General features: G+C 37.8%; 48 protein-coding genes, 1 tRNA gene, 1 other RNA gene and 7 pseudogenes. 52 read left to right on the forward strand and 5 right to left on the reverse strand.

Annotated features, from left to right (window positions below; translation table 11 throughout):
• The first annotated feature begins 40 nt into the window (after positions 1 to 40).
• Positions 41 to 114 (forward strand) — tRNA-Asn (locus tag HT693_RS05130).
• Here HT693_RS05130 and HT693_RS11915 read toward each other — a convergent pair.
• Both HT693_RS11915 and HT693_RS11920 read right to left on the reverse strand, forming a co-directional pair.
• A pseudogene (locus HT693_RS11915) lies at positions 103 to 390 on the reverse strand (transposase); the annotation flags it as partial. The gene HT693_RS05130 and the pseudogene HT693_RS11915 overlap by 12 nt on opposite strands.
• Positions 389 to 1220: pseudogene (locus HT693_RS11920) on the reverse strand (IS630 family transposase). The pseudogenes HT693_RS11915 and HT693_RS11920, both read right to left, overlap by 2 nt.
• 284 nt (positions 1221 to 1504) lie before the next feature.
• Between HT693_RS11920 and comW the strand changes: the two are divergent.
• The 10 genes from comW (at position 1505) to HT693_RS05195 (ending at position 8959) form a co-directional block, all read left to right on the forward strand.
• The gene (gene comW / locus HT693_RS05150; protein WP_345890522.1) at positions 1505 to 1729 is read left to right on the forward strand and encodes a sigma(X)-activator ComW; all 225 of its coding nucleotides are present in this window, start codon (positions 1505 to 1507) and stop codon (positions 1727 to 1729) included.
• Between the two features lie 230 nt (positions 1730 to 1959).
• Positions 1960 to 3246: an adenylosuccinate synthase gene (locus HT693_RS05155; protein ID WP_016397785.1), complete on the forward strand. Its 1287-nt coding sequence runs from the start codon at positions 1960 to 1962 to the stop codon at positions 3244 to 3246.
• A gap of 200 nt (positions 3247 to 3446) precedes the next feature.
• The gene (gene tadA / locus HT693_RS05160) at positions 3447 to 3914 is read left to right on the forward strand and encodes a tRNA adenosine(34) deaminase TadA (protein WP_016397786.1); all 468 of its coding nucleotides are present in this window, start codon (positions 3447 to 3449) and stop codon (positions 3912 to 3914) included.
• 32 nt (positions 3915 to 3946) lie between these two features.
• Positions 3947 to 4044, forward strand: an RNA gene (gene ffs / locus HT693_RS05165) — signal recognition particle sRNA small type.
• Positions 4045 to 4100: 56 nt separating this feature from the next.
• Positions 4101 to 4544, forward strand: coding sequence for a dUTP diphosphatase (locus tag HT693_RS05170; RefSeq protein ID WP_138699244.1), 444 nt, complete (start codon positions 4101 to 4103; stop codon positions 4542 to 4544).
• Position 4545: 1 nt separating this feature from the next.
• Complete coding sequence (locus tag HT693_RS05175) at positions 4546 to 5061, forward strand: histidine phosphatase family protein (protein ID WP_171043301.1); 516 nt, start codon at positions 4546 to 4548, stop codon at positions 5059 to 5061.
• A 13-nt stretch (positions 5062 to 5074) separates the two neighbouring features.
• Entirely contained in the window at positions 5075 to 6436 is a 1362-nt protein-coding gene (gene radA, locus HT693_RS05180) for a DNA repair protein RadA (protein ID WP_074017595.1), read from the forward strand.
• A gap of 72 nt (positions 6437 to 6508) precedes the next feature.
• On the forward strand, positions 6509 to 7006 hold the full coding sequence (locus HT693_RS05185) for a carbonic anhydrase (protein WP_007285146.1): 498 nt from the start codon (positions 6509 to 6511) through the stop codon (positions 7004 to 7006).
• A 24-nt stretch (positions 7007 to 7030) separates the two neighbouring features.
• The gene (locus HT693_RS05190) at positions 7031 to 7846 is read left to right on the forward strand and encodes a PrsW family glutamic-type intramembrane protease (protein WP_172924982.1); all 816 of its coding nucleotides are present in this window, start codon (positions 7031 to 7033) and stop codon (positions 7844 to 7846) included.
• A 144-nt stretch (positions 7847 to 7990) separates the two neighbouring features.
• Positions 7991 to 8959, forward strand: a complete 969-nt coding sequence (locus HT693_RS05195) for a ribose-phosphate diphosphokinase (RefSeq protein WP_000010164.1) — start codon at positions 7991 to 7993, stop codon at positions 8957 to 8959.
• A 56-nt stretch (positions 8960 to 9015) separates the two neighbouring features.
• Here HT693_RS05195 and HT693_RS05200 read toward each other — a convergent pair.
• A pseudogene (locus HT693_RS05200) lies at positions 9016 to 9863 on the reverse strand (IS630 family transposase).
• 112 nt (positions 9864 to 9975) lie between these two features.
• On the opposite strand from HT693_RS05200, the pseudogene HT693_RS11925 reads away from it, so the two are divergent.
• The 4 genes and pseudogenes from HT693_RS11925 to HT693_RS12245 all read left to right on the forward strand — a co-directional run bounded on the left by HT693_RS11925 (position 9976) and on the right by HT693_RS12245 (position 13867).
• A pseudogene (locus HT693_RS11925) lies at positions 9976 to 10946 on the forward strand (PD-(D/E)XK nuclease family transposase).
• A gap of 295 nt (positions 10947 to 11241) precedes the next feature.
• A pseudogene (locus tag HT693_RS05215) lies at positions 11242 to 11640 on the forward strand (helix-turn-helix domain-containing protein); the annotation flags it as partial.
• A gap of 39 nt (positions 11641 to 11679) precedes the next feature.
• A pseudogene (locus HT693_RS05220) lies at positions 11680 to 12912 on the forward strand (IS630 family transposase).
• Between the two features lie 52 nt (positions 12913 to 12964).
• Positions 12965 to 13867, forward strand: coding sequence for an N-acetylmuramoyl-L-alanine amidase family protein (locus HT693_RS12245; RefSeq protein ID WP_138705017.1), 903 nt, complete (start codon positions 12965 to 12967; stop codon positions 13865 to 13867).
• A 222-nt stretch (positions 13868 to 14089) separates the two neighbouring features.
• On the opposite strand, the pseudogene HT693_RS12370 reads toward HT693_RS12245, so the two are convergent.
• A pseudogene (locus tag HT693_RS12370) lies at positions 14090 to 14582 on the reverse strand (IS66 family transposase); the annotation flags it as partial.
• Positions 14583 to 15026: 444 nt separating this feature from the next.
• Between HT693_RS12370 and polA the strand changes: the two are divergent.
• Positions 15027 to 17660 (forward strand): DNA polymerase I, encoded by a 2634-nt coding sequence (gene polA / locus HT693_RS05245; RefSeq protein WP_172924984.1) that lies wholly within the window; start codon positions 15027 to 15029, stop codon positions 17658 to 17660.
• An 84-nt stretch (positions 17661 to 17744) separates the two neighbouring features.
• A complete protein-coding gene (locus tag HT693_RS05250; RefSeq protein ID WP_000076488.1) occupies positions 17745 to 18182 on the forward strand; it encodes a CoA-binding protein in 438 nt (145 codons plus the stop codon).
• 153 nt (positions 18183 to 18335) lie between these two features.
• Here HT693_RS05250 and HT693_RS05255 read toward each other — a convergent pair whose 3' ends face one another.
• Positions 18336 to 19346, reverse strand: coding sequence for a YeiH family protein (locus HT693_RS05255; RefSeq protein ID WP_172924986.1), 1011 nt, complete (start codon positions 19344 to 19346; stop codon positions 18336 to 18338).
• A 148-nt stretch (positions 19347 to 19494) separates the two neighbouring features.
• On the opposite strand from HT693_RS05255, the gene HT693_RS05260 reads away from it, so the two are divergent.
• The 35 genes from HT693_RS05260 to HT693_RS05415 all read left to right on the forward strand — a co-directional run bounded on the left by HT693_RS05260 (position 19495) and on the right by HT693_RS05415 (position 41599).
• Positions 19495 to 20664 carry a pyridoxal phosphate-dependent aminotransferase gene (locus tag HT693_RS05260; protein ID WP_000366342.1) on the forward strand — a complete coding sequence of 390 codons (1170 nt, stop codon included), beginning with the start codon at positions 19495 to 19497 and terminating at the stop codon, positions 20662 to 20664.
• Positions 20661 to 21431, forward strand: a complete 771-nt coding sequence (gene recO / locus HT693_RS05265) for a DNA repair protein RecO (protein WP_172924988.1) — start codon at positions 20661 to 20663, stop codon at positions 21429 to 21431. Before HT693_RS05260 ends, recO begins: the two co-directional genes overlap by 4 nt.
• Complete coding sequence (gene plsX / locus HT693_RS05270) at positions 21428 to 22420, forward strand: phosphate acyltransferase PlsX (RefSeq protein WP_023932889.1); 993 nt, start codon at positions 21428 to 21430, stop codon at positions 22418 to 22420. The genes recO and plsX overlap by 4 nt, the downstream gene beginning before the upstream one ends.
• A 5-nt stretch (positions 22421 to 22425) precedes the next feature.
• The gene (locus HT693_RS05275) at positions 22426 to 22659 is read left to right on the forward strand and encodes an acyl carrier protein (protein WP_000136445.1); all 234 of its coding nucleotides are present in this window, start codon (positions 22426 to 22428) and stop codon (positions 22657 to 22659) included.
• A gap of 283 nt (positions 22660 to 22942) precedes the next feature.
• Entirely contained in the window at positions 22943 to 23794 is an 852-nt protein-coding gene (locus tag HT693_RS05280) for a C40 family peptidase (protein WP_225261102.1), read from the forward strand.
• A gap of 112 nt (positions 23795 to 23906) precedes the next feature.
• Positions 23907 to 25136: an N-acetylmuramoyl-L-alanine amidase family protein gene (locus HT693_RS05285; RefSeq protein WP_138705019.1), complete on the forward strand. Its 1230-nt coding sequence runs from the start codon at positions 23907 to 23909 to the stop codon at positions 25134 to 25136.
• Between the two features lie 152 nt (positions 25137 to 25288).
• Positions 25289 to 25435: a smi_0057.1 family bacteriocin-like peptide gene (locus HT693_RS05290; protein ID WP_000425303.1), complete on the forward strand. Its 147-nt coding sequence runs from the start codon at positions 25289 to 25291 to the stop codon at positions 25433 to 25435.
• Between the two features lie 564 nt (positions 25436 to 25999).
• Positions 26000 to 26815, forward strand: a complete 816-nt coding sequence (locus HT693_RS11940) for a GHKL domain-containing protein (RefSeq protein WP_007285090.1) — start codon at positions 26000 to 26002, stop codon at positions 26813 to 26815.
• Entirely contained in the window at positions 26812 to 27543 is a 732-nt protein-coding gene (locus HT693_RS05300) for a response regulator transcription factor (RefSeq protein WP_001221866.1), read from the forward strand. The genes HT693_RS11940 and HT693_RS05300 overlap by 4 nt, the downstream gene beginning before the upstream one ends.
• A gap of 369 nt (positions 27544 to 27912) precedes the next feature.
• A complete protein-coding gene (locus tag HT693_RS05305; protein WP_000658221.1) occupies positions 27913 to 28041 on the forward strand; it encodes a smi_0059.1 family bacteriocin-like peptide in 129 nt (42 codons plus the stop codon).
• Between the two features lie 11 nt (positions 28042 to 28052).
• Complete coding sequence (locus HT693_RS05310) at positions 28053 to 28193, forward strand: hypothetical protein (RefSeq protein ID WP_171035972.1); 141 nt, start codon at positions 28053 to 28055, stop codon at positions 28191 to 28193.
• Between the two features lie 110 nt (positions 28194 to 28303).
• The gene (locus HT693_RS05315) at positions 28304 to 28486 is read left to right on the forward strand and encodes a class IIb bacteriocin, lactobin A/cerein 7B family (RefSeq protein ID WP_000435077.1); all 183 of its coding nucleotides are present in this window, start codon (positions 28304 to 28306) and stop codon (positions 28484 to 28486) included.
• 19 nt (positions 28487 to 28505) lie between these two features.
• On the forward strand, positions 28506 to 28697 hold the full coding sequence (locus tag HT693_RS05320) for a hypothetical protein (RefSeq protein ID WP_000439598.1): 192 nt from the start codon (positions 28506 to 28508) through the stop codon (positions 28695 to 28697).
• 29 nt (positions 28698 to 28726) lie between these two features.
• Complete coding sequence (locus HT693_RS05325) at positions 28727 to 28927, forward strand: SPPN_00645 family bacteriocin-like peptide (RefSeq protein WP_001055966.1); 201 nt, start codon at positions 28727 to 28729, stop codon at positions 28925 to 28927.
• A gap of 192 nt (positions 28928 to 29119) precedes the next feature.
• Positions 29120 to 29350: a bacteriocin-like peptide BlpU gene (blpU, locus tag HT693_RS05330; RefSeq protein ID WP_001093485.1), complete on the forward strand. Its 231-nt coding sequence runs from the start codon at positions 29120 to 29122 to the stop codon at positions 29348 to 29350.
• A gap of 2 nt (positions 29351 to 29352) precedes the next feature.
• Entirely contained in the window at positions 29353 to 29478 is a 126-nt protein-coding gene (locus HT693_RS12375) for a PncF family bacteriocin immunity protein (protein ID WP_007284823.1), read from the forward strand.
• 606 nt (positions 29479 to 30084) lie between these two features.
• Positions 30085 to 30672: a recombinase family protein gene (locus tag HT693_RS05335; RefSeq protein ID WP_138705020.1), complete on the forward strand. Its 588-nt coding sequence runs from the start codon at positions 30085 to 30087 to the stop codon at positions 30670 to 30672.
• A 198-nt stretch (positions 30673 to 30870) separates the two neighbouring features.
• Positions 30871 to 32106: a CAP domain-containing protein gene (locus HT693_RS12255; protein ID WP_138705021.1), complete on the forward strand. Its 1236-nt coding sequence runs from the start codon at positions 30871 to 30873 to the stop codon at positions 32104 to 32106.
• Positions 32107 to 32152: 46 nt separating this feature from the next.
• Positions 32153 to 33553 (forward strand): N-acetylmuramoyl-L-alanine amidase family protein, encoded by a 1401-nt coding sequence (locus HT693_RS05345; protein WP_119942189.1) that lies wholly within the window; start codon positions 32153 to 32155, stop codon positions 33551 to 33553.
• Between the two features lie 29 nt (positions 33554 to 33582).
• A complete protein-coding gene (locus tag HT693_RS05350) occupies positions 33583 to 34629 on the forward strand; it encodes a DUF6287 domain-containing protein (protein WP_119942191.1) in 1047 nt (348 codons plus the stop codon).
• 241 nt (positions 34630 to 34870) lie between these two features.
• Positions 34871 to 34999 (forward strand): smi_0059.1 family bacteriocin-like peptide, encoded by a 129-nt coding sequence (locus HT693_RS05355; RefSeq protein WP_000658224.1) that lies wholly within the window; start codon positions 34871 to 34873, stop codon positions 34997 to 34999.
• 11 nt (positions 35000 to 35010) lie between these two features.
• Positions 35011 to 35166, forward strand: coding sequence for a hypothetical protein (locus HT693_RS05360; RefSeq protein WP_001004584.1), 156 nt, complete (start codon positions 35011 to 35013; stop codon positions 35164 to 35166).
• A gap of 34 nt (positions 35167 to 35200) precedes the next feature.
• Positions 35201 to 35395, forward strand: coding sequence for a class IIb bacteriocin, lactobin A/cerein 7B family (locus HT693_RS05365; RefSeq protein WP_000180815.1), 195 nt, complete (start codon positions 35201 to 35203; stop codon positions 35393 to 35395).
• Between the two features lie 27 nt (positions 35396 to 35422).
• Positions 35423 to 35623 (forward strand): hypothetical protein, encoded by a 201-nt coding sequence (locus HT693_RS05370; protein ID WP_000478865.1) that lies wholly within the window; start codon positions 35423 to 35425, stop codon positions 35621 to 35623.
• Between the two features lie 8 nt (positions 35624 to 35631).
• Positions 35632 to 35799: a class IIb bacteriocin, lactobin A/cerein 7B family gene (locus HT693_RS05375; RefSeq protein WP_001047582.1), complete on the forward strand. Its 168-nt coding sequence runs from the start codon at positions 35632 to 35634 to the stop codon at positions 35797 to 35799.
• A gap of 3 nt (positions 35800 to 35802) precedes the next feature.
• The gene (locus HT693_RS11955) at positions 35803 to 36018 is read left to right on the forward strand and encodes a bacteriocin immunity protein (RefSeq protein WP_078374288.1); all 216 of its coding nucleotides are present in this window, start codon (positions 35803 to 35805) and stop codon (positions 36016 to 36018) included.
• Between the two features lie 80 nt (positions 36019 to 36098).
• Positions 36099 to 36278, forward strand: a complete 180-nt coding sequence (locus tag HT693_RS05380) for a hypothetical protein (protein ID WP_000846989.1) — start codon at positions 36099 to 36101, stop codon at positions 36276 to 36278.
• A 78-nt stretch (positions 36279 to 36356) separates the two neighbouring features.
• Complete coding sequence (locus tag HT693_RS05385) at positions 36357 to 36563, forward strand: bacteriocin immunity protein (protein ID WP_000673799.1); 207 nt, start codon at positions 36357 to 36359, stop codon at positions 36561 to 36563.
• 401 nt (positions 36564 to 36964) lie between these two features.
• On the forward strand, positions 36965 to 37159 hold the full coding sequence (locus HT693_RS11960) for a hypothetical protein (protein WP_000757183.1): 195 nt from the start codon (positions 36965 to 36967) through the stop codon (positions 37157 to 37159).
• 20 nt (positions 37160 to 37179) lie between these two features.
• Positions 37180 to 38073, forward strand: a complete 894-nt coding sequence (locus HT693_RS05390) for an XRE family transcriptional regulator (protein ID WP_000343887.1) — start codon at positions 37180 to 37182, stop codon at positions 38071 to 38073.
• A 542-nt stretch (positions 38074 to 38615) separates the two neighbouring features.
• Complete coding sequence (locus HT693_RS05395) at positions 38616 to 38912, forward strand: uberolysin/carnocyclin family circular bacteriocin (RefSeq protein WP_000837727.1); 297 nt, start codon at positions 38616 to 38618, stop codon at positions 38910 to 38912.
• Between the two features lie 6 nt (positions 38913 to 38918).
• A complete protein-coding gene (locus tag HT693_RS05400) occupies positions 38919 to 40055 on the forward strand; it encodes a hypothetical protein (protein ID WP_000698830.1) in 1137 nt (378 codons plus the stop codon).
• Complete coding sequence (locus tag HT693_RS05405) at positions 40052 to 40534, forward strand: stage II sporulation protein M (protein WP_001232096.1); 483 nt, start codon at positions 40052 to 40054, stop codon at positions 40532 to 40534. The genes HT693_RS05400 and HT693_RS05405 overlap by 4 nt, the downstream gene beginning before the upstream one ends.
• Positions 40531 to 41127, forward strand: coding sequence for an ATP-binding cassette domain-containing protein (locus tag HT693_RS05410; RefSeq protein WP_000687786.1), 597 nt, complete (start codon positions 40531 to 40533; stop codon positions 41125 to 41127). The genes HT693_RS05405 and HT693_RS05410 overlap by 4 nt, the downstream gene beginning before the upstream one ends.
• Entirely contained in the window at positions 41108 to 41599 is a 492-nt protein-coding gene (locus HT693_RS05415; protein WP_000671988.1) for a hypothetical protein, read from the forward strand. The genes HT693_RS05410 and HT693_RS05415 overlap by 20 nt, the downstream gene beginning before the upstream one ends.
• Positions 41600 to 41903: the final 304 nt, after the last annotated feature.

Consider the following 41903-nt stretch of genomic DNA (forward strand, 5'->3'; position numbering starts at 1 on the left):
GGGTTGCCCCCTGTGAGATATGGAAGTCGCTTAGCTTTAATCCGCCATAGCTCAGTTGGTAGTAGCGCATGACTGTTAATCATGATGTCGTAGGTTCGAGTCCTACTGGCGGAGTAATTTAGTTAAGAGGTTTAGGCCTCTTTTTTTGTTATGTAATAATAATCTATCTCGTGTTATTAGAGGCGAGACATTTTTCGGCTCTTTGTCAACTGTAGTGGGTTGATGAAAAGCTAATCTCGAGAAAGGGCAAATTTCGTCCTTTTTTTTGAAGTTTTTAAAGTTCCGAAAACCAAAGGCGTTGCGTTTGATAAGTTTGATGAGATTATTAGTGACTTCTAGTTTGGCGTTAGAATAGGCTAGTTTAAGGGCATTGACAATTTTCTCGTTATCAGCGTTCCAAACATTCAAAAATAGTTGGGACTTCCCTTAATAAATCTGTTACTTTCTTTTTCAAGATAGCCCAAGCTTGCTCAATAGGATTCAAATCTGGTGAATAAGGCGGTAGAGGTAAGAAAAAGTGTTTATCTTGGATGCAGAGTTCATCCAAAATGTTCTTGGGATCAAAACTAGCATTGTCCATGATAATAACATGAGGTGTCTTCAAAGCAGGCAGGAGTTGCGTTTTGAACCACTCCACAAAGAAATCGCTTGTCCTGCTGTTCTTGTAAATCATGGGAGCTATAAACTCTCCGTCTACTTGTCCTGCAACAATTGAAGTTCGCTCAAAACGACGTCCGCTAATCTTTTCATAGACTTTCTCCCCTCTAGGAGCCCCTGCATAAGGACGATAGAGGTAGCGGTCGATTCCTGTTTCATCAATATATACGATTGGTAAATCGTTTAGGTTATCCAAAATATCAAGAAACTCAGCGACTTTCTCTGGGTCTTGTTCCTTAAAGCTCGTCATCTTTTTTTGAAGTGACCTTCATCTGCTTTAAAGCTGCCCATACTGAAGGGACAGCACAATCAAAATGTGCCGCAATTTCCCGTAAAAAAGCATCTGGATGAGCCTCTACAAAGGATTTCAATTCCTCTAAAGGAATCTTTCGGTTTTTGACGACTCGCTTTTTCCTCTCTAAGTGTCCTTGTTCACGTAAGTTCTTTTTCCATGTGAAGAGAGTTCTGACGCCGACATCAAAAACCTTGGCTGCCTCGACATGGCTGTGCCCCTCTTTGATGTAATCTAATGCTCGCTGTTTAAAATCTGTACTATATGCCATAGCTTTATTATAACATGCTTGTTTGAAACTAAGCAACTATACTATGCGTTTTTCTTATTTTAAGATTTTTACCTCAACTCTCTTTTAGTATTTAACGCAGTTAATAAGGTCTATAATAGTCTAATTTAGGTAGTAAATTTGTTCCTATTCTGTCAACTTTTCCTATTTTTTATCTTATTGAGGTTGGTATTTGTACAATTCAGGAATTATTAATGATTAATTAAAATTTTTTGTTAGAATAAGTTCATAAAAAAGAAAAGGAGTATTTGATCATGTTATAAAAAATTTATGAGCAGATGGCAGATTTTTATAGAAATATTGAAGAAGAGTATGGTACTGTATTTGGTGATCATTTTGACTGGGAACATTTTCATTTTAAATTTTTGATTTATTATTTAGTTAGATATGGCATTGGGTGTCGTAGGGATTTTATTGTTTACCATTATCGTGTTGCTTATCGTTTGTATCTTGAAAAGATGATAATGAAACAAGGTTTTATTTCTTGTTGAGATAGTCTGAGTTAATTTCCGAACTAATTTACTCTTTTATGGAAAGATGATAGTAAATAGCTAGTAATTTTTCTAAATCATTTTTTAATAGTTGGAAATAGCAAATCTTTCTATTGTTTCTTCTTGATAAAAAGGCGATTTTTTATTATAATAAATTGTAAGATATAATTGCAGGTGAGAGTCCTGCCATGTATGTGAGAAAGGAAGAGCCTGAGGGCTCAGACAAGATTATGACTTCAGTTGTTGTTGTAGGTACCCAATGGGGTGATGAAGGTAAAGGGAAGATTACAGACTTCCTTTCAGCGAATGCAGAAGTGATTGCACGTTACCAAGGTGGTGATAATGCTGGTCACACGATTGTGATTGACGGTAAGAAATTTAAGTTGCACTTGATTCCATCTGGGATTTTCTTCCCTGAAAAAATATCTGTCATTGGGAATGGTATGGTTGTAAATCCTAAATCTCTTGTAAAAGAGTTGAGCTATCTTCATGAGGAAGGTGTAACAACTGATAACTTGCGTATTTCTGATCGTGCGCATGTTATTTTGCCTTATCATATCGAGTTGGATCGCTTGCAAGAAGAAGCTAAGGGCGACAATAAGATTGGTACGACAATTAAGGGAATTGGTCCAGCTTATATGGACAAGGCTGCTCGTGTTGGAATTCGTATTGCAGATCTTTTAGATAAAGATATTTTCCGTGAGCGTTTAGAACGTAACCTTGCTGAAAAGAATCGTCTTTTTGAAAAATTGTATGACAGTAAAGAGATTGTTTTCGATGATATTTTTGAAGAATATTACGAATATGGTCAACAAATCAAGAAATACGTGATAGATACATCTGTTATCTTGAATGATGCGCTTGATAATGGCAAACGTGTGCTTTTTGAAGGTGCACAAGGTGTTATGCTAGATATCGACCAAGGTACTTATCCATTTGTTACGTCATCAAACCCTGTAGCTGGTGGTGTGACAATTGGTTCTGGTGTCGGTCCAAGCAAGATTGACAAGGTTGTAGGTGTATGTAAAGCTTATACGAGTCGTGTAGGAGATGGTCCTTTCCCAACTGAGTTGTTTGATGAAGTGGGAGAACGTATCCGTGAAGTGGGTCATGAGTATGGTACAACAACTGGTCGTCCACGTCGTGTAGGTTGGTTTGACTCAGTTGTGATGCGTCATAGCCGTCGTGTTTCTGGTATTACTAATCTTTCATTGAACTCTATCGATGTTTTGAGTGGTTTAGATACTGTGAAAATCTGTGTGGCCTATGATCTTGATGGTCAACGTATTGACTACTATCCAGCTAGTCTTGAGCAATTGAAGCGTTGCAAACCTATCTATGAAGAGTTGCCAGGTTGGTCAGAAGATATTACTGGAGTTCGTAATTTGGAGGATCTTCCTGAGAATGCGCGTAACTATGTTCGTCGTGTGAGTGAATTGGTTGGCGTTCGTATTTCTACTTTCTCAGTAGGTCCTGGTCGTGAACAAACAAATATTTTAGAAAGTGTTTGGTCCTAAGAGATTTTTAAGATTTGTTTAAGATAGGTCGGGTATACTATAGACAGTTACAAGAAGACCTCCTAACTTGTTGTAACAAATATCCTAAACTTTTCTTTTTCATAATAATCTCCCTATAGAGTCACCGCATTCGGTGGCTTTTTTTGTGTTGGGATTCATGATATAATAATAAAATCGATAAGTAGGAAAAGAGAAAAGAGATGTATTATACGCTTGAAGAAAAAGAAGTCTTTATGAGGGAGGCTTTGAGAGAGGCTGAGATTGCTCTTGAACACGATGAAATTCCAATTGGTTGTGTGATTGTCAAAGATGGGGAAATCATTGGTCGTGGGCATAATGCGCGTGAGGAATTACAGCGAGCGGTTATGCATGCGGAAATTATGGCTATAGAGGATGCGAACTTGAGTGAGGAGAGCTGGCGCTTGCTGGATTGCATACTTTTTGTGACCATTGAACCTTGTGTCATGTGTAGTGGGGCGATTGGGCTTGCCCGTATTCCAAATGTGGTCTATGGGGCTAAAAACCAGAAATTTGGCGCTGCTGGAAGTTTGTACGATATCTTGACAGATGAGCGTCTTAACCATCGTGTAGAGGTTGAAACGGGAATTTTGGAAGATGAATGCGCAGCTATTATGCAGGACTTTTTTAGAAATAGACGGAAAAAATAATTTTGCTTTTAAAATGAATAGGAATGTGATATAATAAATAGTGGAGCAACAGTTCTGCGTGAAGCGGGTCAGGGGAGGAATCCAGCAGCCCTAAGCGATTTGAATTGTGTGCTCTTTTTTTCGTGCTTTTTCCGAATAAATAAGATAGAATAATCTAGAATAAATGATAATAGAAAAGAGAAAATTATGAAAGTTCGTGGTTTTGAATTGGTTTCGAGTTTTACAGATGAAAATTTATTGCCCAAGCGTGAGACAGCGCATGCGGCTGGTTACGACTTAAAGGTTGCTGTGCGTATAGTTGTTGCGCCAGGAGAGATTGTCTTGGTTCCGACAGGGGTTAAGGCTTATATGCAGCCGACTGAGGTTCTCTACCTCTATGATCGTTCTTCAAATCCTCGTAAGAAGGGCTTGGTTTTAATTAACTCAGTTGGGATCATTGATGGGGATTATTATGGAAATCCTGGAAATGAAGGGCATATTTTTGCGCAGATGAAGAATATCACAGACCAAGAGGTTGTTCTTGAAGTTGGGGAGCGTATTGTCCAGGCTGTTTTTGCTACTTTCTTAATTGCAGATGGAGATGCGGCTGATGGCGTTCGAACTGGTGGATTTGGATCGACAGGGCACTAGAATGAAGATTATCTTTGTACGTCATGGGGAGCCAGATTACCGTGAGTTAGAGGAGCGTTCTTATATAGGATTTGGGATAGATTTGGCACCCTTGTCTGAGATGGGACGGCAGCAAGTCCAGAAATTGAGCAAAAATACTTTACTCTCGTCAGCTGAAATAATCGTATCTTCTGCAGTCGCAAGAGCTTTAGAAACAGCTTCGTATGTGGTCTGTGCTACGGGTCTTCCTTTAAGAGTAGAGCCTTTATTACATGAATGGCAGGTCTATAAAACAGGAATAGAAAACTTTGAAACAGCTAGAAGACTGTTTTTAGAAAACAAGGGGGAGTTGCTTCCTAATAGTCCTATTCAATATGAGACAGCTACGGAAATGAAGTCTCGGTTTCTAGAATGTATGTCTAAGTATCGAGAACATCAGACTGTGGTAGTTGTTGCTCATCGAATGCTCATGCGCCAGTTTGTGCCAAATGAGAAGATTGATTTTTGCCAAGTGATTGAGTGTGAGTTAGAGATATAGAAAGAGGTTTGTCATCGCAAAGAAAAAAGCGACATTTGTATGTCAAAATTGTGGGTATAATTCCCCTAAATATCTGGGACGTTGCCCCAACTGTGGGTCTTGGTCTTCTTTTGTGGAAGAGGTTGAGGTTGCCGAGGTCAAGAATGCGCGTGTGTCCTTGACAGGTGAGAAAACCAAGCCCATGAAACTAGCTGAGGTGACTTCCATCAATGTCAATCGAACCAAGACGGAGATGGAGGAATTCAACCGTGTGCTTGGAGGCGGAGTGGTACCAGGAAGTCTCGTCCTCATCGGTGGGGATCCTGGGATTGGGAAATCAACTCTTCTCCTACAAGTCTCAACCCAGTTGTCCCAAGTGGGGACAGTTCTCTATGTCAGTGGGGAGGAGTCTGCCCAGCAGATTAAACTACGTGCAGAGCGCTTAGGTGATATTGATAGTGAGTTTTATCTCTATGCAGAGACCAATATGCAGAGTGTTCGTGCAGAAGTGGAGCGTATCCAGCCAGACTTTCTCATTATTGATTCCATCCAGACCATCATGTCTCCTGAGATTTCAGGGGTGCAGGGGTCTGTTTCTCAGGTGCGTGAAGTGACCGCTGAACTCATGCAGTTGGCCAAGACCAATAACATTGCCATCTTTATCGTAGGTCATGTGACCAAAGAAGGAACCTTGGCTGGGCCTCGTATGTTGGAGCATATGGTGGATACGGTGCTTTACTTTGAAGGGGAGCGTCACCACACCTTTCGTATTTTGAGAGCGGTCAAAAATCGTTTTGGTTCCACTAATGAGATTGGGATTTTTGAGATGCAGTCGGGCGGCTTGGTTGAGGTACTCAATCCGAGTCAAGTTTTCCTAGAAGAGCGTTTGGATGGGGCGACTGGTTCCTCCATCGTTGTAACCATGGAAGGGACGCGTCCGATTTTGGCGGAGGTTCAAGCTTTGGTAACACCGACCATGTTTGGAAATGCCAAGCGTACTACGACAGGACTTGATTTTAACCGTGCTAGCTTGATTATGGCTGTTTTGGAAAAACGGGCAGGGCTTCTCTTGCAAAATCAGGATGCCTATCTCAAATCTGCTGGTGGTGTTAAATTGGATGAACCTGCCATTGACTTGGCTGTTGCAGTTGCTATTGCTTCGAGCTACAAAGACAAGCCAACTAATCCTCAGGAATGTTTTGTCGGAGAACTGGGCTTGACAGGAGAGATTCGGCGCGTGAATCGTATTGAGCAACGCATCAACGAAGCTGCTAAACTGGGCTTTACTAAGATTTATGTACCTAAGAATTCCTTGACAGGAATCACTCTGCCTAAGGAAATTCAGGTCATTGGCGTGACAACGATTCAGGAAGTTTTGAAAAAGGTCTTTGCATAATCCGTGACAAATTTTCTTAAAAATGATAAGATAGGAGAAATGTTTGACTATCAAATTTTCAAGGAGGGAATCGTGTCGTATTTTGAACAGTTTATGCAAGCTAATCAGGCTTATGTTGCCTTACATGGGCAGTTAAATCTGCCACTTAAACCCAAAACAAGAGTAGCTATTGTGACCTGTATGGACTCTCGTCTGCACGTTGCGCAAGCTCTGGGCTTGGCACTTGGGGATGCTCATATCTTGCGGAATGCAGGTGGTCGAGTGACTGAAGACATGATTCGTTCGCTAGTTATTTCCCAGCAACAAATGGGGACAAGAGAGATTGTGGTATTGCACCATACAGACTGTGGTGCTCAGACCTTTGAAAATGAACCTTTTCAGGAGTATTTAAAAGAGGAATTAGGTGTAGATGTGTCAGACCAGGACTTCTTGCCCTTCCAAGATATAGAAGAGAGTGTACGCGAGGATATGCAACTGCTTATCGAGTCTCCCCTAATACCAGACGATGTCACTATCTTTGGTGCCATTTACAATGTTGATACAGGAAGTATGACAGTCGTAGAATTATAAATACTTCATTTAGAAAGAAAGTGTATGAAGAAAAGCAGTATTTTATTTATTTTTATTTTATTGCTATGTATTGGTTTACAGTATGAAACCATCTACTATACGGACGGTTCGAGGTCAGGTGCGGAATATGGACTAATGGGAGTTTCTATCTTTCTAGCTCTCTTTTACATGATTCCAGCTCTTTATTTCATTTTCTGTATTGGGAAAAAATGGGAATTGCCAAAGAAAGCCTTGATTTTGTCTTTATTGGGTGGGATGTTCCTTTCAGGCTGGTTGTCTAGCTTTGCGAATACCTATATCCATGATTTGCTGGGTGTTCTTTTCCCAGATAGTGCATTTTTAAATGCCTTTGAAAGTGCTATTGTGGCTCCTTTGGTAGAAGAACCCTTGAAATTGTTGCCACTTGTTTTTGTTTTGACTTTGATTCCTGTGCGAAAATTAAAATCCTTGTTTTTACTAGGGATTGCTTCTGGTTTGGGATTCCAAATGATTGAGGATATTAGCTATATTCGTACGGATTTGCCAGAGGGATTTGACTTTACTATTTCGAGAATTTTAGAGCGTATTATCTCAGGAATTGCCTCTCACTGGACTTTTTCAGGTCTGGCTGTAGTAGGTGTTTACTTGCTTTACAGAGCCTATAAAGGGCAGATGGCTGGCAAGAAAGAGGGGCTTATTTTCCTAGGTTTAGCCTTGGGAACTCATTTCTTGTTTAACTCTCCTTTTGTAGAATTAGAGACAGAGTTGCCCTTAGCGATTCCAGTGATTATGGCTATTACTCTCTATGGTTTTTATCAGGCTTATCGTTTTGTTGAGAAGCACAATGAGTTGATGAACTAGAATATTTTTCAAAATAATGATGCAAGGGTACAAATATGGTACCCTTCTTTTATTTTTGATTGAAAAATAGTGCAAAAAGCGCTACAATGGTAGATGGAAAATCTTGTGAAAAGCACAAGCGATACATATATACCGGAGGAAATCATGTCTTTTTCTGATTTAAAGCTGTTTGCCCTTTCTTCTAATAAAGAATTGGCAGAACGTGTGGCGCAGGAGATTGGGATAGAGTTGGGGAAATCAAGTGTTCGCCAATTTTCAGATGGAGAGATTCAGGTCAACATCGAAGAATCAATCCGAGGGAAACACGTCTTTATCCTACAATCAACTAGCTCGCCTGTAAATGACAATCTGCTTGAAATTTTGATTATGGTGGATGCTTTGAAGCGTGCGAGTGCAGAATCTGTCAATGTTGTCATGCCTTACTATGGGTATGCACGTCAGGATAGAAAGGCGAGAGCGCGTGAGCCAATCACTTCAAAACTTGTCGCAAATATGCTTGAAGTAGCTGGAGTGGATCGTTTATTGACCATCGACTTGCATGCTGCGCAAATTCAAGGATTCTTTGATATTCCTGTGGATCATTTGATGGGCGCTCCTCTGATTGCAGATTATTTTGAGCGTCGTGGTATGGTTGGTTCTGACTATGTGGTTGTCAGCCCGGACCATGGAGGGGTAACTCGTGCTCGTAAGTTGGCAGAATTTTTGAAAACATCTATCGCTATTATTGATAAACGTCGTAGCGTTGATAAGATGAATACTAGTGAAGTTATGAACATCATCGGTAAGGTTGAAGGCAAGACTTGTATCTTGATTGATGATATGATTGATACCGCTGGAACGATTTGTCATGCGGCAGATGCTCTTGCGGAAGCTGGTGCTGTTGAAGTCTATGCAAGCTGTACGCACCCAGTTCTTTCTGGTCCTGCTACGGACAATATCCAAAAATCAGCTATTAAGAAATTGGTTGTTTTGGATACCATCTATCTTCCAGAAGAGCGTTTGATTGATAAGATTGAGCAGATTTCAATCGCTCATCTCCTAGGGGATGCTATCGTACGTATTCATGAAAAACGACCACTTTCTCCACTTTTCGGTATTGAGAAAAAAATTTAATGACCAAGCCTGAGATGGTTCTCAGGTTTTTTCGTCTTTTTTCCGAATAAATATAGTCAATTGAAACAAGAACAAGACAAAAGAGCCTCGTAAAAGGTATTGCAACTTGGTAATACCTTTTTGAGATGCTTTTTGAGATGAGCCCATGTCTTCTCAATAGGATTGTACTCAGGTGAGTAGGGAGGAAGGGGTAAAAGTTTATGCCCAAACTCTTCACACAAGAATTCTATTCTAGCTATTCTATTGGAATCTTGCATTATCCATAATAATAACTGAGGGTGTATTTAATGTCGGTAAGAGAAATTTCTGAAACCAAGCTTCAAAAAAGTCGCTCGTCATTGTTTCTTGGTAAGTTATTGGAGCGATTAACTCACCATTTGTTAGCCCTGCAACCAAAGAAATCCCCTGATATCTTCTTCCAGAGACTTTACCTCCTATTAACTGACCTTTTGATGAGCAACCATATTCTCGATAAAAGTAAGTATCGAATCCTGTTTCATCAATATAAACAGGTGCTAAGTGCTTTAAACTATTAAAATTCTTAAGAAATAAGGATACTTTTTCTGGGTCTTGTTCATAGTAGGTGTGGTTCTTTTTTTCGAGTGTACCCCATAAATTTGAGCGCATAGTGGATAGTAGTTGGATGACAGCCAAATTCAGAAGCTATTTCAGTCAAATAAGCGTCTGGATTGTCAGTAAGATAGTTTTTAAGTCTATCTTTATCAACTTTTCTTGGTTTTGTTCCTTTTACTTGATGGTTTAGCTCTTCTGTTTCCTCTTTTAGCCTTAACCAGCCATAAATGGTATTACGTGAGATTTGGAAAACCTGTGATGCTTTTGTTATACTACCTGTTCGCTCACAATAGCCGAGAACTTTTTTACGAAAATCTATTGAATATGCCATAAGAAGATTATACAACATTGTGTACTGTTTTTGGTTCATTTTACTATAGATAGAAGCAGTGAATCTAGCAAACCTAGATTTAAAAATGTGCTATAATGAAAGGAGAGAAAGAATGATTCTAAGACATCCGGGCATTAGCTCAACCAATGATTTGGACGCTAAGAAAATTTTCAGCAATCCAGAAATCACTTGTCAATTTATTCGCGATATGCTGGATTTACCAGCAAAAAATGTGACCATTTTGGAAGGAAGTAACATTCACGTCTTGCCTTCTCTGCCCTATTAAGCACAAGATTTCTATACCAGTATTGATGTCTTGGTGGAGTTGGATAATGGAACCCAAGTAATCATTGAAATTCAAGTTCATCATCAGAATTTTTTCATCAATCTCCTGTGGGCTTACTTGTGCAGTCAGGTCAATCAAAATCTAGAAAAAATTCGCCAATAAGAAGGAAACGCTCACCAAAGTTATAAACACATCGCATCAGTATACGCAATAGCTATTGTGGATAGTAATTACTTTCAGGATGATTAAGCTTTTCATAGCTTTAGTATGCGAGAGGGAACGACAGGTGAAGTCTTAACCATCACAAACAATGGACAGGAAAACCATCTAGTCAAGATGGTATTCTTGGAATTAAAAAATACAGAGAAACCAGCAAGGATAGCGTTCGCAAGCCATGGTTGGAGTTTTTCGGGAATAAACCCTTTACCCAGCGCCCCGAGCGAGCCATCAGCCAGGCAGACCAACTGCTAGATTACAAGAGCTGGTCCGAGGAGGACAGGAAAATGTTTAGTCAACTACGTATGCGTGAAGAACAAGCCTTACTCGCTCATGACTATGCATTGGAACAAGCGGAGGAAAAAGACTTAGAGCGTGGTCGTGCAGAGGGGATTGAACAGGGACTGGAGCGTGGTCTTGAACGTGGACGAGCTGAAGGGATTGAACAAGGGCGAGAAGAAGGCTTGGAACGTGGGAAACTTTTTGCCTTTCTGGATATGGTTCGCCAAGGACTTCTGACTTCCGAGGTTGCCAGCCATCAGCTGGGTATGAGCGTCGCTGAGTTTGAGTCCTTGCTATGAGGTCACATTTTTTTAATATAGTAGAAAGTTAATGAAATGGCGAGTTATTTCTAAAATACTTGTCATTTTTGCTTGACATTTGGAAGGGGGATAGGATAATACCATAGAAGTGAGTTCTGTCCAACTATCGATATGGATTAGATATGTGAAGTTTGACTCAAAGTTTAAGAAATTTGTGAGATTTTCACTTGGGAGATACGGTATTTGAAGGGTATTTCATCTCACAAAGGTGTTTTTTCAACCTTTTTTGAAAAAAATGAAAGCTCTTCTAGGCATAAGAAAACACCTCTGTGTTATACTTGTTGTTCAACCACAAACACAAGAAAGGCACAGAGATGCAAGACAATTATACTACAAAAGCCAAACAAAAGAAGGAAAATCAAATAGAGAAATTGCCTCTTTGCTTGGAAAAGCTCCTCAAACTATCCACACTGAAATCAAGCGTGAGACAGTCTGACAATGTCTTGGAAAAGGGCGCTTCAAAGAGGTTTATTCTACCGACTATGCTCAACAGTCTTATGAAAACAATCGCAGGCGCTCGGTCAAGAAATCAAGCTTAACCAAAGAACTAAAGGAAAAGATTCTCCACTATCATAATCAAAAGTTTTCTCCTGAAATGATGGTTATGGCTAAAGGGGTTAACGTGGGAATTTCAACCATTTACTATTGTATTCATAATGGAAAATTGGGATTAATACTAGACTAAAATCAAAAAGCATTATATAATAGTAATATGAAATCAACTAAAGAAGAAATCCAAGCTATCAAAACACTTTTAAAAGACTCTAGTACAGCTAAATATCATAAACGCCTTCAAATCGTTCTATTTCGTCTGATGGGTAAATCTTATAAAGAGATTATAGAGTTTTTAGACTGTAATCAAACAACGATTTGGCCAACTGTAAAAAAATATGAGGAGTTAGGACTCGATTCTCTCCTTCAAGAAACACGTGGTGGTCGTAACCACGCATATATGACAGTTGAGGAAGAGAAAGCCTTTCTTGCCCGTCATTTGAAGGCTGCAGAGGCAGGAGAATTTGTTACAATTGATGCCTTATTTCAGGCTTATAAAAAGGAGTTAGGTTCTTCCTACACACGTGATACCTTCTATCAACTCTTGAAGCACCATGGTTGGCGAAATATTAGGCCACGTCCAGCACATCCCAAGAAAGTAGACTCTCAAACCATTGTCGCGTCTAAAAATAAAATCTCAATTCAAGAAGACAAGAAAGCGCTTTAAAACCAGTAGACCTTTTCGTAAGGTTCGCTTGATGTACCAAGATGAGGCTGGTTTCGGTAGAATCAGTAAACTGGGATCTTGTTGGTCTCCAATGGGAGTAGGTCCACATGTCCATAGTCACTATATACGAGAATTTTGCTATTGTTATGGAGCTGTTGATGCCCATACAGGCGAATCATTTTTCTTAATCGCTGGTGGATGTCATACTGAGTGGATGAACGCCTTTTTTTTAGAAGAGCTTTCACAAGCTTATTCAGATGATTATCTTTTACTCGTTATGGACAATGCCATATGGCATAATAAAAGCGCTGAATCGGTCAATCAGGCTCTAAAACTCATCTTAAAACAAGACAAGATTCTGTCCATCACGGCAGATAATGGTACAGAATTTCACCGCTTGTCTGATGTATTTTCTGAGGAACATATCTATTATGCGCCCCCCTATGCCTCTTGGGAAAAGGGGGAACTGATGAGAATCACAACAGGCTCATTCGGAGATGGTTACCTAAGGGAACTAAGAAAACGACTCCCAAAGAAGTCGCATTCATCTAAAATTGGATTAATAACTATCCTAAAAAATGCTTGAACTACAAATCACCCAGAGAAGACTTCTTGATGGCTAACTTGAACTTGAAATTTGGCTTTTTTGAAAAAATAGGTAAAAAGTTTAAAAACTCGAAGAAAACTCTTGACAAATCCTGCAAATATTTATATAATCTATGGTAGTAAGGTAGTCTTACGAAAAAATATTTTAAAGAAAAACAAAGGAGATAAAACGATGAAAAAAGTTTTATTGACAAGCGCAGTCGCTCTTGCAGCATTTGGTGCTGTACAAGCTGTTTCAGCTGATACAGCAACTTTTAGTGAGGCTAATGTTCAAACATTGCCAAATGCTAAACCTGCAGCTGATGAGAGAACAGAACCAAGTGCAGAAGTTTCTAAACTCTTTAAAGAAGCAGCAGAAGCAGCAGAAGCAGCAGCTAAACGTGGAGAAGAAGCAAGTGGTAAAGTTAATACTACTGAAAATGGTGATTTGACTATTGATGATATTAAGTCTCACCTTGCATCTCAACAATCTCAACAATCTAATAAACAAAGAGTTGTTACCGATAGATATGTTAAGGTTTATGATAAAGAAGGTAATGAACTGAAACTTGATGGTAAAGCAGTTGAGATTAAGTATGAAAAATCAGCTAAAAGTACTGTTGAAGTTAAAACTAAACGTGGAACATATAAATTAACAGTTCGAGTACAAAATGGTAAAGCAACCCTTTTGGAAATTCCTCAACTAGTAGCTTCTGCTGAAAAACCAGCTGCTCAAGCAGCATGGGTTCAATCAGGTTCTCGCTGGTGGTACAAACACGCTGATGGTTCTTACACAACTAATGGTTGGGAAAAAATCAATGGCACTTGGTACTATTTCGACCAAGCTGGTTGGATGACAACTGGTTGGGTTAAAGACAATGGTACTTGGTACTACCTAAACGACAACGGTTCAATGGCAACTGGTTGGGTTAAAGATAACGGTACTTGGTACTACTTGAAATCATCAGGTGCAATGGCAACTGGTTGGTATCAAGTTGGTGGTAAATGGTACTACTCATACGCGTCAGGAGCTCTTGCAGTTAATACAACTGTAGATGGTTATAAAGTAAACCACAACGGTGAGTGGGTTAAATAATCCAAGATAATTTAAAACTAGGAGAGTTCTCTCCTAGTTTTTTTGCTCTTTGTTAGCTATAGGGGTAGAGTTTTTGGCATTTTCCTTGCAACTCCGTCTATTGGTTAGAAGAAAATAAAAAGTGAACAAGACGATATTTCAGTCGTAACCGCCTAATAACGAAGTATATTGAAAAATCTCCAGCCTAGAGAACTCACGGATAGTTCCTAATCTGGAGATTTCTTATTTGCACTTTTCTTGTACAACTTTAGTCCATGGTAAATCAGCCTCTAAAACCTCTTTGTTTACGAGAGTTTCCTCGTTCGGAAGACATTCTAGAAGATAGGATAGCTATTTCTCACTATTTAATTGATGACGTTTAGCTGTTTCCAACAAGCTCATAATAATAGCTCTTGCTTTAGCTCCTTCAAAACTTTGAGAAAACAACCACCCTCGCTTTTTAAAATTTAGCTTAGGCTAAAAGAGTCCACTGGACTCTTTTACTACGTCCCATAACCAATGATTTAATGGCGCGTTCAGCTAGATTATTGGAAAGGACCAGATGCCCGTCTTTCAAAATGGCCTTAAAGGTTTCTTCATACTTGAGACTGTATTCAATTGCCCTTCCTAGTTTTGAACCAGGTAAAACTGACTGACGCCGACACCAAGCAAAGAAGTCTTCCATTAGGGGTTGGAGCTCTTCTTGACGTTTCTGTAGTCGTTCATCAGCTGGCAAAGCATGCAATCGCTTTTCACCTGCTTTTAAGGCCTAGTTTAAGACTAAGTTAGAACAAGGAAAACATTACAATGTAGCCATCATCCACCTTGCAAAAAAACTTATCCGAACCATGTTTTATCTCCTAAAAAAGAGCTACCATTTGACGAACAAAAAGTGATGTAATTTCTGAAATTAACACAAGATTACCTTTGAAAAAAATGGACTTTTTCAAGGGATTTTTGCCGTGCTCTAAAATCATCGCTAAATCATCAAATTGAAATAAGAAATATTTTAGATAAACTATTGACTTTTCTTATAGTTTGTCTTTCATTATAGCACATTTTTAAATCTAAGTTTACTAGTTTCAATGCTTCTATCTATTTATTCGGGAAAAAGTTTGAAAAATACTTGCTCTAGCTCTTCCCAATGGTATTTTTTGATTCTTTCCTTTATAATGGGTGTATGGATAAGAAAAAATTATTATTGATTGATGGGTCTTCTGTTGCTTTTCGGGCGTTTTTTGCACTCTATCAGCAGTTGGACCGTTTTAAGAATGCGGCTGGTTTGCATACCAATGCCATTTATGGTTTCCAGTTGATGTTGAGCCATTTGTTGGAGCGGGTGGAGCCTAGTCATATTTTGGTGGCTTTTGATGCGGGAAAGACGACCTTCCGGACAGAGATGTATGCGGACTATAAGGGTGGTCGGGCTAAGACTCCTGATGAGTTTCGTGAGCAATTTCCTTTCATTCGTGAGTTGCTGGATCATATGGGGATTCGTCACTATGAGCTGGCTCAGTATGAGGCGGATGACATCATTGGGACGCTGGATAAGCTAGCTGAGCAGGATGGTTTTGATATTACCATTGTCAGTGGGGACAAGGATTTGATTCAGCTGACGGATGAGCATACGGTGGTTGAAATTTCCAAGAAAGGTGTAGCTGAGTTTGAGGCCTTTACGCCAGATTATCTCATGGAAAAGATGGGCATTACACCGACGCAGTTTATCGATCTCAAGGCGCTTATGGGAGATAAGTCGGATAATATCCCTGGGGTGACCAAAATCGGTGAAAAGACGGGTATCAAGCTCTTGCTGGAGCATGGTTCGCTTGAGGGAATTTATGAAAATATTGATGGGATGAAGGCTTCTAAGATGAAGGAAAACCTTATCAATGATAAGGAACAGGCCTTTTTATCTAAAACACTGGCGACCATTGATACCAAGGCACCGATTGAGATTGGTTTAGAGGATTTGGTCTATAGTGGTCCAGATGTGGAAAATCTTGGAAAATTCTACGATGAGATGGGCTTCAAACAGCTCAAGCAGGCTTTAAATGTGTCGTCAGCTGATGTGGCTGAGAGCTTGGATTTTACTATTGTTGACCAAATCAGTCAAGATATGCTGTGTGAAGAGTCTATCTTCCATTTTGAGCTTTTTGGTGAAAATTACCATACGGACGATTTGGTTGGTTTTGCTTGGTCTTGTGGGGATAAGCTTTATGCTACAGACAAGCTTGAGCTGTTGCAAGAGTCGATTTTCAAGGACTTCTTAGAAAAAACACCTTTGAGAGTTTATGACTTTAAGAAAGCTAAAGTTCTCTTGCATCGTTTGGGTGTGGATTTGCAGGCGCCTGCTTTTGACAGCCGTTTGGCTAAATACCTCCTTTCGACTGTGGAGGACAATGAAATTGCGACCATCGCTAGTCTTTATGGTCAGACTTATTTAGTTGATGATGAAACCTTCTACGGTAAGGGAGTCAAGAAGGCCATTCCTGAACGTGAGAAATTCTTGGACCATTTGGCTCGTAAGCTTGCCGTTTTGGTCGAAACAGAGCCTATTTTGCTTGAAAAACTCAGCGAAAATGGGCAGTTAGAGCTTCTTTATGATATAGAGCAACCTCTGGCTTTTGTCCTTGCCAAGATGGAAATTGCTGGGATTAAGGTTAAAAAAGAAACCTTGCTTGAAATGCAGGCTGAAAATGAGCTTGTCATTGAAAAACTCACTCAGGAGATTTATGAACTGGCTGGTGAGGAGTTTAATATCAACTCTCCTAAGCAGTTGGGAGTGCTTCTCTTTGAGAAATTGGGGCTTCCTCTCGAGTATACTAAGAAAACTAAGACAGGTTATTCGACTGCCGTGGATGTCTTGGAGCGTCTAGCTCCGATTGCACCAATCGTTAAGAAAATTCTCGACTATCGTCAGATTGCTAAGATTCAATCGACTTATGTGATTGGCTTGCAGGACTGGATTTTGGCTGATGGCAAGATTCATACTCGTTATGTGCAGGATTTGACCCAGACCGGGCGTTTGTCTAGTGTGGATCCAAACTTGCAAAACATTCCTGTGCGTTTGGAACAAGGGCGCTTGATTCGGAAGGCTTTTGTGCCTGAGTGGGGGGATAGTGTGCTGCTCAGCTCGGACTATTCACAGATTGAATTGCGCGTTTTGGCGCATATTTCTAAGGATGAGCACTTGATTAAGGCTTTCCAAGAGGGGGCAGATATCCATACTTCGACAGCCATGCGGGTCTTTGGCATTGAGCGTCCTGAGGATGTGACTGCAAACGACCGTCGAAATGCCAAGGCTGTCAACTTTGGAGTGGTTTACGGCATTTCAGATTTTGGTTTGTCTAATAATCTGGGCATCAGCCGTAAGGAGGCCAAAGCCTACATTGATACCTACTTTGAACGCTTCCCAGGTATTAAAAACTACATGGATGAAGTGGTGCGTGAGGCGCGTGATAAGGGCTATGTGGAGACCCTCTTCAAGCGTCGTCGTGAGTTGCCAGATATCAATTCGCGCAACTTCAATATTCGTGGTTTCGCAGAGCGGACTGCCATCAACTCTCCTATCCAAGGTTCGGCGGCAGATATTCTCAAGATTGCCATGATCCAGCTGGATAAAGCCTTGATTGCAGGTGCCTATCAGACTAAGATGCTGTTACAAGTGCACGATGAAATCGTCCTTGAAGTTCCTAAATCGGAGCTGGCAGAGATGAAAAAATTGGTCAAACAAACCATGGAAGAAGCCATTCAACTCAGTGTTCCCCTCATCGCAGATGAAAATGAAGGGGCAACCTGGTACGAGGCTAAATAAAAAGGGGGCTAGTCCTCCTTTTTTGTAGTAGAATTATGCAAGCCTTTTCAAATTGTGCTATACTGATGAAAAAGGAGGATTTCTATGAGTCAAGAATTTATCAATCCAAGTGATGGTGTGATTCGTCAGTATCTAGCAACGAGTAAAACCCTTGCTGTTGTGGGCTTGTCAGACCGTGAAGAAACAACTAGCAATCGAGTGACCAAGGAAATGCAGGCTCGGGGTTATAAAATCATCCCAGTCAATCCCAAGGTGGCAGGTGGCGAAATATTGGGTGAAAAGGCTTATGCTAGTCTAGCTGAGATTCCTTTTCCTGTAGATATTGTCAATGTTTACCGTCGCAGCGAGTTTCTGCCTGATGTGGCGCGTGATTTTCTCAAAGCTGATGCCAAGATTTTTTGGGCACAGCTAGGACTTGAAAGTCTAGAAGCGGAAGAAATCTTGCGTGCTGGTGGATGTGATGACATCGTGATGAATCGTTGCATCAAGAGAGAACATACACGCTTAATTGAGGAAGCATAAGAAAAGGTAGCTGGTGGGCTACCTTTTGTGTTATACTCAATAAAAATCAAAGAGCAAACTAGGAAACTAGTCGCAGGCTGCTCAAAACACAGTTTTGANNCATATATACGGCAAGGCGACGTTGACGTGGTTTGAAGAGATTTTCGAAGAGTATTAGAAAATGCCGATAAGGGTCTGCATACCAAGACTGGTGAGGATGATGGCAATCCAGCAGATGGCTCCGAGAACAATGGATTTTCCGCTGGATTTGACCATAGCGACCAGATTTGTTTTGAGTCCGATAGCACTCATGGCCATGACAATAAGGAATTTAGAGAGTTGTTTGAGTGGGGTAAAGAAACTACTGGACACACCTAGAGAGGTGAGTAGTGTAGTGAGGAGAGAGGCAAGGATAAAGTAAAGGATAAAAAGTGGGAAGACTTTTTTCAGTTGTAGGCTTTGCTTGTTTTCTTGTTGGCGACTTTGCCAGTAGGATAGAAAGAGCGTGATAGGGATAATGGCCAAAGTACGTGTGAGTTTAACAATGGTTGCAGACTCGAGGGTATTGCTTTGGTAAAGACTGTCCCAAGCGCTGGCGGCAGCCGTTACAGAGGAAGTATCGTTGACCGCAGTCCCTGCAAAGAGGGCGAAGCCTTCATTGGATAGATGAAGCCAGGTGCCGAGGGTTGGAAAGATGAGTGCAGCCAAGACATTGAAGAAAAAGATAACGGAAATGGATTGGGCTACTTCCTTTTCCTTGGCATGGATAACGGGCGCTGTCGCAGCAATGGCAGAACCCCCACAGATGGAAGAACCTACTCCAACCAAGGTAGCCAGTTTTGTATCCAGTGCAAAGAAGCGCTGGAAGAAGTAGGCAATAATCAGAGCTATTGAGATAGTGGACAGGATGACAGGGAGTGAAGATTGCCCAACTGCGAAGACTTGCGAGATATTGAGACCAAAACCAAGCAAGACAACGGCATATTGGAGCAATTTCTTGGAACTAAAGGTCAATCCAGCATCCAGTTGTTTATAGGACGAGAGAAAGGGATGTAGGAGCATGCCCATAAAAATCGCAAAAACAGGCGCGCCAATAACAGGGAAGAATCCTCCTAAGTACCAAGATACGATTGAAATGAGAAGGCAGGCAAAGATACCTGCTCCATTTTTTGATAGAAATGACATAAAAACCTCCAAATAAAATCTCTTACCATTATAGACCTATAAACAGGAAAAGTAAAATAAAAAGTGGAAAGCTATTCTATCATGTATTTTTGCGGTCGGGGGTTTTTTGTAGTATAATAGAGATACGTTTTGAAAGTAGGAGATATCTATGGATTTAACTAAGCGCTTTAATAAACAGTTAGATAAGATTCAAGTTTCGTTGATTCGTCAGTTTGACCAGGCTATTTCTGAGATTCCTGGGGTTTTGCGTTTGACCTTGGGGGAACCTGATTTTACAACGCCAGATCATGTCAAGGAGGCGGCCAAGCGAGCGATTGACCAGAACCAATCCTACTATACAGGGATGAGTGGTTTGCTGACTCTACGTCAGGCGGCCAGTGATTTTGTTAAGGAAAAGTATCAACTGGACTATGCTCCTGAAAATGAAATCTTGGTTACAATTGGGGCGACAGAGGCTCTATCTGCGACTTTGACGGCTATTTTGGAAGAGGGAGACAAGGTGCTCTTGCCAGCTCCTGCTTATCCGGGTTATGAACCAATTGTCAATCTAGTTGGGGCAGAGATTGTTGAGATTGACACAACTGAAAATGGTTTTGTCTTGACTCCTGAAATGTTGGAGAAGGCCATTTTGGAGCAAGGTGACAAGCTCAAGGCGGTTATTCTCAACTATCCAGCTAATCCGACAGGAATTACTTATAGTCGGGAGCAGTTGGAGGCCTTAGCAGCTGTTTTACGCAAGTACGAAATTTTTGTTGTCTGTGATGAGGTCTACTCAGAATTGACCTACACAGGGGAAGCCCATGTGTCTCTAGGAACGATGTTGAGAGACCAGGCTATCATTATCAATGGTTTGTCTAAATCGCATGCCATGACAGGTTGGCGTTTGGGTCTGATTTTTGCTCCTGCAGCCTTCACAGCCCAGTTAATCAAAAGTCACCAGTATCTGGTTACTGCCGCAAATACTATGGCTCAACACGCTGCGGTGGAAGCTTTGACGGCTGGTAAAAACGATGCGGAGCCTATGAAGAAGGAATATATCCAGCGTCGTGATTATATTATCGAGAAAATGACTGCTCTTGGTTTTGAGATTATCAAACCAGACGGTGCCTTCTATATCTTTGCTAAGATTCCAGCGGGCTACAACCAAGACTCCTTTGCCTTTCTAAAGGATTTTGCTCAGAAGAAGGCCGTTGCCTTTATTCCTGGAGCTGCCTTTGGGCGTTACGGGGAAGGTTATGTGCGTCTGTCTTATGCGGCTAGCATGGAGACGATCAAAGAAGCCATGAAACGGCTTGAGGAGTATATGAGAGAAGCATGATTCAGTCTATCACGAGTCAAGGCTTGGTGCTCTACAATCGCAATTTTCGGGAGGATGATAAGCTAGTCAAGATTTTTACAGAGCAGGCTGGTAAGCGCATGTTTTTCGTCAAACACGCTGGCCAGTCTAAGCTGGCGCCTGTTATTCAGCCCTTGGTGCTGGCTCGATTTCTCTTACGAATCAATGATGACGGGCTTAGCTACATTGAGGACTATCATGAGGTGATGACTTTTCCCAAGATCAATAGCGATCTCTTTGTCATGGCTTATGCGACCTATGTGGCAGCTCTTGCAGATGCTAGTTTGCAGGATAATCAGCAAGATGCTCCCTTGTTTGCTTTTTTGCAAAAGACTTTGGAGTTGATGGAAGAGGGTTTGGATTATCAAGTTTTGACCAATATTTTTGAAATTCAAATCTTGACTCGATTTGGGATCAGCCTTAATTTTAATGAGTGTGTCTTTTGCCATCGGGTCGGTCAGGCTTTTGACTTTTCTTTCAAATATGGAGCCTGCCTCTGTTCAGAGCATTATCATGAGGATGAGAGACGTTGCCATCTCAATCCCAATATCCCTTATCTGCTCAATCAATTTCAAGCCATTGATTTTGAGACTTTGGAGGCCATTTCGCTCAAGCCCGAAATCAAGCAAGAGCTACGCCAATTTATGGATCAACTCTACGAAGAGTACGTTGGGATTCACCTAAAATCAAAGAAATTTATTGATTCCCTATCCGACTGGGGACAATTACTAAAAGAGGAAAAGAAATGAAAAAAATCGCAGTAGATGCCATGGGAGGCGATTACGCACCTCAAGCCATCGTTGAGGGTGTCAATCAAGCCCTAGCTGACTTTTCAGATATTGAAGTTCAACTCTACGGAGATGAAGCTAAAATCAAGCAATATCTGACAGCGACAGAGCGCGTCAGCATTATCCATACGGATGAAAAGATTGATTCAGACGATGAACCTACGAGAGCTATTCGGAAGAAGAAAAATGCCAGTATGGTATTGGCGGCCAAGGCTGTCAAAGAAGGAGAAGCAGACGCTGTTCTCTCGGCTGGGAATACAGGTGCCTTGTTGGCGGCAGGATTCTTCATCGTGGGTCGTATCAAGAACATCGATCGTCCTGGACTTATGTCGACTTTGCCGACTGTAGATGGGAAGGGGTTTGACATGCTGGACCTCGGTGCCAATGCAGAAAATACAGCCCAGCACCTCCATCAATATGCGGTTCTAGGTTCTTTCTATGCTAAAAATGTCCGTGGCATTGCGCAACCACGTGTTGGCTTACTTAACAATGGAACAGAGAGTAGCAAGGGTGACCCGCTTCGTAAGGAAACTTACGAATTACTAGCAGCTGATGAAAGTTTGAACTTTATCGGAAACGTGGAAGCACGTGATTTGATGAATGGCGTTGCGGATGTTGTCGTGGCAGATGGTTTCACGGGAAACGCTGTGCTCAAATCCATCGAAGGGACAGCCATGGGAATCATGGGATTGCTCAAGACAGCTATTACAGGTGGTGGTCTTCGAGCGAAACTAGGCGCACTCCTTCTCAAGGATAGCCTCAGAGGTTTGAAAAAACAGCTCAACTACTCAGATGTTGGTGGAGCGGTCTTGTTTGGTGTCAAGGCACCTGTTGTCAAGACTCATGGCTCAAGCGATGCCAAGGCTGTTTATAGTACGATTCGCCAGATTCGTACCATGCTAGAAACAGACGTAGTTGCCCAGACTGCGCGTGAATTTTCAGGAGAATAAAAGAGATGACAGAAAAAGAAATTTTTGACCGTATTGTAACCATTATCCAAGAGCGACAGGGAGAGGACTTTGTCGTGACAGAATCCTTGAGTCTGAAAGACGATTTGGATGCTGACTCAGTTGACTTGATGGAGTTTATCTTGACACTGGAAGATGAATTTAATATCGAAATCAGCGACGAAGAAATTGACCAACTCCAAAGTGTAGGAGATGTTGTTAAAATCATTCAAGCAAAATAGAAATCGGAGTTCCAAGGCATTTGCTTTGGAATTTTTTATTTGGCTTAATACTCTTCGAAAATCTCTTCAAACCATGTCAGCTCTATCTGCCACCTCAAAACAGTGTTTTGAGCAACCTGCGGCTAGCTTCCTAGTTTGCTCTTTGATTTTCATTGAGTATAAGTGACCGTTTAGGAACAGATTTAGTCTTTCTAGGGACAGTAGAAATCTGAGGACAAATAAGGGATATAATGGAGTCAGAAAAAATCAATCTCCAAAAAGGAGAAAAGAAAGGATTTTTATGATGAAAAAATATCTTTATTCTAGTTTGTTAGTTCTTGCAGGAGGCGTTCTCCTAGCAAATACTACGGTAGCCTATGCTGATTCCCCATCAGCAAGTGAGAAAGAAGCGATTGCTCAATTAGTTAATCAAGGCAAGATAAAAGCTGAAGAAGCTGATCAAGTAAAATTGATTGGTTTTGAAGATAAAGAAACCCAAGCAGAGGGAAATCAAGAGAAGAAAGCTTTCAATCAATATCGTGATCCGAAAGGAACATGGATGCAAACCAATGGTAAATGGTGGTTTAAATACGGTTCAGGTGGGTATGCTAAAAATTGGGAACAATTAGATGGCAAGTGGTACTATTTTGATGACCAAGGATGGATGAAAGAAAATACTTGGATTCAACCTGATGGTAATTATTACTACTTATCTGCTAGTGGTGCTATGGTCACTGGTTATCAACGTGTGAATGGTACACCATACTTCTTTAGAGCCAGTGGTGTATGGGTAGAAAATCGTGGACAGGCACTTGGTGAATACGCAGAGACATTTGTAGGAAAAATCCCATATGTTTGGGGTGGGGCAGATTTGAATAGTGGCGTAGATTGCTCAGGATTTACGATGGCTATTCATGCTAAGTTTGATATTAGTATTCCTAGAGTAACCTATGGTCAAGCAACAGGAGGAAGCTATATAAGTAATGGTTCTCAACAAGCTGGAGATTTGATTTTGTATAATAGTGAAGAGACAAATGACCATGTAGGTATTTATGTTGGTGGTGGAAAGGTAGTTCATGCTCCATATCCAGGTCAATATGTTTCTTATATGAATCAATACGGTATTACTCAAAATACAATTCGTAGATATTGGTAATATTGTCTAATTTTTCACAATATTATTGACTTTGACAATGAAAAGTATTAGAATATAGCTAAATAAAGAGGGGAAGCCCTCTTATAGCTATTCAATAAAGGAGGAAATGGCTATGAAAAAATCTAAACTACTTACACTTGGTTTGCTTGCAGGTGCTGGTCTACTTTTGTCTATCAACCAAGCACAGGCTGCAGATACTTGGGTTAAAAATGGTGCTGACTGGAATCTTTCACAAGATGGCAGTCTAGCTAAGGATAAATGGGTACAAAATGCTGGGTCATGGTATCACTTCGACATCACTGGTAAAATGCAGACAGGTTGGCTCAAAGACGGTAACACTTGGTATTCGCTCGCAGATAGTGGCGCTATGCGTACTGGCTGGTACAAGGAAGGTAGCACATGGTACTCACTAGCAGATAGTGGCGCTATGCGTACTGGCTGGTACAAGGAAGGTAGCACATGGTACTCACTAGCAGATAGTGGCGCCATGCGTACAGGTTGGTACAAAGAAGGGTCTACATGGTACTATCTTCATTTTAGTGGTTCTATGATGACAGGTTGGGAGTTCATAGATGGTAAATGGTCTTACTTTGAAAAATCAGGTGCTATGGTTGCAGATAGAGCTGTTCTAGCCAGTGATGGGGAAAGTTATGTCATTGGTAAGGATGGCTATCTAGCAAATAGAAAAGATGCTGGATACAGTATTCATGATATTGTCAAACTTGGAGATGGGCAAGAATATTTGCTAAATGCTAAAGGTGACGATGTTATTATTGAAAAAAATGCTTGGTATATCAGACCAGAGTTCAAGAAGTTTTCTAATAAATATGGAGATGAGGTTGCAAATACTACCTTAGCTTTAGTGGATAATAAAGAAGAAGGACAAGAAATTGATCCTAAGGCAGTTTTACAGAACTTCCAAAACTTACCAAATCGCTACTACTTTGATGAAAATGGACATCGTGTGATTAATATCCCAGCAATGACAACCTATTCAGAGATTAAAAAAGTTGGCAATGATGTCTATTTAGAACATCCAGGTGCACGACTTCGTCTTGGAGCTACCCACTTTACAATCAATAACAATAAACTATACTATTTAGAAAATGAGCAAGGTAAGCTCAAAACAGGTTACTTTGTATTGATTGATGATGGTATGGCTACAACCCACTATCACATCCTAGCCTATGCGGATCAATCTGGTGAAATTCTTAAGATGAAACGCTTGCCATCAGGAGTTTCAGATTATCTGGATAAAGAAATCGATGGTTTATATGGTGAAAAAATTAAAATTGAATCTCCACACTCAAACGAATATTATAAAGTGGTTGTGGTTAAATAAAAATAACATCTTCACAACTAATCGTTAACGCTCTAACCAATATACCATTTTCAGGAGGCTTTAGATTTCTTGTATTTTAAAAGGAAACTAAAGCCTTTTGTAGATGGAGCAGGGGATAGAGTTATCTATAAAATAATGAAAAGGAGTCTGTCATGGAAATGAAAAATACATTTGTAGAATTGGAACAATTTGAAGAGTTAACTCCAGAGGTTTTGGAAGAAGTGAATGGTGGAGGGATTTTTGAAGATACCGTAAAATGGTGCGATAAATTATTTAGTACGGGTAGACACTTTGCTTAAATTCACAGTATTCGTTAGAGATTAGATTTATTTATGATTATTTTAGAATTCTTAGTTTCTGTGCTATATATACTGTTGGTAGTCGTTTCAACCATGGTTCCTACTATTTATTTGGGTGCTCAAATTTCCCCAGAATTTTATAAAAAACGTTATTGGGTCCTTGTATTTTTAATTAGTTTATCTGCTCGCCAAACATTTGGAGAATTATTTCATATAGGAATCATTCTCTTCTTTTACTGTATTTTTTTACTAGTATTGCACAAGGGAAAAGGGGAAGCTTTTTTTCTTTCTCTGTATCTTTTTCTCTTCTTTCAAAGTATTCGTTATTTATTTTTGACAATTTGGATTCGTGTATTATCTGGTGAGCCTTGTTGTTTTGTAGATTCGTTTTCCACTTTATATAGATCTGTATTTGATTTATTATCAATATTTCTATGTTCTACAATTATGAAACGTTGTTCTTTGGATTTGGATTTATTCTTTTCAGATGCTTTCAAAACCCACTATTATAAGAGTTTTTTCATTATCCTACCTCTGACTGGATTTAGGATATTCTCTTCGTTTATGACCAATAGAAATAGTTCGTTCTACGTTCGTTTTGATACGACCATTTCTCTCCTGATTTTCATTCTCTTTTTCTCTTGGCTCTTTTACATCAAGCATTTGGAGCAGGTTTATCGTGATGAGCAGACCATTCAGAGACAGGAAGATGAAAATCGTTCCTTGCAAGGAATGGTGGATAAGTTGGGACATCTCTATGATGAGGTTCGAGGTTTCCGTCATGATTTTGCGGGAATTGTCGCCAGCATGGAGCCTGCCATAGCAAATCAAGACATGGCTGAGGTATCTACCATTTATCAAGATGTCTTTCTAAAGACTAATGAAAAGCTGAGGAAGGCGGATTACACGGCCTTTAATCTTCACAATATCCATGATATAGCTATTCGCAATACCTTGGCAAAAGCCATGATTGTGGCAGATAAGCAGGGAATTCATTTTAGTTTGGAGACGGTGGGGGTTGTCGAAGAGCTGGCATTGCCTATGTTGGAGGCTATCCGTATCCTCTCTATCCTCACGACAAATGCTTTAGAAGCAGCCAGTGAGGCTGAAAATCCGCAGATTCGGGTTGCTTTATTGGCAGGTGATAGGAGTGTCCGTTTTATCATTGAAAACACTCGTAAGAAAGAAGAACTGAATCCCAGTATTCTCAGTCAAAAGGGTTACTCTACCAAGGATAACCACAGTGGACTGGGCTTGGCAACCTTGGAGGACATGGTTTTTCATTATGATTTAAACTTAGATACCCAGCTAGGAGAGACGACTTTTAGACAAGATTTAGAATTGCCATTTAAGGATGAGAAACGAGGGGGAGAGGAATGAGAATTTTAGTTTTGGAAGACGATAGAGTCCAGCAAGGACGGATAGAGCAGACTTTACTAGATATCGGTCGCTCTCGCAATTTAAGATTGGAAATTGATATTGCCAAAAACTATGGGGATGTTGAAAAGTATTCTCAGTATTTTGACCATTACCAGCTCTATTTATTAGATTTAGAGATTGATGGAGAGCGTGAACGGGGCTTTCAGGTTGCTCAACAGGTTCGGGAGCGGGATCCTTTTACAAGCATTGTCTTTGTGTCCACGCACTCGGAGGCCTTACCTCTAGCTTTTCGCTACCACTTGTCTGCCTTGGATTTTATTTCCAAGGATCAGCCAGAGGCGGACTACTGTCATCAGCTGGAGCGCTGTCTGGACTATGTACTGGCAGTAGATAAGAGGGAAAATATGCGTCTCTTTACCTATAGTTTTGAGGGAAGACGGGGCTTCACTCTGCCCTACCATGAAATTTTAGCCTTTGAAACTTCAGTGGAATCCCATCGTATCAAGGTCTATTATGCCAATCATTCTATCAAGACCATTTATGGCAGTCTCAAGGATATCGCTGCCAAGGCTGAAAAAGATTACTTTGTCTATGCCAATCGCAATACGTTAGTCAGTTTACAGGCTATTGAAGAGATGACTGCCACAGAAGTGACCTTGTTAGAAGGCTTGCATTTCCCCGTATCACGAACAGCCAGAAGAACCCTTAAAAAATATCTTAATGTCTAATATCTGTTAGATTTGAATGAGTTTATCAATAAGAATATCGGAAAATTTTCTGATATTCTTATTTTTTGACTTCTTTTTCGAATAGATAAGTAAGAGGAAAAGAAAAGGAGTTTGCTTCATGTATCTACCGATTTTCTATTCATGGTATATTAAATTATTTTTCAAATAAAATTTAATTTAGTTGTACATTTTCGAAATTTTTTTCGAATAGATAAGTAAGAGGAAAAAGAAAGGAGTTTGCTTTATGTATCTACCAATTTTCTATTCATGGTTCATTAAATTATTTTTTAAATAAAATTTAATTTAGTTGTACATTTTTGAAATTTTTTTCGAATAGATAAGTGAGAAGAAAAAGAAAGGAATAAAATAATGAAAGAACATTATTACGGATTTGTTGAGCTAACTTCGGAAGAATTGACCGATATTCAAGGTGGAGAAAATTGGACGAAGACCCTTGTAGATTGGTACATTGGATTTCGTAGAGGTTTTGGTTTTTAGGAGGATAAGAGATGAATGAAATGAATGATCAGTATACTATTGAAGTATTAAAGGAAAGCGACTTAGCCTTGCTGGTGGGTGGTAGTGAGGCAAGTTACCAACATGGTTTAATGGTGGGGTTCATTTTACGTCGTGCGTTATTTGGATTCTAAGATAATATTTAGAGAGTGAAGCTTACCTACAACAATGAACAGAATATATGAAAAAGGAAATACAAATAACTACCTTTTTCAATTGTTAAGAATCAAAAAAGGAGAATAAGATGGAACAAATTAAAAATATGGAAAATAATTTTCATGTAATGAGTCATGAGGAATTGGCCGATGTAGAAGGAGGCTTGCTATTTGGTCTGGTAGTAGTTGGAGGAGTCGCAATTGCAGGAACATTTTTATTGGGTGCGGTAGATGGTGCTTCAGGAGCACATGCTAAGCGTCGTGGACGTTAACAGGGAAGGAAGAGCGCTGATGGAACGCATAATAGAAAGTTGGATTACTAGGGTAGAGAATTTTTACAGTTTGCAGTCAATTCCTGTGAAAGTATTCATTTTCATAGTTGGAGTAGTTGGGATTTATGCTTTAGGGACATTACTTTTAGGACCGGTTTATTGGGCGGGGCAGAAGTTTGGCGAAACAATTTACAATTATTTGTTTCAATAAAAAATTATAGATAAAGAGGAACAGACATAATGAATATGATAAAAATTGAAGAAAAATTTACAAGTCTTACAGAAAAAGATTTGGCAACAGTAGAGGGTGGTCGAGTGTCATGGAGAGGTAATATTAACATCGATGTCCACAAAGTGATTGATAGTACGGGAAGATTTTTCGGTGGTATCTATAATGCTGGTAGATCATTTGGGCGAAATGTTTACAATGCATTTTATTAATATAGTTTATTAAAATGAATATCATATATTATATTTTTGAATTCGTTTTCGAATAGATAAATAAGAGGAATACAGGGAATGATTATTTCAGTAATTCAAGATTTGGATGAAACAATTTAATAAACACTGCTATACCAAACTTGTCAAGTTTGCAACAAGACAAGCATTAAAATAAAAAAGGAGGCATTCGTTATGAATACAAAAACGATGTCACAATTTGAAATTATGGATACTGAGATACTTGCTTGCCTTGAAGGTGGCGGATGCAATTGGGGAGATTTTGCCAAAGCAGGTGTTGGAGGAGGAGCAGCACGAGGTCTTCAGCTAGGAATTAAAACAGGAACATGGCAAGGTGCAGCAACTGGTGCTGCGGGAGGAGCTATATTTGGAGGTGTGGCCTATGCAGCGACATGTTGGTGGTAATTATGGATTTTAAAAGTTTTATTATTGGTTTAGTAGTTGGTATATTTGGTCCCTATATGGATGATCTAATTAGAAAAAAATTTTTAAAGTCTTCGGAGAAGAAAACAGAAAAATTTGTCAAAAAATAATCAAAACGATAAATGATGAATCTGATTCAAAATTATCTTGCACATGTAAAGAGGACCATCTCTCCTCTTATCAGGTAAATAGGAATCTTGCAGTAGCGAATCAAAAAAGGAGTAACTATGAATCGTAATTTAGAACGGTGTTATCTATTCTGACTATGAATAGATCATACCAGAGGTGGCTTATAAATAGCGGGGACATTAGAAATTGAAGTAACTTTAAATAGGATGTCGTAAATGTTGCTATCAATGATTTATTTGTCCCAAGCTTGCCTAGGGTGTCAGTAAAAAATCAATTTCCTTTCAAAATAGCATATTTTTAGTAGGTAGGACGTTTGTTCTGCCTATTTTTTGCTAAAAAGTGCAGTTGAAGTGTCTATTTGCATCATTTGGAGTTTTACATGTATTTTTGATAAAAAATAGGTATAGAAATTAGGAAAGTTGAAGAAAAGGAATGAAGGAGGTCTTAGTTTGTGATTTTTTACATACTTTTAAGGCTTGATGAACCAGTTTGAACTAATATATAATTGCTAGAAATTGAATACACTACTCCTTGAGGGCATTTTGCCCTTTTTTATATTTTACAATAAGTGTAAAAGGAGAGTTTTTATGCGTTACGGTTATGTTCGAGTATCTACAAGAGAACAAAATATTGATAGGCAATTTTCAGCATTGGTAGAAAACAAATTATCAAAAGAGAATATTTTTATTGATTACGTTTCAGGAAAAGATTTTGACAGAATGGAATATCAAAAATTATTAACTACCTTGAAAGAAAATGATGAATTGGTTATTAAATCAATTGATAGGTTGGGAAGAAACTATGATGAAATTTTAGAACAATGGCAATCGATTACTAAGAAAAAGAAAGTAAATATAACTGTTTTAGATTTCCCCTTATTAAATACAAAGAATAGCAATGATAATATCACAGGAAAACTAATCTCCGATATCGTTTTACAAGTCCTATCTTATGTGGCACAGTTTGAAAGAGAACAAATCAAACAAAGACAAATGGAAGGAATACGGGAAGCACAGAAAAAAGGGAAGAAATTCGGCAGACCAAAATTGGTTGTTCCGAATAATCTCCCTGATGTGATAGCTCAATATAAGAAAAAAGAAATAACCTTACGAGAAGGTGCAGACATCTTAGGAGTATCAAAAAGCACCTTTCACAATTGGATAAAAAATTCATAATTCTTGTCAAAAAACCTAGGATTTTTTGGACAGAAAATACAGTCTATTTTAGAAGCGTTTTCGTTAGAAAAAAGGTTCTAAAATCCAGCATTTTGACCAATTATTATTACACTTCCATTTTATCAAGTTTGTCCAAAAAAGTCTAGATTTTAGGACAAACTGATTATTTTACAATAAATAAAAATAGGGGGACACGAAATGGACACCAAAGCTAAAAAGTTCACACTTGCAACGATTTCAGCTCTATCACTTCTTGGGGTAGGAATTGTTACATCACAATCAGTAGTTGCTAATGATAGGCTGGTTTCCACTCAAGCAATCAAAGGTCAATCCTACAATATCTTAAACTCTGAGGTCACTAGTACTTCTTCTGGTACTACTCTAGTTGGGATTGAAGGGACTTTCTTAACGCCAGATAAACAGGCTATCTTAGATCGTATCAATGCTATTCGAAAAGAGGCAGCAGATGAAGGTCTAGTTACTAGCTATGTTCCGATCAAATGGTCAACTGAACTAGAAAAAACAGCCTTCGTTCGGGCAGCAGAAGCTTCTGTAACTAGGCATCATAAACGTTTATCTAATAAAGATATTTGGAGTGCCTGGCCTTCAGGGAATTTTTCACTAGCCGAAAACTTAGCTTGGAACTATGATGGATTTATGACAGCTATTAATCAATGGTATGACGAAAAAGCAGATTACGTCAAATCTCGTAGTGGGGCAAGTGTATCTGGTCAAACTGGACACTACGAATCCTTAATCAATTCAGAATTGACCTATATGGGTTTGGCAGCCTTTGAAAACCCTGTCACTCAAAATGGATGGATTACCATTGCACAAAGTTTCGGAACAGCATCTGGTGGCTCTGAAGAATTAGCTGGTGGTTATGGAAAGGCCATTCAATATACAGAAGCAAATTCTTCTCAGATTCAAACATTTGCGACTAAGGCGAATCTTTTTGACAAAGACTTGAAGGCAATCGGAACTCATACCAGTAAGAAAACAAAACAAGGTAAGTCTAACGGGACTAATAAACCAGGTTTCTTTTTTCAAATGCAAGATATTGGTAGGGGTATGGGTTTTTGGCAACAATCGGGCTCTCGTTGGTGGTTTATGCAACTTGATGGGTCTTACCCTTACAATCAGTGGGCAAAATTAGATAATATCTGGTATCACTTCGATAGTTCAGGCTGGATGCAGACAGGTTGGTTGAAAGACGGTAAGGCTTGGTACTATCTCGACGGTTCAGGCGCTATGAAGACTGGTTGGCTCAAAGATAACGGTAGCTGGTACTATCTCGACGGTTCAGGTGCAATGAAAACTGGCTGGATGAAAGTATCTGGTAAATGGTACTATGCCTATAGCTCTGGTGCCCTCGCACTCAATACGACGACCCCTGATGGCTACCGTGTCAATTACAACGGTGAATGGGTATAGGATAAGATTATAAAAAATAGATAAAAAGAAAAGGAATACAAAAATTATGAAAAAAATCGTTTTAACGACTACAGCAGTTTTATCACTTGTAGCAACAGGAGCTACAATTTCAAGTGTCAATGCTGCAGACATTCCAATGGTCAAAGTATGGTCTCCAGCAGCCAATGATTATGTTGAAGTCCCTGCTATTGGTTATCGTGATACAGATTTAGTCGCAACAGATGTGACGCTTGTAGAAAAAAGAAAAGCACAACTCGGAGCATTTTCTAAAGGTAATAGTGAATTTATAACGGTTGATTATGTAGACAAAGCTTATAGACAAGAATTTTCTAAGCAATTTGCAAGTTTTGAATCCAATGGTATCGCCACATTCAACGGTAAAACCATTGTCTTTAAAGCAACAGACTATGGTATCTATACCATGAAGTTTGAGCTAAATGGTACTCGCTATAAGTTAACTGCTGATGTCAGAGAAAATCTGGGAAAAGGTGGTCCTTTTTACACTTATGTAACCAAACTAGAAGTCTTATCAAATAATCAAGCAAATACTATCTCGAATACGAGTACTGAAAAACAAATAGAAGCAACAATTACAAAGGTTGAAATTGATTATTTTGGACTTAGCTTCGAAGGAAAAATTTCAGAGCCACTACAACACGGGGGAGATAAAGCCGCCAAAGGAAATATTACTTTAATTGATAAGGATAGTGGAAAAGTTGTATATCAAAGTCATAATGCGGTAATTTTTAGTGGTTTAACTAAAGACGTTAGTGACCAATTTCTAATCCCCTTAATTTATAGCAATAAATTTAAAGGTGATATTTTTGTTTCAAAACAGTTTCCTGCTGGAACATATATCTTGGAGATGTCTGGGGAAGCTGGTTCACCTTATGATCACTTAACTGATACAAGAAAACGTGTCTTTAAAGTTAGAAAAGAGGTGACTATCGGAAATCCTTCGAGAAATTCAAATATTAACACGACTACTCAATCAGGTTCGAATTCATCTAGCTCGTCAACTTCTACAAGTTCGTCATCTGGAAACTATTCTAACACGGATACAACCATGACGACCCATCAGTCTAAATCTACTTGGATGTATTCGAATGGTCGCTGGTGGTATAAACACGAAGATGGCACTTATACAACTAATGACTGGGAAAAAATCAATGGTGTTTGGTATCGTTTTGATAACTCTGGTTGGATGCAAACTGGCTGGGTAAAAGACAACGGCACGTGGTACTATCTCGACGGCTCAGGTGCGATGAAGACAGGTTGGGTCAAAGATAACGGTAGCTGGTACTACCTTCAAGATTCAGGAGCTATGAAAACAGGCTGGATGAAAGTATCTGGCAAATGGTACTATGCCTATAGCTCTGGTGCACTCGCAATCAATACAACTACACCTGACGGTTATCGTGTCAATTACAACGGTGAGTGGGTATAAAAACAATTTCAAATTGTAAGATTAAACATATGAAAAAATTATTTCTATTCAGTATCAGTATTTTAGCTATCTCCATTTTAACAGCTTGCCAACCTCAGAGTAAAAACACTTCCTCAGAAAGTTCTGAAACAACTACTTCTAGTAGCAGTTCGCCTACTTCCACATCAGAAGAGAAGAAAAATGATTACACCCTATATAATCCTGTCCTTAAAGAATATGCCAAAGTATTAGATGATTCATCAGCTTCACCTAAAGAGCTCAATTCAAAAGCAAACTTAAAAAACACTTATCCTAAAGAATATTCTGGATTACAGTATAGCTTGTATGATTTAGACCAAGACGGTACGGACGAACTTTTGATTGCCCTAAAAATGGATTCTAACTATTACGATTTATTAGATATTCGAACTCTTAAAAATGGTGAAGTTATTCGACTGACCAATGCAGAAAACAATCTGGACTTTATTGGAGAGCGAGTACATTTTAATCCTTTAGAAAATGGTTATTTTCAATTATCTACCCGAGTATCTACTAATCAAATCCAACTTAAACTATACAAGTTGAATCAGGATGGAACACGGTTAGAACTAGTCATTGAATCAGATACAGAAGAGGGACTGGGGACAAAACCACCTTCCCTTGACATAAGATCTTTCTTTTGGAAATCTGTCACAAGTCTCATAAATGGAGAAACAAGCCTTCCGTCAGAAAGTAAAGGGATGGATATTACTGCAATTCAAAATGGAGATTTTTCTAGTGTCGCAGGCACTTGGAGGAATCGTACAGGTATTGAATTCACCTTTGACAAAAATGGTTTAGTAAGTGATCATTCCAAGATTTCAATTGAACATGCTAAGGAAATTGACCACTATCTCAAGGCAAGTTCTGTTTCTAAAGATGGAGGTGCTGGTGCAGCTATTGCCTTTTTACCAGCAGGAATCCCTATAACCATGTCTGTCACCTCTTCTTCAGATAATGGCTATACTGACTCGTCTGATATTACACAAGACCGCTTATGGTTTGGACACCAACTTATCAATGGTAGTACCGAGGGATTTTTTTACAAGGTAGAATAGTTTTAATAGACTTACAAATTTATCAATAAGAATGTCGGAAAATTTTCTGATATTCTTATTTTTTTGACTTCCTTTTCGAATAGATAAGTAAGAGGAAAAAGAAAGGAGTTTGCTTTATGTATCTGCCAATTTTCTATTCATGGTTCATTAAATTATTTTTTAAATAAAATTTAATTTAGTTGTACATTTTTGAAATTTTTTTCGAATAGATAAGTGAGAAGAAAAAGAAAGGAATAAAATAATGAAAGAACATTATTACGGATTTGTTGAGCTAACTTCGGAAGAATTGACCGATATTCAAGGTGGAGAAAGTTGGGTGAAGACCCTTGCAGATTGGTACATTGGATTTCGTAGAGGTTTTGGTTTTTAGGAGGATAAGAGATGAATGAAATGAATGATAAGTATACTATTGAAGTATTAAAGGAGAGCGACTTAGCTTTGCTGGTGGGTGGTAGCAAGGAAAGTTATCAACGGGGTCTAATTACAGGTCTATTGTTACGCGGTATATTTATTGGAACCCCATTTTTTAGAAGATAAGATTTAGAAAAAATAGAACAAGAGGAGAAAAAAGATGACAAATTTTGACAAAATGGAACAGAACTTTGTAGCTCTTACAGAAGAAGAGTTGATGGATGTGGATGGGGGAGCATTGCCTCTTGTAATCGCCGGAGTGTCTATCTGGAAGATAGGTGCAGCAGTAGCAGGTGGAGCAGCAGCGCTTTTTGCTGGAGGAGCAGCTTTGGGGTATTATGCGAATAGACCATAATCTGATTGTAGTCAGAGAGGCATTTCTATGTTTTTAAAAAAAGAAGTGATATTATTAGGGGTATTGTTATCGCTACGTATTATTTTTACTATCGTTCAAATTTTAATTGATTATAAAATATTATCTGGACAGTATAGTATAAATTTTATGGATATTTCAGAAGTATTTACTTATCCAATACTCATTTTAATCATTTACATAGCAATAAAATATAATACAAAGGAGTAATGACGAATATGAACTTAGAACAATTTTATCAATTATCTGACGATGAATTAGTGGGAACAAAAGGTGGTTTTGGTCTTGCGGAAGCAGTTGGGATTGCAGGAGTACTGAATGCTGCTGTACAAATTTTTAATGCTGGTTACAAATTTGGTTCAGATTTTGCTCGTCGTGGGCGTTAGATAATGAACAGTCGCAACCTTAATCTCAATACATTGTTACCTAAACTAGCCACGATATGTCCTTTGTTGGGAATAACTCTTAATGTCGCGCTTCATGTGATTCGTACAGGTTCGTTAGTATCCTTTAATTGGCAATGGACTTTGGTTGGTTTGCTTTTCGCAGCATATTTTGGTATTTTTCGCAAAGATTTGTCAAAAAATAATCAAAACTATAAATGAAGAACATGAATCAAAAGGATTTTATGTATATGAATGGTAGCGTTTTTCCGCCATTCTTGTCAGGCAAATAGGAGTTTCTTATGAAAACATTTTTATTAGGTTTTGCTGAAGGGTATTTTATCGTATCACTCATAATCTACATCGCAACGTATTTGATGTTGAAAAATCCAATCAATACCCTATTTTATCCAGAAATTTACCCTATTTTATTTGGACTCTTTTATCTAGGATATAAGGCCAATAAAAAGCAAGTAGAGTGATCAGCTAAGAATGACTTGTTAGTCTGCGCTGAAAGTGGTTATGGTAGAATCTAAGAATGCATCACATTGGAGTTTAATATGAAATTTGTTAAATCAATACTGAAAGTTTGGCCTGAAATTATGGTATTACTTAGTTCGATGTCTTATATCATCATCAGATTAGTAGCTGATATGAATAAAGTATCTTTACCTACTTGGTTTGATAGTTTCAATATACCAACGATTGCATTATTTATGATGGTCTTCATTCTTTTATACAGAAGTAAAGAAAAAAAGAATGGATAAATTTGAGGTAGTAGACGTTCTATAGGGAATAGGTGTCTTATAGTAACGAATCAAAAAAAGGAGTAACTATGAATCGTAATTTAGAACTGTGTTATCTATTCTGACTATGAATAGATCATACCAGAGGTGGCTTAGAAATAGCAGAGACATTAAAAATTGAAGTAACTTTAAATAGGATGTCGTAAAGGTTACTATCAATGATTTATTTGTCCCAAGCTTGCCTAGGGTATCAGAAAAAAATCATTTTCCTTTCAATAGCATATTTTTAGTAGGTAGGACGTTTGTTCTGCCTATTTTTTGCCAAAAAAGTGTATTTGAGCTGTTTATTTGGAGTTTTACATGTATTTTTTGATAAAATTTGATAAAATAGGTATAGAAATTAGGAGAGTTGAAGAAAAGAAATGAAGAAGGTTTTAAGATATTTTTTAGTATTTGTTTTTCTATTTTTGATGAATATTTTCATCTTTAAGATACTAGCAACTCTGGGATTTCAGCTGAGAATGAGTGAAAAGAGTTATATTGTACCACCGCTGTTTTTGATTATCGTTTTGTACATGATTGACAAAAGAATTAGGAAGAAAAAGAAATCTTTGTAATCAACTTAAGGAGTATTACTATGGATGAGTTGAAACGTGAAATTGGTTATAAAATCAAAACTATTAGGCGATCTTGTGGAAAAACTCAGATAGATATTTGTGGTGATGAATCAGAGTTGACGATTCGTCAGCTAGCACGTATTGAAAATGGGCAAGCTTTAGCAACACTTCCTAAATTATTATTGATTGCGGATAAACTTGGAGTATCATTACAGAATATTGTGGATGTTAAGGTTATAGAGATTCCAAAAGGATTCCTAAAACTCAAAGATGAGCTGATTCATTCTCAAACCTACGCTGATAAGGGAAGAATCGAACGAAAAGAAGCTATACTTGAGGAAATATATGAAAACTATTATGAGAATTTGCCTGAGGAAGAGCAGTTAATTGTGGATGTGACACAAGCTCGTTTTGATATTTATGGTAGTTCAGATGTGACCTACGGTTTAGGGTTAGTGGAAGAATATTTCCAGCAGTTATTAAAAAAGAAATATTTTTCTGTAAATGATTTGTTGATTATTGAATTGTATTTCTTTTGTTGTGCTATGGGATTAGAAGATAAAGAACATTTTGAGGAGTTAGCTCAAAAAGTATTGCTATGTTCAGAATATGAAGATAAGGCTAGCCTAGCTCAGATGGAAAAAGTTCTTCTGAGCCTATTTATCCAAATTCAGACAGAAGATAGTCTGATATATATTCAAACATTTGAGAAAATTATTGCTAAAACAAGACATGTTTTTTACCGACCTCATCTATTTTTGCTAAAGGCAAAATATGCTTTATTTGTAGACAAGAATATTTTAGAGGCAGAAAGTTTCTATGAAAAGGCAATTTCTCTAGCAGAATTGCTAGATGATCAGATATTAGTTCAGAGAATCTTAGAAGAAAAACAAATAGATTTCCCAACAACCTGACTTCTAAGTCATGTTGTTTTTTTCATGTTTTTGTTATACTAAGCCTATAAAGAAAACGCTCTCAAAAAGAAAGGAGGTTTATTATGGTTGGAACGTTATTTGTCCCTTTAAGTATAAGAGTTTGGTTCTATCTATAATATCAGGTAGAGATTAATGGAATAAAGTATTCTTATATTGGATTAAAGGAATGTTTTAATAGGTTTCCTACATTAGTATAGAGGATGAAACTCAATTTTCAATGATATAAAAGAGTGATTTGGAGATTGTGAGGGTTGAGTATGTTTATTTATGATGTAGGAAGTGTAAACTAAAAAGGAGGTAGTAATCGTATAAAAGTTAAATAGACATTATCTTTTATTGAGTCTTAGTGATATAAAAGTAATTTGATAATCTAGGAAAATGTAGTAGTAATTTATTTATTATAGATATGTTAATAAAAGTAGTATAAAATATAGACGAACATTTGAAGAGAGTTAGGAATACAACATGTGCGAATTAACTCTCAATAAAACATACATAATATACAAAAGGAGTACACTAAAATGAAATCTAAAAGAATGGAATTTCATAATAAATTTCTCATTGTTTCAGCAATGTTAGCAGTCATTAGTTGGTTAAGCTTAGGTGTTGTTTCTTTTCCTATGTTGGCTGGGACATTAGGAATTTCGACAAAAGCTGCTGCTACTGTAGTCAATTTGATTAGTGCTTATAGTACAGTTACAGCAGTAATTTCAATTGTAGGTGCAATCACAGGAGTAGGTTCTATTGGTTCGGGTATTGCAGCAACAGTTCTTTATATATTGAAAAAGAAGAGTGCTGCTCAAGCAGCTCTATGGTAGAACTAGATGAAAATACTTTCTAAAAAAGAATGTGAAAGTATTTTAGGTTATCTTAATTTTATTGGGATAACCCTTTTGTTTTTTGTTATCATAAGTTTGTCAATCTATTTTAAAAGCTATCTTCCTTTTCAAGGGAAATTATTTTTACTTTTTTTGGTAGTAGATTACGCTACTTTGAATCGTTATAATATGAAACTGCCTATCCAAAGTAAAAAAATAAATACTTTCTATATAAGGAAAAACTATATTTTTCTCTATCTTCTTGCCATTGTCAAGAAATATTATTCTTTCCAAATTTTACAATCATTCATTTATTTATTTATTTTGTATTTTCTAGATATTATTGGATATTTTTATTTATACATTACTCTTTGTTTGATAGTTATTCAAATTATTTCTTTAATTCTACCTAGTTTGTTTTCAATTATAAGTAAATTGTTCTTATTTTTATCTATAGGACTATTGTCTATAGAACAAGGACAAGTTGTAATTTATGTCATACTACTCAATTATTTTATTTTAGTCATGGGGATATTAGATAATCATGCGAGTAATTTCTATTTTAAAAGCAGTCGAATGAGCCAAAAAAGATTTCGTAGCAGTCTATTTATATTGCTTCGTTTTTGTTGGTTAAATAAAGGGTTAACTTTTTCTTTTATTTTGATTAGTATTCTTCTTTCCTATCTATTTTGGTATATGATGACGATGTTATCAATTGATGGTACAAAAATACCAATATTGTTTCTTTATACCTCAATATATATCACATTAATGGAGGCAATAATAGGGAATCATAAATCCTCAATTGGGGTAGATCTAGCTTTACTTCAATTATCTGCTCTTAATCATTCTAAAATGAATTTCTTTTTTAAGAATGCACAACTAATGATGTTGACGCATTTAATCTCTTTCTTACAATTTTCATTGTTGTTATGTTTGATTCCGGTGACAAGTTATAGTAATGATATAAAAAGTATTTTGTTGAATTTGTTATTGATTCCATTCAATTATTTTATAGCCTATGTCTATTATAAGAAAGCTCTATTTTTAATTAAAGGTACAATTAGTTTATTGAGATGGAGTTTTCTGGTTTTATATTGTTTTCTGATATTATTTGTAACTTTAGTAGGGGGCATTAGATGAGAAAAAGTGGTTTTCTGATTTACTATGTGTTATTTTGTACGGTCTGTTTTTCACTAGGTTTACTTTTAAGCTTTATATTAAAAAGTGAGACTTTTGCTACTATACCTCCGAAACTGGAATTACAATTTACATTGACAGTTTTACAGGCAAATTCTACAAATTTTTTGCTATATCTATTCTGTTTTCCGATTTCGCCCTTATTGCAACTTTTTGATTTGCTATCTTTAGGAATACAATTGGGTATATCTGGTCAGATGATTGGAATAGTAGCTACAATAAAAGGAATATTACCTCATGGTCTTATTGAAATACCGAATTTTATTTGGTATCAAGGTATGAGTCAGTATCTTTTATACCGATTATTGAAGGATAGGGGAATTGAAAATATACTTATTTATATAAAAAGTAATTTAAAATGGTATATCATTTCTTATATTTTATTAATTTTAGCAGCGTTGATAGAGGGAATTAAATTATGAAAATTGAAAATGAATCTAAAAGTTATGATAAATGTATACTGAAAAATATATCACTAGAGATTGATAAGGGAATTTACAGAGTTGAAGGAGAGAATGGTTCAGGAAAGAGCACCCTTCTACAACTTTTAGCTGGGCTAGAGACTTTTGATAGTGGTTTAAAGAATTGTGTCTCCAAAGATGTACTATACCTTGATACCAATCAGCTTGGGGTTATTCCATTTACTATAGAAGAAAATTTGCAGTTGTTGTGTGATTCTTTTCAAATCCATCTATCATTTGAGGATAAAGAACAAATTAATACTTTTTTTGATAATAAAATCGGAGATAACTATATGACAGCATCTACTGGAACAAAATTCAAATTAGGCTTATCCTTAATTTTTGCTAAAAATTGGGATTATATTTTTATTGATGAGACCTTATCAACAGTGGATGCAAGAAGTATTGATATGATTGCTAAACGTTTAATTTCCATGAAAGAAAGCTCTACTATTATATATGTATCTCATAATTTATTGAATCAAGAATTGATTAGCAAATCTCAAAGGATTTTAATAGAGGAAGGACGGGTTTATGAAATTTCAAACAAATAATAGTTTATACAAATTAATGAATCTGATTATTTATCTTTTTCTTTTATATTTGTTTATTGATTTACTGATGAAGTCGGGAATTTTAGATGAACAAATTGATAAATTATCTGAACTATCTAATCTTTTTACAATTAAAATAGAAACAATATTGACAGTGATTTCTGTTGTTTTCACATTTATAGCAACTCTTATTGAATATGGATTTTCTCTCTTTCTGATTACATTATTTTTTGATAAGGATAAGAGGAACTTTGGAGATATTCTTTTATCTAAAAATATAACCTTAAGTTTTAGCATTTTACTTTGTTACTTATTTAATCCATCGGATATAAAGTTTGCTTATTTCAGCATATTGACAGTATTACTAATTGGGATAACAAATTATGCGAGATTTAAAAATTTAAGATTGACAGTAGTATTTTCTGTACCATTTTTATTTAATGCTATAGTGTCTATTATAAATAGTTTTTAGAAATACTAAAATTTCTTTTCTTTACTTAATAATGACACGAAATCATTTCGGTTTTATTAACTTGGAATTCTTATATTTTCTAGGTAGAACGTTTGTTCTGCCTATTTTCTTTATCCAAAAAGTGCAGTTGGGAGGGAGATAGGCGCATTTGGGGAGGAAGTCCAGTTTTTGTTTGAGGATTGGGGTAAGATAGTTGTTATCAGATGAGTTTATACTCTTCGAAAATCAAATTCAAACCACGTCAACGTCGCCTTGCCGTATATATGTGACTGACTTCGTCAGTCCTATCTACAACCTCAAAACA

It is taken from the genome of Streptococcus sp. 2154 (assembly GCF_013277255.1).
Lineage (GTDB): Bacteria > Bacillota > Bacilli > Lactobacillales > Streptococcaceae > Streptococcus > Streptococcus pseudopneumoniae.

Bases quoted from the DNA above. Each gene is read 5' to 3' on its own strand.
- HT693_RS05155 (WP_016397785.1), top strand. From the start codon at position 1,960: ATGACTTCAGTTGTTGTTGTAGGTACCCAATGGGGTGATGAAGGTAAA.
- tadA (WP_016397786.1), top strand. From the start codon at position 3,447: ATGTATTATACGCTTGAAGAAAAAGAAGTCTTTATGAGGGAGGCTTTG.
- HT693_RS05170 (WP_138699244.1), top strand. From the start codon at position 4,101: ATGAAAGTTCGTGGTTTTGAATTGGTTTCGAGTTTTACAGATGAAAAT.
- HT693_RS05175 (WP_171043301.1), top strand. From the start codon at position 4,546: ATGAAGATTATCTTTGTACGTCATGGGGAGCCAGATTACCGTGAGTTA.
- HT693_RS05190 (WP_172924982.1), top strand. From the start codon at position 7,031: ATGAAGAAAAGCAGTATTTTATTTATTTTTATTTTATTGCTATGTATT.
- HT693_RS05195 (WP_000010164.1), top strand. From the start codon at position 7,991: ATGTCTTTTTCTGATTTAAAGCTGTTTGCCCTTTCTTCTAATAAAGAA.
- HT693_RS12245 (WP_138705017.1), top strand. From the start codon at position 12,965: ATGAAAAAAGTTTTATTGACAAGCGCAGTCGCTCTTGCAGCATTTGGT.
- polA (WP_172924984.1), top strand. From the start codon at position 15,027: ATGGATAAGAAAAAATTATTATTGATTGATGGGTCTTCTGTTGCTTTT.
- HT693_RS05250 (WP_000076488.1), top strand. From the start codon at position 17,745: ATGAGTCAAGAATTTATCAATCCAAGTGATGGTGTGATTCGTCAGTAT.
- HT693_RS05255 (WP_172924986.1), bottom strand. From the start codon at position 19,346: ATGTCATTTCTATCAAAAAATGGAGCAGGTATCTTTGCCTGCCTTCTC.
- HT693_RS05260 (WP_000366342.1), top strand. From the start codon at position 19,495: ATGGATTTAACTAAGCGCTTTAATAAACAGTTAGATAAGATTCAAGTT.
- recO (WP_172924988.1), top strand. From the start codon at position 20,661: ATGATTCAGTCTATCACGAGTCAAGGCTTGGTGCTCTACAATCGCAAT.
- plsX (WP_023932889.1), top strand. From the start codon at position 21,428: ATGAAAAAAATCGCAGTAGATGCCATGGGAGGCGATTACGCACCTCAA.
- HT693_RS05275 (WP_000136445.1), top strand. From the start codon at position 22,426: ATGACAGAAAAAGAAATTTTTGACCGTATTGTAACCATTATCCAAGAG.
- HT693_RS05280 (WP_225261102.1), top strand. From the start codon at position 22,943: ATGAAAAAATATCTTTATTCTAGTTTGTTAGTTCTTGCAGGAGGCGTT.
- HT693_RS05285 (WP_138705019.1), top strand. From the start codon at position 23,907: ATGAAAAAATCTAAACTACTTACACTTGGTTTGCTTGCAGGTGCTGGT.
- HT693_RS05290 (WP_000425303.1), top strand. From the start codon at position 25,289: ATGGAAATGAAAAATACATTTGTAGAATTGGAACAATTTGAAGAGTTA.
- HT693_RS11940 (WP_007285090.1), top strand. From the start codon at position 26,000: ATGACCAATAGAAATAGTTCGTTCTACGTTCGTTTTGATACGACCATT.
- HT693_RS05300 (WP_001221866.1), top strand. From the start codon at position 26,812: ATGAGAATTTTAGTTTTGGAAGACGATAGAGTCCAGCAAGGACGGATA.
- HT693_RS05305 (WP_000658221.1), top strand. From the start codon at position 27,913: ATGAAAGAACATTATTACGGATTTGTTGAGCTAACTTCGGAAGAATTG.
- HT693_RS05310 (WP_171035972.1), top strand. From the start codon at position 28,053: ATGAATGAAATGAATGATCAGTATACTATTGAAGTATTAAAGGAAAGC.
- HT693_RS05315 (WP_000435077.1), top strand. From the start codon at position 28,304: ATGGAACAAATTAAAAATATGGAAAATAATTTTCATGTAATGAGTCAT.
- HT693_RS05320 (WP_000439598.1), top strand. From the start codon at position 28,506: ATGGAACGCATAATAGAAAGTTGGATTACTAGGGTAGAGAATTTTTAC.
- HT693_RS05325 (WP_001055966.1), top strand. From the start codon at position 28,727: ATGAATATGATAAAAATTGAAGAAAAATTTACAAGTCTTACAGAAAAA.
- blpU (WP_001093485.1), top strand. From the start codon at position 29,120: ATGAATACAAAAACGATGTCACAATTTGAAATTATGGATACTGAGATA.
- HT693_RS12375 (WP_007284823.1), top strand. From the start codon at position 29,353: ATGGATTTTAAAAGTTTTATTATTGGTTTAGTAGTTGGTATATTTGGT.
- HT693_RS05335 (WP_138705020.1), top strand. From the start codon at position 30,085: ATGCGTTACGGTTATGTTCGAGTATCTACAAGAGAACAAAATATTGAT.
- HT693_RS12255 (WP_138705021.1), top strand. From the start codon at position 30,871: ATGGACACCAAAGCTAAAAAGTTCACACTTGCAACGATTTCAGCTCTA.
- HT693_RS05345 (WP_119942189.1), top strand. From the start codon at position 32,153: ATGAAAAAAATCGTTTTAACGACTACAGCAGTTTTATCACTTGTAGCA.
- HT693_RS05350 (WP_119942191.1), top strand. From the start codon at position 33,583: ATGAAAAAATTATTTCTATTCAGTATCAGTATTTTAGCTATCTCCATT.
- HT693_RS05355 (WP_000658224.1), top strand. From the start codon at position 34,871: ATGAAAGAACATTATTACGGATTTGTTGAGCTAACTTCGGAAGAATTG.
- HT693_RS05360 (WP_001004584.1), top strand. From the start codon at position 35,011: ATGAATGAAATGAATGATAAGTATACTATTGAAGTATTAAAGGAGAGC.
- HT693_RS05365 (WP_000180815.1), top strand. From the start codon at position 35,201: ATGACAAATTTTGACAAAATGGAACAGAACTTTGTAGCTCTTACAGAA.
- HT693_RS05370 (WP_000478865.1), top strand. From the start codon at position 35,423: ATGTTTTTAAAAAAAGAAGTGATATTATTAGGGGTATTGTTATCGCTA.
- HT693_RS05375 (WP_001047582.1), top strand. From the start codon at position 35,632: ATGAACTTAGAACAATTTTATCAATTATCTGACGATGAATTAGTGGGA.
- HT693_RS11955 (WP_078374288.1), top strand. From the start codon at position 35,803: ATGAACAGTCGCAACCTTAATCTCAATACATTGTTACCTAAACTAGCC.
- HT693_RS05380 (WP_000846989.1), top strand. From the start codon at position 36,099: ATGAAAACATTTTTATTAGGTTTTGCTGAAGGGTATTTTATCGTATCA.
- HT693_RS05385 (WP_000673799.1), top strand. From the start codon at position 36,357: ATGAAATTTGTTAAATCAATACTGAAAGTTTGGCCTGAAATTATGGTA.
- HT693_RS11960 (WP_000757183.1), top strand. From the start codon at position 36,965: ATGAAGAAGGTTTTAAGATATTTTTTAGTATTTGTTTTTCTATTTTTG.
- HT693_RS05390 (WP_000343887.1), top strand. From the start codon at position 37,180: ATGGATGAGTTGAAACGTGAAATTGGTTATAAAATCAAAACTATTAGG.
- HT693_RS05395 (WP_000837727.1), top strand. From the start codon at position 38,616: ATGAAATCTAAAAGAATGGAATTTCATAATAAATTTCTCATTGTTTCA.
- HT693_RS05400 (WP_000698830.1), top strand. From the start codon at position 38,919: ATGAAAATACTTTCTAAAAAAGAATGTGAAAGTATTTTAGGTTATCTT.
- HT693_RS05405 (WP_001232096.1), top strand. From the start codon at position 40,052: ATGAGAAAAAGTGGTTTTCTGATTTACTATGTGTTATTTTGTACGGTC.
- HT693_RS05410 (WP_000687786.1), top strand. From the start codon at position 40,531: ATGAAAATTGAAAATGAATCTAAAAGTTATGATAAATGTATACTGAAA.
- HT693_RS05415 (WP_000671988.1), top strand. From the start codon at position 41,108: ATGAAATTTCAAACAAATAATAGTTTATACAAATTAATGAATCTGATT.